Origin of the sequence: Sneathia sanguinegens, assembly GCF_001517935.1 — a bacterium.
Lineage (GTDB): Bacteria > Fusobacteriota > Fusobacteriia > Fusobacteriales > Leptotrichiaceae > Sneathia > Sneathia sanguinegens.
In genome coordinates this window covers 1-57671 of the sequence record NZ_LOQF01000004.1, presented here as the reverse complement: position 1 = coordinate 57671, position 57671 = coordinate 1, and the positions used below count along the sequence as shown (strand labels likewise).

General features: G+C 27.6%; 52 protein-coding genes and 1 tRNA gene (1 of these 53 running past the window's edge). 7 read left to right on the top strand and 46 right to left on the bottom strand.

Translation table 11 applies throughout. The annotated features are described in order from the left end of the window. Window positions 1–804, top strand: the 3' portion of a protein-coding gene (locus AWT65_RS02735; RefSeq protein ID WP_083497800.1) for an ABC transporter substrate-binding protein. 129 nt of this gene lie to the left of the window's left edge; only the last 804 of its 933 coding nucleotides appear in the window; the start codon falls outside the window, past its left edge; it ends in the stop codon at window positions 802–804. A 31-nt stretch (window positions 805–835) separates the two neighbouring features. Here the strand turns inward: AWT65_RS02735 and AWT65_RS02730 are convergent, their stop codons facing one another. The 7 genes from AWT65_RS02730 to AWT65_RS02700 form a co-directional block, all read right to left on the bottom strand. Then, entirely contained in the window at window positions 836–1975 is a 1140-nt protein-coding gene (locus tag AWT65_RS02730) for a MalY/PatB family protein (RefSeq protein WP_066729140.1), read from the bottom strand. Further along, window positions 1965–3533 carry a maltose/glucose-specific PTS transporter subunit IIBC gene (malX, locus tag AWT65_RS02725; RefSeq protein WP_066729138.1) on the bottom strand — a complete coding sequence of 523 codons (1569 nt, stop codon included), beginning with the start codon at window positions 3531–3533 and terminating at the stop codon, window positions 1965–1967. The genes AWT65_RS02730 and malX overlap by 11 nt, the downstream gene beginning before the upstream one ends. A gap of 2 nt (window positions 3534–3535) precedes the next feature. After that, a complete protein-coding gene (locus AWT65_RS02720) occupies window positions 3536–4318 on the bottom strand; it encodes a PRD domain-containing protein (RefSeq protein WP_066729136.1) in 783 nt (260 codons plus the stop codon). 168 nt (window positions 4319–4486) lie between these two features. Beyond that, the gene (locus AWT65_RS02715; protein ID WP_066729134.1) at window positions 4487–5653 is read right to left on the bottom strand and encodes an iron-containing alcohol dehydrogenase; all 1167 of its coding nucleotides are present in this window, start codon (window positions 5651–5653) and stop codon (window positions 4487–4489) included. Continuing rightward, window positions 5640–6401 (bottom strand): DeoR/GlpR family DNA-binding transcription regulator, encoded by a 762-nt coding sequence (locus tag AWT65_RS02710; RefSeq protein WP_066729132.1) that lies wholly within the window; start codon window positions 6399–6401, stop codon window positions 5640–5642. Before AWT65_RS02710 ends, AWT65_RS02715 begins: the two co-directional genes overlap by 14 nt. Further along, window positions 6398–7516 carry an S-methyl-5-thioribose kinase gene (gene mtnK, locus AWT65_RS02705; protein WP_066729125.1) on the bottom strand — a complete coding sequence of 373 codons (1119 nt, stop codon included), beginning with the start codon at window positions 7514–7516 and terminating at the stop codon, window positions 6398–6400. The genes AWT65_RS02710 and mtnK overlap by 4 nt, the downstream gene beginning before the upstream one ends. Window positions 7517–7540: 24 nt before the next feature. Further along, the gene (locus AWT65_RS02700) at window positions 7541–8833 is read right to left on the bottom strand and encodes a Na+/H+ antiporter NhaC family protein (RefSeq protein WP_157055045.1); all 1293 of its coding nucleotides are present in this window, start codon (window positions 8831–8833) and stop codon (window positions 7541–7543) included. 251 nt (window positions 8834–9084) lie between these two features. On the opposite strand from AWT65_RS02700, the gene AWT65_RS02695 reads away from it, so the two are divergent. Next, window positions 9085–10134 (top strand): s-methyl-5-thioribose-1-phosphate isomerase, encoded by a 1050-nt coding sequence (locus AWT65_RS02695; protein ID WP_066729238.1) that lies wholly within the window; start codon window positions 9085–9087, stop codon window positions 10132–10134. A gap of 16 nt (window positions 10135–10150) precedes the next feature. Further along, on the top strand, window positions 10151–10738 hold the full coding sequence (locus AWT65_RS02690) for a class II aldolase/adducin family protein (RefSeq protein ID WP_066729121.1): 588 nt from the start codon (window positions 10151–10153) through the stop codon (window positions 10736–10738). 28 nt (window positions 10739–10766) lie between these two features. Here the strand turns inward: AWT65_RS02690 and msrA are convergent, their stop codons facing one another. The 35 genes from msrA to AWT65_RS02515 form a co-directional block, all read right to left on the bottom strand. After that, on the bottom strand, window positions 10767–11627 hold the full coding sequence (gene msrA / locus AWT65_RS02685; protein ID WP_066729119.1) for a peptide-methionine (S)-S-oxide reductase MsrA: 861 nt from the start codon (window positions 11625–11627) through the stop codon (window positions 10767–10769). A 15-nt stretch (window positions 11628–11642) separates the two neighbouring features. Continuing rightward, window positions 11643–12158, bottom strand: a complete 516-nt coding sequence (locus AWT65_RS02680; protein ID WP_066729112.1) for a hypothetical protein — start codon at window positions 12156–12158, stop codon at window positions 11643–11645. Beyond that, complete coding sequence (gene nagA, locus AWT65_RS02675; RefSeq protein ID WP_066729107.1) at window positions 12155–13291, bottom strand: N-acetylglucosamine-6-phosphate deacetylase; 1137 nt, start codon at window positions 13289–13291, stop codon at window positions 12155–12157. The genes AWT65_RS02680 and nagA overlap by 4 nt, the downstream gene beginning before the upstream one ends. Window positions 13292–13302: 11 nt before the next feature. Continuing rightward, the gene (pepT, locus tag AWT65_RS02670) at window positions 13303–14523 is read right to left on the bottom strand and encodes a peptidase T (RefSeq protein ID WP_066729106.1); all 1221 of its coding nucleotides are present in this window, start codon (window positions 14521–14523) and stop codon (window positions 13303–13305) included. Then, entirely contained in the window at window positions 14505–15713 is a 1209-nt protein-coding gene (coaBC, locus tag AWT65_RS02665; protein WP_066729104.1) for a bifunctional phosphopantothenoylcysteine decarboxylase/phosphopantothenate--cysteine ligase CoaBC, read from the bottom strand. The genes pepT and coaBC overlap by 19 nt, the downstream gene beginning before the upstream one ends. A gap of 13 nt (window positions 15714–15726) precedes the next feature. Beyond that, the gene (locus AWT65_RS02660; protein WP_066729102.1) at window positions 15727–16182 is read right to left on the bottom strand and encodes a DUF441 domain-containing protein; all 456 of its coding nucleotides are present in this window, start codon (window positions 16180–16182) and stop codon (window positions 15727–15729) included. Next, window positions 16175–17314, bottom strand: coding sequence for a pyridoxal phosphate-dependent aminotransferase (locus AWT65_RS02655; RefSeq protein WP_066729100.1), 1140 nt, complete (start codon window positions 17312–17314; stop codon window positions 16175–16177). The genes AWT65_RS02660 and AWT65_RS02655 overlap by 8 nt, the downstream gene beginning before the upstream one ends. A gap of 3 nt (window positions 17315–17317) precedes the next feature. After that, window positions 17318–18517, bottom strand: a complete 1200-nt coding sequence (locus tag AWT65_RS02650; protein ID WP_066729098.1) for a pyridoxal phosphate-dependent aminotransferase — start codon at window positions 18515–18517, stop codon at window positions 17318–17320. A 3-nt stretch (window positions 18518–18520) separates the two neighbouring features. Then, a complete protein-coding gene (gene groL / locus AWT65_RS02645) occupies window positions 18521–20116 on the bottom strand; it encodes a chaperonin GroEL (RefSeq protein WP_066729090.1) in 1596 nt (531 codons plus the stop codon). 1 nt (window position 20117) lies between these two features. Further along, complete coding sequence (locus AWT65_RS02640; protein WP_066729088.1) at window positions 20118–20381, bottom strand: hypothetical protein; 264 nt, start codon at window positions 20379–20381, stop codon at window positions 20118–20120. Then, complete coding sequence (gene fni / locus AWT65_RS02635) at window positions 20375–21319, bottom strand: type 2 isopentenyl-diphosphate Delta-isomerase (protein WP_066729086.1); 945 nt, start codon at window positions 21317–21319, stop codon at window positions 20375–20377. Before fni ends, AWT65_RS02640 begins: the two co-directional genes overlap by 7 nt. Beyond that, window positions 21276–22151 (bottom strand): mevalonate kinase family protein, encoded by an 876-nt coding sequence (locus AWT65_RS02630; RefSeq protein WP_066729084.1) that lies wholly within the window; start codon window positions 22149–22151, stop codon window positions 21276–21278. Before AWT65_RS02630 ends, fni begins: the two co-directional genes overlap by 44 nt. Next, a complete protein-coding gene (gene mvaD, locus AWT65_RS02625; RefSeq protein WP_066729082.1) occupies window positions 22145–23047 on the bottom strand; it encodes a diphosphomevalonate decarboxylase in 903 nt (300 codons plus the stop codon). The genes AWT65_RS02630 and mvaD overlap by 7 nt, the downstream gene beginning before the upstream one ends. Further along, complete coding sequence (locus AWT65_RS02620; protein WP_066729080.1) at window positions 23029–23817, bottom strand: mevalonate kinase family protein; 789 nt, start codon at window positions 23815–23817, stop codon at window positions 23029–23031. The genes mvaD and AWT65_RS02620 overlap by 19 nt, the downstream gene beginning before the upstream one ends. Then, entirely contained in the window at window positions 23801–25033 is a 1233-nt protein-coding gene (locus AWT65_RS02615; protein ID WP_066729078.1) for a hydroxymethylglutaryl-CoA reductase, degradative, read from the bottom strand. Before AWT65_RS02615 ends, AWT65_RS02620 begins: the two co-directional genes overlap by 17 nt. Then, window positions 25005–26132, bottom strand: coding sequence for a hydroxymethylglutaryl-CoA synthase (locus tag AWT65_RS02610; protein WP_066729237.1), 1128 nt, complete (start codon window positions 26130–26132; stop codon window positions 25005–25007). The genes AWT65_RS02615 and AWT65_RS02610 overlap by 29 nt, the downstream gene beginning before the upstream one ends. Before the next feature lie 4 nt (window positions 26133–26136). Further along, window positions 26137–27228 (bottom strand): thiolase family protein, encoded by a 1092-nt coding sequence (locus tag AWT65_RS02605; RefSeq protein WP_066729076.1) that lies wholly within the window; start codon window positions 27226–27228, stop codon window positions 26137–26139. Between the two features lie 90 nt (window positions 27229–27318). Then, a complete protein-coding gene (locus AWT65_RS02600; protein WP_232292784.1) occupies window positions 27319–27771 on the bottom strand; it encodes a nucleoside 2-deoxyribosyltransferase in 453 nt (150 codons plus the stop codon). Beyond that, on the bottom strand, window positions 27764–28990 hold the full coding sequence (locus AWT65_RS02595) for a phosphoglycerate kinase (protein WP_066729074.1): 1227 nt from the start codon (window positions 28988–28990) through the stop codon (window positions 27764–27766). The genes AWT65_RS02600 and AWT65_RS02595 overlap by 8 nt, the downstream gene beginning before the upstream one ends. 64 nt (window positions 28991–29054) lie before the next feature. After that, complete coding sequence (gene gap / locus AWT65_RS02590) at window positions 29055–30065, bottom strand: type I glyceraldehyde-3-phosphate dehydrogenase (protein WP_066729072.1); 1011 nt, start codon at window positions 30063–30065, stop codon at window positions 29055–29057. 85 nt (window positions 30066–30150) lie between these two features. After that, window positions 30151–30981: an RluA family pseudouridine synthase gene (locus AWT65_RS02585; RefSeq protein WP_066729070.1), complete on the bottom strand. Its 831-nt coding sequence runs from the start codon at window positions 30979–30981 to the stop codon at window positions 30151–30153. Next, complete coding sequence (locus AWT65_RS02580; RefSeq protein ID WP_066729068.1) at window positions 30981–33485, bottom strand: DegV family protein; 2505 nt, start codon at window positions 33483–33485, stop codon at window positions 30981–30983. The genes AWT65_RS02585 and AWT65_RS02580 overlap by 1 nt, the downstream gene beginning before the upstream one ends. 8 nt (window positions 33486–33493) lie before the next feature. Continuing rightward, window positions 33494–35281 carry a ribonuclease J gene (locus AWT65_RS02575; RefSeq protein ID WP_066729066.1) on the bottom strand — a complete coding sequence of 596 codons (1788 nt, stop codon included), beginning with the start codon at window positions 35279–35281 and terminating at the stop codon, window positions 33494–33496. Then, on the bottom strand, window positions 35268–37160 hold the full coding sequence (gene mrdA / locus AWT65_RS02570) for a penicillin-binding protein 2 (RefSeq protein WP_157055043.1): 1893 nt from the start codon (window positions 37158–37160) through the stop codon (window positions 35268–35270). Before mrdA ends, AWT65_RS02575 begins: the two co-directional genes overlap by 14 nt. Before the next feature lie 4 nt (window positions 37161–37164). Next, window positions 37165–37479, bottom strand: a complete 315-nt coding sequence (gene rsfS, locus AWT65_RS02565; RefSeq protein WP_066729064.1) for a ribosome silencing factor — start codon at window positions 37477–37479, stop codon at window positions 37165–37167. A gap of 7 nt (window positions 37480–37486) precedes the next feature. Further along, window positions 37487–38458, bottom strand: coding sequence for a hypothetical protein (locus AWT65_RS02560; RefSeq protein WP_066729062.1), 972 nt, complete (start codon window positions 38456–38458; stop codon window positions 37487–37489). A gap of 12 nt (window positions 38459–38470) precedes the next feature. Continuing rightward, the gene (locus AWT65_RS02555) at window positions 38471–39181 is read right to left on the bottom strand and encodes an RsmE family RNA methyltransferase (protein ID WP_066729059.1); all 711 of its coding nucleotides are present in this window, start codon (window positions 39179–39181) and stop codon (window positions 38471–38473) included. A 3-nt stretch (window positions 39182–39184) separates the two neighbouring features. Continuing rightward, window positions 39185–40183: a Holliday junction branch migration DNA helicase RuvB gene (ruvB, locus tag AWT65_RS02550; protein WP_066729056.1), complete on the bottom strand. Its 999-nt coding sequence runs from the start codon at window positions 40181–40183 to the stop codon at window positions 39185–39187. Next, window positions 40170–40676, bottom strand: coding sequence for a hypothetical protein (locus tag AWT65_RS02545; protein WP_066729052.1), 507 nt, complete (start codon window positions 40674–40676; stop codon window positions 40170–40172). The genes ruvB and AWT65_RS02545 overlap by 14 nt, the downstream gene beginning before the upstream one ends. Window positions 40677–40683: 7 nt before the next feature. Beyond that, window positions 40684–42681: a glycine--tRNA ligase subunit beta gene (gene glyS, locus AWT65_RS02540; RefSeq protein WP_066729051.1), complete on the bottom strand. Its 1998-nt coding sequence runs from the start codon at window positions 42679–42681 to the stop codon at window positions 40684–40686. Further along, the gene (gene glyQ, locus AWT65_RS02535) at window positions 42678–43559 is read right to left on the bottom strand and encodes a glycine--tRNA ligase subunit alpha (protein ID WP_066729050.1); all 882 of its coding nucleotides are present in this window, start codon (window positions 43557–43559) and stop codon (window positions 42678–42680) included. Before glyQ ends, glyS begins: the two co-directional genes overlap by 4 nt. Beyond that, window positions 43556–44035, bottom strand: a complete 480-nt coding sequence (lspA, locus tag AWT65_RS02530; protein ID WP_066729047.1) for a signal peptidase II — start codon at window positions 44033–44035, stop codon at window positions 43556–43558. Before lspA ends, glyQ begins: the two co-directional genes overlap by 4 nt. Then, window positions 44022–46817 carry an isoleucine--tRNA ligase gene (gene ileS / locus AWT65_RS02525; protein ID WP_198142941.1) on the bottom strand — a complete coding sequence of 932 codons (2796 nt, stop codon included), beginning with the start codon at window positions 46815–46817 and terminating at the stop codon, window positions 44022–44024. Before ileS ends, lspA begins: the two co-directional genes overlap by 14 nt. After that, the gene (locus AWT65_RS02520; protein ID WP_066729042.1) at window positions 46817–48997 is read right to left on the bottom strand and encodes a Tex family protein; all 2181 of its coding nucleotides are present in this window, start codon (window positions 48995–48997) and stop codon (window positions 46817–46819) included. Before AWT65_RS02520 ends, ileS begins: the two co-directional genes overlap by 1 nt. A 94-nt stretch (window positions 48998–49091) precedes the next feature. After that, window positions 49092–51995 carry a hypothetical protein gene (locus AWT65_RS02515; RefSeq protein WP_066729041.1) on the bottom strand — a complete coding sequence of 968 codons (2904 nt, stop codon included), beginning with the start codon at window positions 51993–51995 and terminating at the stop codon, window positions 49092–49094. A 117-nt stretch (window positions 51996–52112) separates the two neighbouring features. Between AWT65_RS02515 and AWT65_RS02510 the strand changes: the two genes are divergently transcribed. Both AWT65_RS02510 and AWT65_RS02505 read left to right on the top strand, forming a co-directional pair. Next, the gene (locus tag AWT65_RS02510) at window positions 52113–54215 is read left to right on the top strand and encodes an ATP-dependent helicase (RefSeq protein WP_066729039.1); all 2103 of its coding nucleotides are present in this window, start codon (window positions 52113–52115) and stop codon (window positions 54213–54215) included. 5 nt (window positions 54216–54220) lie between these two features. Continuing rightward, window positions 54221–54745: a hypothetical protein gene (locus AWT65_RS02505; RefSeq protein WP_066729037.1), complete on the top strand. Its 525-nt coding sequence runs from the start codon at window positions 54221–54223 to the stop codon at window positions 54743–54745. A gap of 52 nt (window positions 54746–54797) precedes the next feature. Here AWT65_RS02505 and rpsI read toward each other — a convergent pair whose 3' ends face one another. After that, window positions 54798–55193 carry a 30S ribosomal protein S9 gene (rpsI, locus tag AWT65_RS02500; protein ID WP_066729034.1) on the bottom strand — a complete coding sequence of 132 codons (396 nt, stop codon included), beginning with the start codon at window positions 55191–55193 and terminating at the stop codon, window positions 54798–54800. A gap of 15 nt (window positions 55194–55208) precedes the next feature. Further along, window positions 55209–55643: a 50S ribosomal protein L13 gene (gene rplM, locus AWT65_RS02495; protein ID WP_066729029.1), complete on the bottom strand. Its 435-nt coding sequence runs from the start codon at window positions 55641–55643 to the stop codon at window positions 55209–55211. A 165-nt stretch (window positions 55644–55808) separates the two neighbouring features. Here rplM and AWT65_RS06790 point away from each other — a divergent pair, with 165 nt between their 5' ends. Both AWT65_RS06790 and AWT65_RS06345 read left to right on the top strand, forming a co-directional pair. Further along, window positions 55809–55940 (top strand): hypothetical protein, encoded by a 132-nt coding sequence (locus AWT65_RS06790; protein ID WP_269744834.1) that lies wholly within the window; start codon window positions 55809–55811, stop codon window positions 55938–55940. A 15-nt stretch (window positions 55941–55955) separates the two neighbouring features. Beyond that, window positions 55956–56105: a DUF1232 domain-containing protein gene (locus tag AWT65_RS06345; RefSeq protein WP_083497799.1), complete on the top strand. Its 150-nt coding sequence runs from the start codon at window positions 55956–55958 to the stop codon at window positions 56103–56105. Between the two features lie 22 nt (window positions 56106–56127). On the opposite strand, the gene AWT65_RS02490 is transcribed toward AWT65_RS06345, so the two are convergent. Both AWT65_RS02490 and AWT65_RS02485 read right to left on the bottom strand, forming a co-directional pair. Next, window positions 56128–57462 (bottom strand): C1 family peptidase, encoded by a 1335-nt coding sequence (locus AWT65_RS02490; RefSeq protein ID WP_066729027.1) that lies wholly within the window; start codon window positions 57460–57462, stop codon window positions 56128–56130. A 47-nt stretch (window positions 57463–57509) separates the two neighbouring features. Then, window positions 57510–57586: transfer RNA gene (locus tag AWT65_RS02485), tRNA-Asn, on the bottom strand. Window positions 57587–57671 lie beyond the last annotated feature (85 nt).

Below are 57671 nucleotides of genomic sequence, written 5' to 3'. Positions count from 1 at the left end.
ATTATTGAAAAACAAAATTCTATTTTTTCAAAATATTTAAAGGATGTTGATATTAAATATGCTGAAATTACAAGTGGTGCTGATCAAAGTCAAGCTCTAGCTTCAGGTTCTGTACAAATTTTAAATGCAATTGGTGGTTCTTCAGTAATAGCTAGTGCTGCAAATGGTGCAGATATTAAGATATTAAATATCTATTCTCGTGCTCCAAAAGCCTTTGCTTTATTCTCAAAGGATGCTACATTAAATAGCCCTGAATCTTTAAAGGGAAAAACAATAGCAGGACCTATGGGAACTAATTTACATGAATTACTTGTTTCATATTTAAAAAGCAAAAATTTAACTATAAATGATGTTAAATTTGTAAATATGAGTATTCCTGATGCACTAGCAGCTCTTTCATCTGGTAGCATTGATGTTGCCCTACTTGGAGGACCTGCAGCATATAAGGCTGAAAAAGCAGGTTTACATAAGATAACAGATGGTGAAGGTTATATAGAAGCTCTTATCTGTGTTGCAACTACACAAAAGTATTATAATGAACACAGAGATATAATTGATGCTTTCTTAAAAGCTCAAAAAGAAGTTCTTGACTTTATGAAAAATAAACCTGAAGACACAAAGAAAATTGTTTGTGAAGCTTTAAAATTAGATAATCTTGCTTATGATACTATGTTTAAACAATATAACTTTGAATCTAAAGTATCAGATAAAGACATTGAAGGTCTACAAAAAACAGCAGACTTTATGTACCAAAACAAGATGATAAAAAATCCTATACAAGCAAAAGATTTAATAATAAAATAAAATGTAGGCGTGGAATAAACCACGCCTACTTTTATCTATAGAGTAACATTCTATTTAAAACAGTTTTTAAAGTCTTCATTGTGCAGCCTAAATTCAATCTTACCCAACCTGAATCACTTTTTTCTGAAAAATATGTTCCATAAACTGGTAATACTTTTATCTTATCAAAATATTTCTTCATTTCTTCTTCTGATTTAAATAATTGTTTCATATTAATCCAAGCAAGAAACCCTGCTTGTGCTTTCATTACTTGTATATTAGGTAAATTATTCTTCATAAATGACTCAAAATATTCAAAATTTTTATCAATATACTCATTTAATTCTTTCACCCATTCATCACATTCAGTATATGCTGTAATATGTGCTGCTTGCATAAATACATGCGGTGAGGTTACATAAACTTTTTCAAGATATTTTAGCATTTTATCTCTAATATCCTTATTTTGGATAATTATATAACTTCCTTTCAAGCCTCCTAAATTAAAAGTTTTATTAGGTGAACAACAAACTATAGCATTATTTGTTAAATTTAGAATAGAAACAAAACTTTCATCTTTTCTTAATATATCCCTATGTACTTCATCACTTACAAGTAATACTTTATATTTTTCACATAAGTCTACAACTTTTTGTAATTCTTCCCTTGTCCAAATTCTACCACTTGGATTTTGAGGATTACATAAAATATATATTTTAACCTTATATTTTATTATATCCTCTTCTAATTTTTTAAAATCAATATAATATTTATTATCCTTTTCTACTAATTCATTTGCTATAACAGTACAATTATTTCTTCTAACTGCAAGAACAAAAGGTTCATAACAAGGCGTATTAATTAATATATTTGAATGTTCTTTTGCAAAACATTGAACTATATAATGTAAAACTGAACATGTCCCAAAGACTAATTTTATATCTTCTTTTTTAATATCTACCCCTAGTCTTTTTTTATGCCAATTAATAAGTGCATTATAGTATTCATCTCTTACATAGGTATAACTATAGTCTGAACTTTTTGCAACTTTTTCTAGTGCTTTTTGTATATTAGGACAAACTCTGTAATCAAGATCTGCTATATTCATTGGTATAACACCTTTTTCCAAGCGATCCCATTTTCTTGTATATGTCTTACTTCTATCAAATTCTTCATCAAAATTATATTTCATTGTTTTTTAACACTTCTTCCATTCCTGTTTTCAAGCTTTGAACTTGAGCTCCTATTATTATTTGAACATTATGATCATCTAATTTAACTATACTCAAAGAACCTGCTTTTTTCAATGTCTTTTCATCCATTAAACTAATATCATCCAATACTAATCTAAGACGAGTTACACAATTATCTAATGTTTTTATATTCTTTGCTCCTCCTAAAGCTTTAACGAATACTTTTGGATCATAAATTCCATTTCCCTTTGAGAATATCTTTATATCATCATTGGCATCAATTTTTTCTCTTCCAGGTGTAGGTACATCATGCTTCATAATATACCATTTAAATACAAAGAAGTATATTGCAAACCAAATTATACCAATAGGAATTATTAAATACCACTTAGTTGCTTTACCTTGTAAAATACCAAAGATGATAAAGTCAATTACACCACCATCAGTATTACCTATGCTAACACCTGCTAATGAAACTACCATTAGTGATAACCCTTGCATTATTGAGTGGAAGACATATAAAGTTGGTGCTATGAATAAAAATAGAAATTCTATAGGTTCTGATATACCTGTTACAAATGAAACCAACATAGCTGAAACAAGCAATCCTTTAATTGAAAATCTATTTTCTTTTTTAGCACAATAATATATAGCACAGCCTATTGCTGGTAGTGCAAACATAAATGTTGGCATAAATCCTTGTGATAAGAATGATGTTGCACTTCTACTTATTGGAAGTCCAGCTTTTAATTGAGAATAAAATATATTAAGTGCTCCTGATACTTCAGTTCCCTTTACAATTTCAGTACCACCTATAGGTGTAAATCTTACTAAAGCAAGTAAAATATGATGCATTCCAAATGGTTTTAATATTGCCAAACCTAATCCGTATAAAAATGGTCCAAATATTCCTGCTTTTTGTATTAAATATCCAACTCCATTGATTCCTTTAGAAAATATAGGCCAAATTAAAGGAATTATTAAACCTACTATTGATAATACAAGAACTGAAACTATAGGCACAAATCTTAAACCACCAAAGAATGAAAAAGCATCTGGCATCTTTATGTCTTGATATTTTTCATGCAAATAATACACTATTAATCCTGCTATAATTCCACCTAATACTCCCATTTCTATTGTTTGTATTCCAAATACAAAACCTTGTCCACTTGTCTTAACTAATTCTTTTGCAGCTAAGCTATTAGTTTGTGTTAGGTAAAAATTTATTGATAAATTCATTGCAACATAACCTGCAAATCCTGCAAATACTGCAACTCCTTTATTTCTTTTTGCCATTCCCAATGGAATACCCATTGCAAACATACAAGGTAAATAAGTAAATCCAAATGAACCTACAACTGTTAAATAATTAAAGAATAATTGTATAAATTTATTCCCCAAAAAAGGTATTTTTTCTATTAAGATAGGTGATGTAATTGAACTACCTAGACCTAATAATATACCCATAAACGCCAAAGTTGCTACTGGAAACATAAATGTTTTTCCTAATTCTTGAAAAAAGCTTAATACTTTTGTTTTCAAATCTTTCGCCATTTCTAACCCTCCATAAATTCTTTTAAATATATAATTAAATAGACACATTCATTTATACTCAAATTTTTATTAAACTTGCTTATGCAATATATATCTATTTTTTTTACTATATTTGCTACATCTTTAAAATTGTTTACTAACAAATTATATACATCTGTTATATTATTTTTTTCTTCTTCATTATTTATTTTTTGAATAACTAAATATTTTAAATAATTAACTAATCTTGAATATTTTTTAAAATCTGAAAAGCTTTCTAAATTAGCTTCTTTTTTTATAATATTCTCAATTTCATTTATGTAACTCATAATTTCTACATTTTTCTTATTTTCATAAATTGCATTTATCAAGTGTATAGTGATAAAGCCAGCATCATCTTCTGATAAAAGTACATTTGTTTTTTGATAAATATATGAAATTGTGTCAATTGCCAAAGAAAATTCTTTTGGATACATCGCCTTTATTTCATTTATTAAATAATTACTAACAATAATATTATTTAATTTTCTATTAACTGCATTGTATATATGATCAGTTAAGGTAATATATAGGCTTGAATTTAATTTTATTTTTGCCTTTTTTTCATAAATTTCAATTATATCCTTTGTATATTCATAATATTTCAATGGTATATCATATAAAAAATATTTTTTATCATCTGAATTTTCGTCAATTATATCTCCTATTTTTTTTGAAAACCCTATTCCTTTTCTTAAAATTACAAATTCTTTATCTTTGATTTTAGCTATTATTGTATTATTATTTAAAATTTTAATTATTTCCATTTTCACACCTCAAAAAAAAAACCTAGAAAGCATTAAAAAAGAATGCATTTTCTAGGTTACGCTCCGAAAAAGATGACGCCCTTCATGACAATAATATATTTTAACTTGAAATTTTCAATAGTCAATTTTTTTTTAAAAAAATACACCCATCAGGGTGCATTTACATATTTATTTTGCCAATTTAAGAACTTCAACTATTTCTTTTGAAAGTAAAGGCATATAATGTCCTATTTTAGCTGTATCATTTTTTGTAGCATTCAAGCCCATTTGCATAAATTTATCATCATTTATACCTATTTCACTTAATTTTGTTCTCATACCTATTGATCTATAGAAGGCTTCCAAATTATCTGCCAAAATATTTGCCATTTCTTCATAAGTATAATTCTTGTAATCTACATTGAATACACGATTAGCTAATTGTGCTAATTTCTTAGGCTTTTTAGTAGCCATATATCTTGCATATGCTACCATTGTAAGTGCCATTCCTTCTCCATGTGTTAAACCATAAAAATTACTTATTTCATGTTCTATTCTATGAGAAGCCCAATCTGCCATTCTTCCTGAATCTAATATATTATTATGTGCTACAAGAGAAATTAAAAATATTTCAGATCTTGCTTCTATATCATCAGGATTTTTCATTAGTCTTTTAGCATTTAACATTAAAGCCTTAAGTAAACCTTCTATCATATAGTCTGTTGCATCAACATGTTCTACATCAGTATAATATCTTTCTATCAAATGTGAACTTGTATCTGAAATTCCACAAGCTATTTGATACATTGGTAAACTCTTTGTATAACTTGGATCAATAATTGCAAATTGAGGAATGATAAAGTCATATTCTATACCTAATTTATGAGTATCATCTGAAATTATAGAACAATTAGATGTTTCTGAACCACTAGAAGCTATAGTCGAAATAACTCCTATTGGTAAAGCTTCCTTAGGTTCCTTTTCATAGGTATAAAATTTCCAAACATCTTCAGAACTTTTAGCACCAACAGCTGTAGCTTTCGCGGTATCTGTAACAGATCCTCCACCGACTGCTAATATAAAGTCTATTCCTTCTTTTTTAGAAAGATCAACAAGCTCTCTTACAAGTTCTACTTTAGGATTAGGAACTATGTTCCCATTTTCTATTAATTTTATATCTAGTTTATCACATACTTTTTCAATACATTCATGTATTTTTAAATCAAATATGTACTTTCCACTATATAATAATAGCATTTTTTTTACTTTTAAATCTTTTAATTCTCCTTCTAAATTTTCAATTGAATTTTGTCCGAAAATAACTTTAGCATTATTTTTATAACTAAAATTTAACATCTATTCCTTCTTTCTTGAAAAATTCATTCCACTTTTTATTTATTTTTTTATCTGTAATAATTGTATCAATATTTAGATTTTTCGAAAAAACTGTTGCACTAGCTTCTGCTAATTTTGTATGATCAAGTAATAAAATTCTATTTTTAGATCTCTTCAACATTGTTGTTCGTATCTTCAAATCTTCCATAGTATTATCTCCTAAACCAAATTCCATATCTATACAAGGAAAACTAACAAAAGATATATCTGAAACAAAGTAATTCAAATAATCCATAACACTATGTCCTATAAAAGAATTACTATTTGTTTTTAAAATACCTCCAGCTAAAAATAGGGTTATTTTGTCTGAAGTTGAACAAACATTTGCTATTTCTAACGAATTTGTAATTATACTTACAGACATTTTTAAATCAACTATTTTTTTAGCTAATTCCAAACAAGTTGTACTAGAATCTAAAGTTACTAGCATATTTTCTTTAATATATTCCTTTGCTATATCTGACATATACATTTTTTCTTCTTTCAAAAAAGTCTTTTTTAAATTAGTTGGAAGACTTTTATCATATACATCTGCAAGATATGCCCCTCCATGAATTCTAATTAACTTTCCTTGTTTTTCTAATTCAATAATATCTTTTCTAATAGTTTCTTCACTACACTTTAATTCTTTAGTAGTTTCCGCAATAGATATAGTACCATTTTCATTTAGTGTTTTGATAATTCTCTTATGTCTTTCTAATTTTATCACTGAAATAAGTCCCTTCCTTTACATATTTCAAATCTATTCATAATCAAATATATCCCAACTTTTATCAATTCTTTTTCTATTGTTACACTATTTCCTTCAACAATTTCCTTAGTCTTTGTATCTCCTACAACTCTACGAATTATTTCTGTACCTGCATATCCACAAGTATCTGCTTTTATACTATTTATAAAATATCTCTTAAATTCTTTATTTTTATAAAGTTTAAAAGTAACTAATTTATCATATTCTTGTTCCAATTTTTCAAAAGTTTTATCAAATATTTCAACAATACATTTATGTAACCATACTTTTTTTGAATAAAAAAGTGGGAAAAATAGATTTGCTATAACATTACCTATATCATACCCCATAGGTCCATAAAATGCAAATTCTGGATCTATAATCTTTATTCCTTTATTACAAACAAATATTGAACCAGAATGAAAATCTCCATGTATTAATGCTTGTGCATTATTCATAAAATTATATCTTAATTTACATATTTCAGTTTGCAAATTTTCATTGTTATATAAATTTTCATCTACAAATTTTTGTAAGTCTTTTTTTATTACATTTCTATTTTTATAATTATAATACGGTTCAGTTAAAACTAAATCTTCTGATATATCGCACATATCTGGATTTATAAAATATTTTACAAGTTTCTTCTTTTCCTTGCTATCCATAACCAAATCAGAAGTTGCAAGCATTGATTTAGCCAAAAATTCTGCTATTTCTTCTGACAAAAATGGTATTTCTTCTGAATCTTCAAGTAAAAATCTTAAATTCTTATATTCAGATATATCTTCCATAATAATAGTATTTAAATTTTCATCATATTCATATACTTTAGGTACAAAACCCGGAGCATACTTATCTTCTAATTTTAAAGTCCTACATTCAACCTTTGATCTATAAAGATCCAAAGGTCGTTTTGATGAACGAAGTAAAACATCTGATTGTTTAACTACAATACTTTTATCTTTTGAAGATACTATAAATACATAGTTAATATTTCCATTTCCAATTTCTTTTGCAACTAATTCTTCATCACTTCTAAAATATTTTTTTGAAATCAAATATTTTTTTATACTTTCTGTATTTAATAAAGCCATTTTAACCTATTATCCCCCTTTTTATTACTTTTTCATTTTTTTATTTGGCCAACCTAATAATATTGATGTTAAACCAAATACTATCATTAAAATTGAATACCAATTGTATGGCATAATAGAAATAGGTGATACTTTAGCTATTGCCCCTGCTATTAATAATTGCCCAGCATAAGGTAATAAACCATTAAAGGCTGATGAAAACAAGTCTAATATACTAGCTGTTCTTCTTCTATCTATATCAAATTTGTCAGATATTTCCCTTGCTATAGGCCCTGCTGCTACTATAGAAACTGTATTATTTGTAGTTGCAATATCTAATAAACTAACTAATAAAGCAATTGATAATTCTGCTCCTTTTTTAGACTTTGTTCCTTTACATAATTTATATAATAGATAATCTATTCCACCTAATTTATTCATTATCATTACTAGACCACCAACTACTACACAAATTATAGCCATATCTTCCATCCATTTCATACCTGTATGTATAACTGTAAATACATCTACTAATGGAAAGTTTCCATGTGCAACTCCAATAACTAACCCTGAAATAACCCCAATTGCTAAAACTTTCATAACATTCATTCCTAATAATGAAAGAACAATTATTAATATATATGGTATTAAATTAACATAATTAATATTAGTAAAATTAGTCGCATTTGCTTGCACATGTTGAAATGCTAGAAAAATAACATTTAATATAACTGCTGGTAAAACCATTATTATATTAACAAAAAATTTATCCTTCATTTCAATTTCTTGAGTTCTAGTAGCAGCTATAGTAGTATCTGAAATAAATGACAAATTATCTCCAAACATAGCTCCACCTACTACTACACCTGATAACATTGCTACATTTACACCTGTACTATTTGAAATACCTACAGCAATAGGCATTAAAGCTGCAATTGTTCCCATTGATGTTCCCATTGAAAAACTTAAAAGACATGCTATTAAGAAAAGCCCTGGTAAAATTGCATTAGATGGTAAAATATTAAGACCTAAGGCAACAACAGTATCAACTGCTTTCATACTATTGGCTACACTATAAAATGCTCCAGCTAATAGATAAATTATAACCATTAAAATTAAGGTCTTTTCTCCTCCACCTTCACAATATTCGTCTACAGCATTATCAAAACTCTTTTTACCATATTTTGTATATAAGGCTATAGCAACTGCTGATGCAATAAATATACCTACTAATAGAGGCAATTTATCGAATTGTTTAACAAAAATTCCAATCAAGGCATAAATCACTAAAAATACGATTAATGGAACTAAACCCAAAAAATTTCCCTTTTTTTCCATAGTAAAACACTCCCTATTTTTAATCATGTTCTGATATAGTATACTTTAAAATTTGCAAAAATCAAGCTAAAAATAGGGATTTTTTGTATTTTATAGGTTTTTTTATTTTTAACTCCCAATATTTCACAATTTCATCTCTTTATTTTATTTATTTTCTTTATGTAAAATTTGACTTTTTTGGGAAATGTGGTATATATATAGTATAAGACATTATCATTTAGAAAGGAAATGAAATAGGTATGGAAAGTAGTATTAAACGGGAAGACTATAATATGCCTTTCATGTTAACTTATGAAAATGTAGCATGGTTTGATGAAGAAAAAGCCACTGTTAGAATTTTGGACAGAAGAATTTATCCAGAAAAAGTTATATTTGTTGAATGTAAGAATCATAAAGAAGTCGCACAAGCTGTAACTGATATGGTTACACAAAGTGCTGGTCCATATACAGCTGTAGGTATGGGTATGGCTTTAGCCGCATATGAATGCAAAGACTTGGATATAAATGCTCAAATAGAATATTTGGAAAAAGCAAGCTATACTTTAAGTCATGCAAGACCAACAACAGTTAATAGAATGGAAAAAATTACAAAATCTTGCTTAGAAGTTGGTAAAGCTGCTCTTAAAAAGGGTGAAAAAGCATATATTGCTATAAAAAATGATACTATTAATTCACTTAATAGAAGATATAGCATTATGGAACAAGTTGCAGTCCATCTAGCAAGTCAAATAAAAAATGGTGATAAAGTACTAACTCAATGTTTTGGTGAAACAATTATTGGGATGTTAATAAGGGTATTAAAAAGGGAAAATAAGACTGATGTTAAATTTTATTGTGCAGAAACAAGACCATATTTCCAAGGAGCAAGACTTACTGCCACTTGCTTCAGAGAAATGGGCTTTGACACAACAATTTTGTGCGATAATATGATAGCCTATGCAATGAAGTATGAACATATTTCATTATTCACATCTGCTGCTGACACAATTACAAGAGCTGGATATATTGCTAATAAGGTAGGTACTCTACAAATTTCAATGCTTGCAAAAGAATTTGGAATTCCATATTTTGTTACAGGCATACCAGATGTAGACAAATATACTGAAAACGATATTAAAATCGAATTACGTGATCCAAGTCTAGTTTTAGGGAAACATACTTATAAGGGTGTAAAAGCAATATATCCATCATTTGATATTACTCCTCCTCATTTAATAAGTGGTGTCGTAACAGATAAAGGAATATATAGTTCTTATGATCTAGAAACATATTTCAAAAATGATGTTAAAAGATTTTACTAGAAAGGAAAGGTACTCAATGAATATAAAGAAAATGATAGTAGAAGTAGGAAATCGTATGTATAATACAAAACTTGTTGCTGGAACTAGCGGGAATATAAGTGTAAGAAATCCTGAAAAAGAAGATAGTTACTTTATCACACCTAGTAGCATCCCTTATGACCAAATTACAGAAGACGATATTGTTGAAATAAATTCAAAAGGTGAACCTTATATAAAAGGTTTAAGACCTTCATCAGAATGGAGATTACATGTACAAATATATGAAAAATATCCTAAATATAATGCTATCGTACATACTCATTCAACAATAGCAACTGCATTTGCTGTTAATCATGAAGATATACCATTGATTCTAATAGAAATGAAACCTTATTTAGGTGGTCCAATAAAAGTCACTCCATTTAGACCTGCTGGAAGTCCAGAGTTAGGCGAAGTTGTAGTGCCTTATCTAGAAAATAGAAATTCTTGCCTATTAGCAAATCATGGTACAGTTAGCTGTGGTGCTACTTTAGAAGATGCATTTATTTCTGCTGAATATGTTGAAGATGCAGCAAAAATATATTATTATGCAAAAACTTCTGGAACACCTGTAATTCTTGAGTAAAAAAGACTGATTTACATCAGTCTTTTTTTTATACAAATTTCATATATTCTTTATAGCCTCTTTTTTCCATCTCTTCATAAGGTATAAATTCTAAACTTGCACCATTTATACAATATCTCAATCCTTGACTTTCATCAAAGACATGACCTAAATGATTATTTCCAGACGAACTTCTAACTTCTATTCTGTCCATACCATATGAATTATCTTTTAAATATTCTACTGCATCAGTTACTATTGGCTTTCTAAAACTTGGCCAACCACAACCTGCATCGAACTTTTCACTTGACGAAAATAGAGGGACCTTTGTTAATTTGTCTACATATATACCTTTTCTAAATTCAGTATTTAATTCACTTGAATTTGGAAATTCTGTATAATTTTCTTTCATAACTCTATAGCTCAAATCATCTAAATTAGCTAAATTCAAATCAATATGACAATATGCATTAGGATGTTTATCTAAATAATCTTGATGATATTCTTCTGCTTTTATAAAATTTTTAAGTTCTTTAACCTCAACTGCTATAAGCCCATATTTTTGTTTCATTTCATTTATTACTTCATTTATTAGAGCAAGATCTTCTTTGTCTACATAATAAATTCCTGTTCTATATTGTCTTCCCACATCATTGCCTTGCTTGTTAATACTTGTTGGATCTATAACTCTAAAATAATAAAGTAAAAGCTTTTTTAAACTTATCTTACTCTCATCATATATTATTTTAAGAGTTTCAGCATGATCAGTCTCAAAAATATGTTCATAGTCTGTATGCTCTGTTAAACCATTTGCATAACCAACAGTAGTTTTTATAACACCTTCAATTTTTTTAAAATATGCCTGTGTCCCCCAAAAACAACCTGCAGCTAAGTAAATTTCTTTCATCATTTAATTCTCCTAATATCATCTGTAATAATCATCTATCACATAAAATTTTCCATTATATTCATTTCTGAATAATTCCAAAGTCATTACTCTTCCATTTCTATAAATTGAATAACCCAAATCTACATTACTTTCATATGTATCATCATATGAATCTATATATCTATATAAATATCTTCTACCCTTATAGTAATTATATGTTCTATCTGTTTCTACTAAATTATATTTTCTACCATATCTATATACATACTTATCTGGTTTTCTTTCAACTTTTATTATGCTATCCCAAGGATCATTCTTTTTTAAATTATCTGTATTAATTATTTTAGACCATTCTTTATCCTTTTTAGCTTCTTTTATATATTGAGCTTTCTTTTCATCAACTCTTCCTTGATAATATCCATCATTATAGTCATAATTATAATCATAATTATAATCATCATAATAATCATATGGATAACTTATTAATAAGTCAGTACAACTTGTATTAACTATTGCCATTGCTATTAGCATACCTAAATATTTCATTTTCATAATTGAAACACCCCTTCAACCATAGTATTAATTATTTTATAATCATCTGTAATAATAACTAAATCTGCATCATAGTTTGCTTTTATATATCCTTTTCTATCATCAATTCTTAATAATCTAGCTGGATTTGATGTACAAGCATTTATAGCATAATTAAATGGAACTTGTGCCTTTTCTACTACAACCTTTAACCCATCTATAATTTTTAAAATTGAACCTGCAAGAGAACCTGATTCTCTTCTTGCACTTCCATCTTCTGAAACTATTACTTTTTCACCTCCTAGATAAAATTCTGTCCCCTTATATGCTTTTGCTGACATAGAATCACTAACCATAATAGCATAATCTGGTCCTTTTGACATAAAGAATATATTTATTACTTCAGGTCTAATATGAATTCCATCACAAATAATTTCTGAATAAACATCTCTAATTCTTAAAGCTGCTCCAACTTGACCTGGTTCTCTATGATGTAAACCTGTCATTCCATTAAAAGTATGTGTTAATAACTTAGCTCCATTCGCTATTCCCATCATAGCTTCATCATAACTTGCTCCACTATGTCCTACACTAACTATTACTCCTCTATTTGTTAAATTTCTAGTTAAATAATAATCCTTATCTTTTTCAACAGCTACTGTCATTATTAGTAACAAATCCTTACAAGCTTTTTGAAATCTATCAAATTCTTCTAAATTTGGTGAAACTATACAAGATTCTGGTTGTGCTCCCTTATGATTAACATCCAAAAAAGGCCCTTCAAAATTTATTCCTAATATTTTAGCACCAGTTTTTTGTGTTTCTTTTGCTTTAACAAGAGTTTCTGAAGCTTTTTTAAGAACTTCTTCAGTTTGTGTTACTGTTGTAGGACAAAAAGATGTAACTCCTTCTTTTGGTAAATAATTTGCCCATTTTTGTATTTCTTCAACATTTGATACATTAGCTTCTACATTAACTGCTCCATGTGTATGTATATCAATAAATCCTGGTACAATTCTTTTATTTCCAAAATCACAATCTACCTTTGTAGCTTTATCATACGAAAATATTCTTTTTATTTTTTTCCCTTCTATTTCTAATATAGCTGGTATAAAATTATTTCCTATCCAGATTCTTTCACTTCTTATTAACATTTTTACTCCTTTTATTCTTGTGATAAACTAATTATTTCTAAGACTGTATCTCTTGCTTTCAACATATCTTCAACACAGGCTATTTCATATTGACCATGAAAATTTTCTCCACCAACAAAAAGATTAGGGCACATAAGACCCATATATGTTATCTTAGAACCATCTGTTCCTCCTCTTATTGGTTTAACATCAACAGCTATTTTTAAATTTTCCATAGCTTTTTTGGCGATATTAACACTTCTCATATCATTTTTTATTAAATCTCCCATATTATAGTATTGATCAAATAACTTATATTGTATAACTTTTCCATATTTTTGTTCTATTTTTTTTGCTATGTCTACACAAAATTGTTTTCTAGCTTCAAATTTTTTCTTATCATGATCTCTAATAATATAGGTCATATTAGCTTCTTCTATTCTTGTTTCCATATTATGTAACAAATAAAAGCCCTCATACCCTTCTGTTTTTTCTGGAACTTCATTTTTAGGGAACATGCTAGCTAATTCTACTGCTATTAAATTAGCATTTATCATTTGATCTTTTGCTGTACCTGGATGAACCGATACTCCTTCTATTTTATACTCAATTTGTGCAGCATTAAAGCTTTCATATTCTAATTCACCTAATGGTCCTCCATCTAGAGTATATGCATAATCACAATTAAAATCTTTAATATCAAAACTATCTGCTCCTCTACCTATTTCTTCATCTGGTCCAAAAGCAATACGAATTTCTCCATGTTCAATTTCAGGATGTTTTAATAAATAAATTATAGCATCTAATATGGCAACTATTCCAGATTTGTCATCAGACCCCAATAAAGTTGTCCCATCTGTTGTAACTAATGTTTTTCCTATATACTTTTTTAAATTAGGAAATTTTTCAACAGTCATAACTATATTTTTTTCTTTATTCAATACAATGTCACTACCATCATATTTTTCTATAATTTGAGGATTAACTCCTATAGAATTGAAATCTGCTGTATCAACATGTGATATAAAGCCTACTTTGGCATATTTTTTTGTAGTATTTGCTGGTAAAGTTGCTGTTAAAAACCAACCTTTTGTAATATGTACATCTTCTAAGCCTAATTCTTCTAACTCACTTTTTAACATAAAAAGAAAATTTTCTTGAACCTTAGTTGAAGGTATAGTAGAACTTTTTTCATCTGACCTTGTATTTATTTTTGCATAACGAATAAATCTTTTTAATAATGTTTCGCCCATAGACCCCCCTTTATAGTTTCTAAGATTTTCTTAGCTATATTATCTTTTATATCCTTTTCAATTTTTTTAACATCCCCATCTTTATTAAAGATATATACTTCATTGTAGTTAGAATTAAAACCTATATTTTTATCTGATATATCATTTAATACCAAATAGTCAAGATTCTTCTTCTTTAATTTAATCTTTGCATTTTCCATAATATTATCTGATTCTGCTGCAAAGCCAACCAAAATATATTTTCTTTCTTTGACCTTAGATAATTCTAATAATATATCTTTGTTAAGTTCTAGTTCAAGCTTAAATTCTTTCATAGTATCTTTTTTGATTTTTTTATCACTTATATTTTTAACTCTAAAATCTGATACAGCTGCACATTTAATAATATAGTCCATATCATCTTTTTTACTCATTACTATATTATACATTTCTTTTGCACTATCACAATAGATTACTTCTTTCAAATTTATTGGTACTTTCAAATCTTTTCTTGTAGACACCAAAGTTACTTTAGCACCCATCAAGCTTGCCATTTTTGCTAAACTATAGCCCATTTTACCACTTGAATTATTTGATATATATCTAACAGGATCTATTTTTTCTTTAGTTCCTCCAGCTGTTATTAAAATATTTTTATCCTTTAATTCATTATTTTTTTCAAGTTCAAATGATATTATTTCTACTATATCCAAAACATCTGGCAATTTACCCTTACCTATATCATCACAGGCTAAATGCCCAGTTACTGGTTCAATAATACTCATTCCATAATTTCTTAATGTAGATATATTTTTTTGTGTTATACAATTTTCATACATATTTGTATTCATTGCAGGAAACACCATAATATCCTTAGGCTTTGCAACCAAAAGTGCTGTACTTGCAAAATCATCTGCTATTCCATTTGCCATTTTTGCTATAAGATTAGCTGTTGCAGGTAATACTATTACTTTACTTGCTTCTTTTACTAATTGTATATGCGATACATAATTAGAGTCCTTATCGCAAAACATATCTACATATACCTTATTCTTAGTTAAAGTTTCAAATATTAATGGACTTATCATCTTAGTAGCATTCTTTGTCATAATAACCTTAATGTTATACCCTAGTTTTTTTAAGCTAGAACAAACATCAACTGCCTTATAGCAAGCTATGCTACTGCTTACTATTATTAAAACCATTTTCATTTATTTTACCTCTTTATTTAAACTTATCTATTAATTGAAAAATTGCATAAGTTGCTCCACTTGCGATAATAGGGCCAGATGCTGTCCCTTTAAACACAACTAACCCTACTATTGTTCCTATACTAACTGCTATTACTATTTGTGGATTAATTACTTGTATTTGTATACCTTTAGTTGATAGTATAGAAGTACCAATACCTGCTATTATTGCTATTATCCCTTTATATCCAACTAAAGTCTTACCTAACTGATCGAAACTTATCATACCAAGTGCAATAGGTGCTAATATTGCAACCGTTATGACGTATAGCCCTATTCGTATACCCATAGTCTTTGCAATATTAAGATTTTTTTCATGATATGGAAGTAGTGCTAATATTAAAACTGTAAGTGTCGCATAAAGCATTATTTTATTCTTACTAAATATGCTTAATAACGCTATTATTATTAACAATATATACTTACTCATTAAAATATTTCTCCATTCTATCAAGGGCTTTTTGTAATTCTGGTATATCTTTTGTTATTGAAAATCTAACAAAGCCCTCTACCATAAAGCATTCTCCGGGAACTATACCTATGTGCAAATTTTCTACTATTTCATTTACAAAATCCATAGATTTTTTATTTGATAATTTTCTATAATCTGCAAATAAGTAAAATGCTCCTTCTGGTTTTATAACCTTAAACCCTATTTTTTCTAAACCTTTTGCAAAAAAATCCATTCTTTCCTTATTTTCTTTTACTATATCTTCCCTAGTTGGGCAAACTTGTAAAGCTTTTATACCACCATATTGAGCTATAGTTGTAATCCCTGTTGTTGTATATTGACTAACTTTTATAAAATTATCAATAAAATATTTTGATGCTAACATATAGCCTAGTCTATATCCTGTCATTGAATGTGATTTTGAAAATCCATTAATTATTACAACCTTATCTAATAAATCATGATATTTTGCAAAAGAATTATATTTTTCAAAAGCTAATGAAGCATAAATTTCATCACTCAATACATAAATGTCATGTCTTCTTATTACATCGGCTATCTTATCCATTTCTTCTGCATCTATACAAATTCCTGCTGGATTATTGGGATAAGTCAATATTATTGCCTTTGTCTTTTTATTTATTGCTTTTTCCAAGGTACTAGCCTTCAATTTGAAATTATCTGCACTTGTATCAAGATATACTTCTATTCCTTTTTGCAATTTTATATTAGGTGCATAACCTGGATAAGTAGGAGTAGGCATAATGACCTCATCTCCTTCACCTATTAATGATCTAATAAAAGTTGAAAGCCCTTCAGTAGACCCAACTGTTATTAAACAATTTTCTTCTTTATATTTTCCACCAAAATATTTATTATAGAATTTAACTATTTCTTGCTTTAATTCTGGCATACCTCCTGTTGGGGCATAACCTATTTTATCGTTCAATAATCTACATGCCATTTCTATTTTTACACAATCTGGCAAATCTTGCGATGGCTCGCCTATAGTTAAATTTATTCCATCTTCATAAGCATTCATTTTAAATGCTATTTGTCTTATTTTTGAAATTTCTATATTTTCTATGATACTATTAACTTTACTTTTCATTTTCTATCCTTTATATACTTCTAACGCTTTTTTTAATACTTCTATTCCTCTTATTATATCCTTAGGATTGTATGTACAAAAAGAAAATCTTGCTTCTTGCTTTCCTTTATCGTGATGTTCAATAGAATAAAACCCTGCACCCGTTGCGAACATAATTGTCTGCTTTTCATATCTAAAATCTGTTAAAAGCCATTTAGCAAATTCTTCAACATCTTTAACTGGTAATTTTACCAAAACATAAAAGGCACTATCTGGTTTACATAAACTAATTCCCTTAATTTTACTAAGTTCATAACAAAGAGTATCTCTTCTTCTTTTATATTCTTTTCTAACCTCTGACATATATAAATCTATACCACCTAATAAGCTAGTAGTTGCATATTGTTCTATAGTTGAAACTGATAATCTTGCCTGACATAATTTTAAAATTTGTGCCATTAATTCTCTATTTCTAGAGGCAACAACTCCTATTCTTGCACCACAAACACTATAATGCTTTGATATACTATCTACCATTATTGCTCTATCTTCTATACCTTTTATATTCATAATTGATATAAATTTTGTAGATTTTTCATAGATAAATTGTTTGTAAACTTCATCTGAAATTAGATATAATTCATGTTCTAATGCCAATTCTTTTAGAATATTCAATTCATTTTCTGTCAACACTACACCTGTAGGATTGCAGGGATTAGAAAATAGAATGGCCTTTGTTTTAGCTGTTATTAATTTTTCTATTTCTTTTTTTTCTGGTAATCTATATTTTTTTTCTAAGGTAGTCACTATAGGTACTAATTTAGCATCTGATTTTCTTAAGAAACTATCATAATTAGAATAATATGGTTCTGGAACCAAAACCTCATCTCCTGCATTACAAATAGTTGTTATAGCAAATTCTAAGGCTTCACTTCCACCATTAGTTACAACTAATTCTTCTTCATCTAAATTTATATTATTCCTTTTATATGATTCTGAAAAAGCTGTTAAAAGTTCTGGTAATCCTTGTGAATTTGTATATTTTACTATTTTCTCTTGATAATTTGTGACACCATTAAAAAATGAATCTGGTGTTTTTACATCCGGTTGTCCTATATGAAAACCAAAAACTGTTACACCTTCACTTCTAGCTTTATCTGCCAAAGGCACTAATTTTCTAACTGGTGAATATTGCATATTCTTTATTCTATTTGAAAAATCCATAGCCTACCCCATCATTTTATTATTTTCATCTTTCTTTTCATCTGCTATTGCAACTTCAGTAGTTATAAATATAGCTCCTGCAGAAATTGCATTCTGTACTGCTGCTCTTGTAACCTTTGCTGGATCTAATATACCCTTTTGTACCATATCTACATATTCTTCTGCTGAAGCATCAAATCCAACATTTTCTTCAGTTGTTATTAGTTTTTCTATTATTTTTTCTGCTTCTAAACCAGCATTAAGAATAATTTGTCTTAAAGGTTCATACATAGCTCTTTTTACTATTTCACAACCTATTTGTTCTTCTCCTGATAAAGTGAAATCTTTCATAGCAGCTGAAATTTTAGCTAATGCTGTTCCTCCACCTATAACTACTCCTTCTTCTATAGCAGCCTTAGTTGATGATAAGGCATCTTCTATTCTCATTTTCATTTCTTTCATTTCAGTTTCAGTTGCAGCACCAACTCTTATAACTCCAATACCATCTGAAAGTTTTCCTAATCTTTCTCTTAATTTTTCCTTATCATATTCTGATGTTGTTTGTTCTATTTGTGCTTTTATTTGTTCTTGTCTTGCTTTAATTTCACCTTTATAACCTTTACCATCTACTATTGTAGTTTTTTCCTTTGTTATATTAACATTTTTTGCTTGTCCCAAATCTTCTACGCTTGCATCTTCTAATTTCATAGCCTTATCTTCTGAAATTACTTGAGCTCCTGTTAAAATAGCAATATCTTCAAGCATTTCCTTTCTTCTAGAACCAAAGGCTGGTGCTTTAACACAAACAACATTCAAAGAACCTCTTATCTTATTAACTACAAGAGTAGCTATAACTTCTGCTTCTATATCATCTGCTATTATTACTAAAGGTTTTGAAGTTTCAATTACCTTTTCAAGTAAAGGTAAAATTTCTTTCATACTATTTATTTTTTTATCTGTTAATAATATATATGGATTTTCCATATTTGCTGTCATTCTTTGTGTATCATTAACCATGTATGCTGACATATATCCATTATCAAATTGCATTCCTTCAACAATTTCCAAATTTGTTTCAAGTGATCTAGATTCTTCAACTGTTAAAACTCCTGTTTTACCAACTTTTTCTATGGCTTTTAAAATCAACTCTCCTATATGTTCATTATTAGCTGATACTGTAGCAACATTTTTTATTTCATTATCAGATGCTACAGGTCTTGATAAATCTTTTAATCTACGTAAAACTTCTGCTCCTGTTTTTTCTATACCTTTTCTTATTAACACAGGATTTTTACCCTTAGATACAACTTCTAAACCTTGATTGATAATACATCCTGCCAAAACTGTAGCCGTAGTTGTACCATCACCTGCTATATCATTTGCCTTAGTTGCAACTTCTTTTACAATTTGTGCTCCCATATTTTCTATAACATCTTCTAATTCAATTTCTCTTGCTATAGTAACTCCATCATTTGTAATAATAGGTGCTCCAAAGCCCCTATCTAATACAACATTTCTTCCCTTAGGTCCTAAAGTTACCTTAACAGAATCAACTAAAATATTAACTCCTTTTTTTAAAGATTCTCTTGCACTTTCATCAAATTTAATAATTTTGCTCACTTTAATCTAACTCCTTTGCCAATATATCTTTTAAATCTATTAATATATAATCAACTTCATCATATTTAATATTTTCTCCCTTATATTTTGAAAAATATACTATTTCATCTTTTTTTATATTTTTTATATCTTCTGATATTTCTATAACCCTAGCTTTTGTTATTTCTTGCTTAGTTGCAGAATCATTTAAAATAATTCCACTTTTTGTTTTTGTTTCATATTCTATAACTTTTACTAATAGTCTTTCTCCAATTGGTTTTAACATTTCATATCCTCCCATTTATTTTTTAATTCTTCCAAATTTTTTGAATCTGTTATTGCTATAATTGCTTTAATTTCATATATCCATTGCTTGAATATAGATATTATTTCATCATCATTTTTTTGTTCTAATAATTTTAAAATATACCCAGATATTCCTACAGCCTTTGCTCCCATAGCCAAACATTTTACAATTTGCAAAGGATTTTCTATACCTCCTGAAGCTATTATTTCTATATCATCCATATACTCTTGGGCATTAATTAAACTTTGCTTTAAATTATATCCTAAGTCATAGAGATATTCTCTTTTTAGCTTTCTTCTTCTATCCTCAATATATGCAAAATTAGTTCCACCTTGTGAACTAATATCTACAGTTTTTACACCCATAGTTTTTAATTTTTCTAATGTTTGCTTTGACATACCAAAACCTGTTTCTTTTAAAATTATTGGAACAGATATATTTTCAAGTGCTTGCCTTATATTTTCATTCCATTTAGCAAAATTTGTAGTCCCATCAAGCATCATAAATTCTTGTATTGGATTCAAATGTATTTGTAATATTTTAGATTCAGTTTTTTCAACAGCTTTTTTCATCTCATCAACACTTTTATCTGCCCCTATATTTATACCCTGACCTTTAGGATAATAATATGAAGCATCCTTCAAAGCAGGACTAAATGAACCTGAAAAAAAGAAAATGTCCAATTTTTTACAAATATATTCCAATCTTCTATTAATTACATTTGCCTTTTCACTTCCTCCAGTCATTGCATTTATGAAGAAAGGATATGTAAATTCCAAACCACAAAATTTTGTTTTAATATCTACCTCATCTATATTTACTTTTGGCAGACTAACATATATTAATTTAATATTAGCTAAAGTATCCTTTGTTTTACACTCTAAGGCATATTTCATATGCTGATCTTTTTTCAACATCTTCTAACCTCAATTCTATAGCAAAATCTCCCTTACCTGAACCACTTGTTTTTCTTCCAGGATAGTTCAAAATATATTTATTTAATTCCTTACTATGTATTAATATTTTACTAAAATTTTCCAAGTATATCAAATTAAGTCTTAGTTTTTCTACACAAGATATTAAATTATTTCCCAAGCCCTGACTTATACTTTTTTCTAATTCTAAGGTATATTTATTTGAGATATTAACAAAATTTAAAAATTCTTCTGTATTATACCATTTCCTTATTGGACTTATTTGCTTTGCTGTACTTGCTGGCTTACCACTCCAAAATGCTGTTATTTTAAGTAGTCCTTTAGGTTTTATTTTTTTTATCATATATTTTTCATTTTCATCTATGCTTTGATACAGAATTAAATCTTCATAACAGATGCAAGCGACATCGCCCATAGAACCTCTATTACCTGCTTTTCTCAAAGCTCTAACAGATAAAATGAAAAGATCTGCCTTTGTATATTTAATTTTCATATATTCTAATATTGCTTTTATAGTTACCACTACAACACTGGCAGATGAACCTAAACCAAACTTTGTTCCCTTAGTATATAGATCTGTTGTGTATTTATAGTTAAATTTTTCATATTTTTTTGCAAATATGAAGGCTTGTTCTCTTGCATATTTTAATAGTTCTTGCTTATCTTCAACTGTACTTTCGACACTTTCTTCATCTGATTTTTCTATTTCTAAATATGTATATTTTTTAACAGGTGCAAGAATTGCAAACGAGCCCGGCATTAAAATTGCGTACTCACCTGCTAAATATATTTTTGACATTGCTTTAACTAACATTCTACTATCCTTTTTCCAAATTGTTTTTCTAAAATATCATATACTTTTTTTCTATCTTTTTCTTGAAATAAGACCTTAACATTAGGCCCTGCATCAGTAGTATAATATATTTCAATACCCCTATTTTCTCTTATCTTTTTTACATATTCTATTGCTTTTTCACTTTCCTCATTCAAATATGTAAAAGAAGGGCTTGCAGTTTTCATTGTTAAATGCATTAATTCTGTACTTTTTTCCATATTTTCACCTAAAGTATTAAAATCATTATTTTTCAAAGCTCTTTTTGCATTTTTAAAATATATTTCATTATTTTTCATCCAAGTCCCTATTAATGGCGAGGTCTCTTTACATCTTTGCATAGCAAGTCTACTAGAAATTTTCTTTTTATCTTTAGAAATTAAGATTACAAACATTGCTAAGTTTAACTTGCTTTTTATTTCATATATATCTCCATATTTTGTAAAAGCACAAATATTATATAAAGACCTGCTAGCAGAACCTGAACCTATACTTGCAACCTTGGCTATTTTTTGCTTATTAAAATTCAAATTAAAATATCTATTAAGCTCTTTTGTTAATGCACAATAAGCAGAAGCACTTGAGGCTAAACCAGCTGCAGTTGGCATGGTATTTTTACTAACTATTTTTATTTTTTCTCTTTTAGGAACTATTTTATTTACAAAGGAAAAAATTTTTTTAGTTTCTTCTTCATTTTGTATTTCCCCATTTAATATGAATATATCCTTAGAATTTTTTTCTATTTTTGTTTCAGTATAAAATTTTTTTGATAAAAGTGATATACTTGAAACCAAAGGTTTTAGATATGGATCATATTTATTCTTACACCAATATTTTATCATGGCTATATTCATATATGCTATACTCTTACTATCCAACAGCCTTCTACTCCTTCTTTTTTCATTTCTTTTTTTAATTTAATTGCTTGTTTTTTATTTTTGCATAGAGCTATTATACAGCCTCCCATTCCTGAACCTGTTATTTTCGCTCCTAGACTGTTATATTTTGCCTTTTTTACAAGTCTATCTATTCTTTCATTACTTAGACCCAATTTAACTAATTGTTCTTGTGCTTTATAAAAAAGCTCACCTAATTTATATATTTTTTTATCATAATAGGATTTTATAGCCTCTTCTGTTATTTCACCTAATTTATCTATTATATCTATTCTATTCAGCATTCTAACTTGCTCAACTGCCTTTTTTGTACTAGACTGTATACCACTATCAATAATAGTAATATATCCTTCCAATTTAGTATTTATATAGATATTTTCCTTACCCTTCTCAAAAATCAAACTTTTTTCTGAACAAATAACCGAACTATCTATACCACTAGGATTACCATGTGCTTTTATCTCAGCTATTTTAGCTATCTTATTTTCATCTGCTCCAACTAACCTTGACATTGCAACTGGTAAGGCTGCTGACGAACCTAATCCCCTTGATATTGGTATATTAGATTTTATTTTTATATATTCTTTAATATTTAATAAATTTTTTATATATTCCACATAGTCATTTTGAAAACATTTTTCTTTTGTTTTTTTTACTTTTATTTTTAATTCCCTTATTGGAATAGCTAATGCTCTTTTACCATAAACTACGCTATGTTCTCCAAATAAAATAATTTTAGCAATGGCTTCCATTTCTAAGATCTCCTAATATTTTTTTTGCTTCTTCTATATTTATTTTATTCTTTTCTATCATTTTTTGTATTACATATTCACTTTCATCTTCTTTTGCACCTATAAAACTAGCTATAGATTTTGCATGTAATTTCATATGCCCTTTTTGTATTCCTACAGTTACTAAAGCTCGTAAGGCTGCAAAATTCTGTGCCAAGCCAAGAGCTACAGCTATTTTTGACAATTCTTTTGCATCTGGATTTTTTAGAATATCTAAAGCTATTTTACTTGCTGGATTAAGACCTATAGATCCCCCAAAAGTGGCTATAGCCATAGGTATTATTAAATTACCTCTTAATTTTTCTCCATCAAAAGTCCATGTTGTAAGTGATGAATATTGCCCACTTCTACTAGCATAAGCATGACCTGCTGCTTCTATTGCACGCCAATCATTTCCAGTTGCTATAGCTAGAGCATCTATACCATTGAATATTCCCTTATTATTTGTAGTTGCTCTATATACATCTACATTAGCAAATTCACAGGCTAAAGTCATTTTTTCACCAAAATTTTTTTCTACCTTAATTTCAACCTTTGCTTCTACCAAACACTCAGTTGAATAATTAGATAAAATACTCATTAATTTTTTAGCTTCTAGAATTTCAACTACCACTTGACTTATTGATTCTAACATAGTATTTACCATATTAGCTCCCATTGCATCAAGAGTATCTACATAAAGATATATTATGCAAAATTTTCCCTTTTTTTCTACTTTTATATCCCTTGCTCCTCCACCCAATTTTACTAATTGTTCTTGAGTAGAATTTGCAATTTGTAATAATTCTTCTTTTTTTGCTAATATTTCATTTATGTCTTTTTTTATGTCATATAAGGCTATTTGCCCTATTACTTCTCTATTCTTTATATCAACTTCAATATTTCCTAAAAGTTTTGCTGCATTACTTGCCGCTGCTATAACAGAAGGTTCTTCAACTGCCATTGGTATTACATATTCTTCATTATTTATTACAAAATTGGTAGCAAGTCCTAAAGGTAAACCTAAAACACTTATTTGATTTTCAATCATATTATTAGCTATTTCATTAGATAATATTTCTGTCTTCTCCAATGCTTTATAATTTTCAAAAGAAACATATTCCCTTAAAATATCAATTCTTTCATTCCTTGTCTTTAGATAATATTTATTAAATTTTTCTTTCATATTTTCTTTCATTATTGAATATACCTTTTAAATATATTTCTTCTCCTTCTATATTTTCATTTTCTATATCTTCTTTTACTTCTTCAAAAAATTTTGTTTCATATTCTAAAACACTTAATCTTATTCTATTTTCAAAGAGTTTCTTATTTTCTTCTATTCTTAAATATTTTTCATAGCCTTCAACTATTTTCATTGTAAAAAATTCACTAACTGCTCCTGAACCATAACTATATAACCCAATTATATCGCCTTCTTTAAATTTAGCATTGTCTAGTAATGAAACAAGGCTTAAAAATAAAGAACCTGTATAAATATTTCCTACTTCCTTATTATATTTCACAGCTTCCTGAAGCTTATTTTCTAAATTTTCTTTTTCTATTCTTTTCAAACCCTTAAAGGCTAACTTTGGATAAGGTACATGCAAACAAATTGCACTATAGTCTTTTTCACCATATTTTCTTTCAAATTCTTTATATACTTTTTCTAAAGAATCTAAATATGTTTCTGTTGATAATTTCCCACGAGCTATAGCATAAATACTATTATTTGGTCTAAAAAAGTCCATGACATCCTTTGTGTAACTAACTTTTTCATTGCTTATTTCTAATATTCTCGGATTCTTTGTTATTAACATTGCAACAGCTCCTGCACCTTGAGTAGCTTCTCCAGCTGTATTTATACCATATTTTGCTATATCTGTTGCTATTACTAATACTTTACTATTTTCATTTTCTAATATATGTGCCTTTGCCAAAAGTAGAGCTGCTGTTGCCCCATAACAGGCTTGTTTAATTTCAATACTTCTACAAAATTCATTAATTCCAAGTAAAGAATGAATAAATGCTGAACTTGATTTTGATTGATCAACACCTGTTTCTGTTCCAACTATTATCATGTCTATATCTTTTTTATCTTCTTCATCCAAAATTTTATCTGCTGCCATTGTAGCCATACTTACTATATCTTGGTTTTTACAAGTTATAGACATTTTATTAAGACCTAACCCTATTAGATATTTATTTGGATCAACACCTCTTTTTTCAGCTAAATCCTTTATGTCTAAATAATATTTAGGTATATGAATACCAATTTTATCTATTCCTATTTTCATCTTACTACCTTTCAATTAAAACTGCTAAACCTTGTCCTCCTCCAACACAAAGACTAGCTATTCCTCTTTTAGAATTTCTTCTCTTCATTTCATTTATTAATGTTACTATTATTCTAGCTCCACTTGCACCTATAGGATGTCCTAGAGCTAATGCTCCCCCATTTACATTAACTTTTTTCTCATCTATTTTTAATTCTCTAATGCAAGCTATTACTTGGCTTGCAAATGCTTCATTTATTTCAAATAAATCTATATCAGAAATATCTATTTTTTCTATAGCCACTGTCTTTTTAATTGCTTCAACTGGACCTAGCCCCATATATTTAGGATCAAGTCCCACACATGAAATATTTTTTATATATCCCAAAATTTCTAAATTGAGTTCTTTTGCAACTTTATCTTCCATCAAAAGAAGTATTGCAACTCCATCGTTTAATCCTGTTGAATTACCTGCTGTTACAACACCATCTTTTAAAAATGCTGGTTTTAATTTAGATAATTTTTCTATATTTTGTCCCAACCTAATATGCTCATCAGTTGATATATCAACTAGTTCTACAATTTCTTCTTTTAATTTATCTAAATTTTCTATAGCTTTTTTTGTACTATTTAATGAAAATTTATCACAGTCTTCTCTTGTAATACCATATTTTTTTGCTACATTCTCAGCTGTCATTCCCATATGATAATTATTAAATACATCAGTTAGCCCATCAGAAAGTAATAAAGAATAGTCTACATTACTCATATTTTCTAAGCCTCCAACTAAAACTATCTTACTTTTACCTAGAAGTATAGAATTAGCTCCTAATTCCACAGCTTTCATCCCTGAACCACATACCATATTAACTGTATATGAACTAGCTTTTATTGGAACCCCTGATTTAATTGATATTTGTCTTGCAACATTTTGACCATAGCCTGATTGCATTACCATACCCATTATTACTTCGTCAACTTTATTTATATTTTTTTTATCTATACTTTTTTTTATTAATTTTGTTGCAATATCAACAATATTTTTATCTAAAAGACTTTTTTTATAGCCTCCTATAGCCGTTCTCTTAGCTAAAACTATTGCTACTTTTTTTTCCACTAAAAAATCACCTTCTTTTGAAAAGAGTTACTTTAATTATATCACATTTTAATGTTTAGTTAAATATTTCAAGCATTTAAAAATAGCAGGTTATTTAATACCTGCTAATTTTAAATTTTTTATTACTTCATCAAATGAATAAACTAAAACACCATATTTTAATACTGCTCCTAATACGAAATGATTCATAGCATAACTTGGTATTTCATACTTATTCGCAGATTTTAATCTAATATCTGAATTTACTCCTATTATTTTTTTACCATAAGCTATGGCAAGCCCTAATTCAATCATTACTCCAGCATCTTCATTTGTTAAATCAAAAATTGCAATATCGCAATCTTTAACTGCTTTTGCATCTGCTTCATAAATTTCTTGAGGTGTCGGCAAGCTTTGCTTATTTTCATTGAAAGGTTGTTCTATTGGATTAAATATATCTAAAGTTGAAAAATTTTCCCTTAATAGTTTACCTTCTTTTATTCTTTGTGAAACCTCAGCTTCGTTAAATAAAGCTCCAGCTAAATATACTTTCACTTTATTCACAACTACAACCACAACTTTTATTTGCTATTGCAGCAAGACCAGGTAAAACTTTTCCTTCTAGGTATTCAAGTGATGCTCCTCCACCAGTTGAAATATGTGAGAATTTATCGCTATATCCTAATTGAATAGCTGCTGCTGCTGAATCTCCACCACCTATAATAGTTATTGCATCTTTTAAATTAGCTATTGCTTCACAAACACCTATAGTTCCTTTTGCATAATTGCTCATTTCAAATACTCCCATAGGTCCGTTCCATACAACAGTCTTAGCTCCTTCTAATTCTTTTTTGAATAAAGTAACTGTTGCTTCACCTATATCAAGTCCCATATCATCTGCTTCTATTGCTTCTACAGAAACTGTTTTATGTGCTGCATCATTATTAAATTCTTTTGCTACTACTGTATCTATAGGTAAAACTAATTTAACTCCTTTAGCTTCTGCTTTTTTCATAATTTCTTTTGCTAAATCTAATTTATCTTCTTCTAATAATGATTTTCCTGTATTTAATCCCTTAGCTTTTAGGAAAGTAAACATCATTCCACCACCAATTAGAATTTTATCTGCTTTTTCAATTAAATTTTCTATAACAGCAATTTTATCTGAAACCTTAGCTCCTCCTAAAATAGCTACATATGGTTTTTTAGGATTATCTACTGCTCCTCCTAAGAATTCAATTTCTTTTTCCATTAAGAAACCTACTGCTGTATTTTCTTTTAGATTTGCTGAAATTCCTACATTTGAAGCATGTGCTCTATGTGCTGTACCAAAAGCATCATTTACAAACATATCTCCTAAACTTGCCCAATATTTACCTAATTCTTCATTATTTTTTGATTCTTTTTTACCATCTAAATCTTCAAATCTTGTGTTTTCAAACATTAAGATTTCACCATTATGCAAATTATTAATTGCAGCTTCTAATTCAGCCCCTCTTGTTTCAGGAACAAATTTAACTTCTTTTCCTAATAATTCTGCTAATCTCTTAGATACTGGTAATAAAGTTTTGCTTTTTTTATCTGCTTCTTCTTTAATTCTTCCTAAATGTGAAAAAGCTATAACTTTTGCACCTTTTTCTAATAAATATTTTAAAGTTGGTAAAGCTGCTTTTATTCTATTATCATCTTTTATTACACCATCTTTGATAGGTACATTAAAATCTACTCTAACTAAAACTTTTTTACCTGTTACATCTAAATCTCTAACTGTTTTCTTTTTCATGTCTTCCTCCAAAATAAGGCCTCCGGCAATTTGCTGGAAGCCTTCATTAATTTTTTATATTAACTTATTTTGATAATTCAACAAAATATTTTAATGTTCTTATTAATTGAGCTGTATATGACATTTCATTATCGTACCAAGCTACAGTCTTAACTAATTGTTTGTCTCCTGCTTCGATAACTTTTGTTTGTGTAGCATCAAATATTGAACCAAAGTGGCTTCCAACTATATCAGATGATACGATTGGATCTTCATTATATCCAAATGATTCATTTGCTGCTTTCTTCATAGCTTCATTAACTTCTTCTACAGTTACTTTTTTCTTTAAAACAGTTACTAATTCTGTTAATGATCCAGTAGGTACTGGTACTCTTTGTGCAGCACCATCTAATTTACCTGCTAATGATGGTATAACTAATTTAATTGCTTTTGCTGCACCTGTTGTATTAGGAACAATATTTACAGCTGCTGCTCTTGCTCTTCTAAAGTCACCTTTTCTATGAGGTGCATCTAATGTGTTTTGGTCTCCTGTATAAGCGTGTATTGTTGTCATTGAACCACATTCAATTCCAAATACTTTTTCTAATACATTTGCCATAGGTGCTAAACAGTTTGTAGTACATGAAGCTCCTGAAATAACTGTTTCTGAACCATCTAAGATTTCATGATTTACATTATATACAACTGTTTTAACTCCTTCACCTTTTGCTGGTGCTGAAATAACAACTTTTTTAGCTCCTGCTTTAATATGTGCTTCTGCTTTTTCTTTCTTAACAAAGAATCCTGTACATTCTAATACTACGTCTACTCCTAATTCTCCCCAAGGTAATTCTTCTGGATTTGCATTACTGAATGATTTAATTGTTTTACCATTAACAACAAATGCTCCTTCTTCTACCTTAATTTCTCCATCAAATCTTCCTTGTGATGAATCGTATTTGAATAAGTGTGCTAACATTGCAGGATCTGTCAAATCATTAACTGCAACTACATCAAATTCTGGATCATTGATCATAAGTCTTAATGCAAGACGTCCTATTCTTCCAAATCCATTTATTGCCACTTTTACTGACATAATATATACCTCCTTAATTTTAAAAACACGTTAGTTTTTTAACATATTCATTATAGCATTTTTTTATATTTTTTTAAATATTTTTTTATATTTTTTTCATATCTTCATATTCTTCTATCTCTATATGTTGTTTTTTCTTAGTTCTTGGATGATTAAATTCAAGACTATATGCATGTAACATTTGTCTTTTAACCTTATGTAAAGATGTAGAATTATATAATTTATCTCCTAGTATCGGATGTCCTATTGACTTTAAATGCACCCTTATCTGATGTGTTCTTCCTGTAAAAAGTTCACATTCTATTAAACTAATATCTTTATCTTCTATATATTTAAGCGGTCTCACAACAGTTTTTGCATATTGACCCCTATCATCAATTATTCTTTTTAATTCTTGATCTGGCTTGAATATAGGCTTTTCTATTACAATTTCTTTTTCTATTTTTCCTTCAACTAAGGCTAAATATTTTTTTCTTACTTCTCCAAAATTTTGTAAAAAAGCCTGCGTATATGCATTTTTTGCTATAATTATCAAGCCTGTTGTATCCATATCTAGTCTATTATAGAACCTAGGCACTATATTTAAATAAGCTACTATTCCATTTGCTAAAGTTACATCTACTTTTTTTAATGTAGGATGTGTCACAAGTCCATAAGGTTTATTTATTATTAAAAGATCTGAGTCTTCAAATACAATATCTAAATCCATTGCTATAGGCTCAATATTCGTCTTTTTTTCTTTTTCTTCTACAAATAAAATACCACTAGAAGGTAATTTTTTTGTTAGTCTGACCAACTTATTATCCAAATAAACCCTAACTTTTCTAAGGCTCCTACTAGAATAATTCTGTATTTCTCTTAGATATTGTCCTATTTTCATTCTTTGTGTGCTTTTATCCAATTTATATTTTTTCATTATAGTAATTTAGGTATTAATAGAACTCCATATACTGGTCCTGCATGTGTTCCAACTGTTGCTCCTATTTCTTTTATTGAACCTAAAAGTGTAACCTTTCTATTATTTTTATATATTGAAATTATTTTATTAATTTGTTCTAATTGAGCATTTGTTCCACCTGAAGCAGCCATAATATACAAACTATGAACTTTTAATTTTTCATTTATGCATCTTTCTATATATTTATTAACTGCAGCATCTCCACCTAGAACTTTCTTTTCTACAAATAAAGCTCCATCCGATATTGATATAACAGGTTTTAAATTTAAGAAATCTCCTATTGTTTGGGCAGTTTTTGAAATTCTTCCACCTCTTTGTAAATATTTCAAGCTATTAACAACTATATATAATTTACTTCTTTCTATAAATTTATCCAAATATTCTTTTATTTCTTCTATTCCATAGCCTTTTTTAACTAATTTAGCTGCTTGTATAACCATATAACCTAATTGGATTGAAATAGCTTTAGAGTCATAAATAATAATGTCATTTTCTCTTTTTATCATTTCTCTTGCTAATTTCATTACTTGTTGTGTTCCAGATAATTTACTTGAAAGAGGTATAATCAAAATCTTTTTGTAACCCCTTCTAAATAACATATTATATGTATTTACAAGTTCCTTTGGTGCTGGTTGAGCTGTTCTAAATACTTTTTCTTCATTAACTAGCATATTCCAAAATTCTAATTTAGATATATTTTCTTCATCCCTATATTCTTTACCATCACAATCCATTCTTGTAGGTATTACAGTAACATTCATATTAACAACATCATTTGCATTCAATTCTGAAGCAGAATCTGTAATAATTGCAATTTCAGGTTGATCTTTTGGTTTATTTTCAATGTAAATATAGTAAGAATAATTTTCTTGTTGTCCATTTATAATTTGAATATTTTCTGTTAATTTTACTTTTAAATTTTTTAATTTTTCTATAATATTTTCATATTTATTTTTACCTTCAACGACAGTTAAAGTAAGAGTATCTTCTGTAATTAAATTTTCAATTATTTTATCTACAGCTTCTTCCAAAGTTTTTGTTACAAATTTAATTTTTGTATTTAATAAAGTTAAATAATCCCCTTCTTTAATCTCCATACCGTCTACTACGGTTTCTCTTACAGCTTTAGTAATTTCTATAGAACTATTTATAGAATTTAGTCTACCTCTTTCTTCCATAGTCAACTTAGGATATCTTAAATAAAACATCCCTTCAAGCATTGTCTTTGTTGGTATAACTATTAAAGGCTTATTTGTTTTATCCATAGCAAGATTAGCTGCTGCTATTACATTTTTATTATTTGGCAGAATGTATATATTGCTATATTCTTCAACTTTTTCAATTGCATTTAATATATCATTTACACTTGGATTTTGACCTTGCCCACCTAAAATTACTGCATTAGCTCCTAATTTCAAAAATTCATCTTTTAATGCTAAAGTATCAGCAAGTATTATATATGCATCTTTTCTTAAAAATTTAGCTTGATTTACAAATATTTTAGCCTTTTCATTTTCAGATTTTAATACATTTTCATTTTGTATTTTCATATTTTCTATTTTTACTTTTTCTAATTCTCCACTCTTACAAGCCTTATCAATAACTATAACTGGATCATTAGTATGTATATGAACTTTAAATTTTTTACTTGAATTAGCAAATACTGCTGAATCTCCTAATTCCAATAATTCTGATTTTATTTGTTCTCTATCAAAATCTGCCTTTGTTTGAATTATAAACTCGGTACAAAATTTATATTTTATATCATCTTGATTATGATCTATTTTAAGTATTGTTTTGTCAAATTCACTTTCTACAACAGAAGCCTTTGTTAATAATTCAATCTGAGTCAATATTTTACTCATTCCTACAAAAAAGTAAAATAAACCTTGTCCTCCAGAATCAACAACGCCCGCTTCTTTTAGTTTGGGAAGTAGACTTGGTGTAAGTTCAACAGCTTCATGTGCTTTTTCAACTATTCCATCAATGAATTCATTAAAAGTTTCAACTTCTTTTATTTCATTAGCCTTTTCTGCTACAAGTCTTATAACTGTTAACATTGTACCTTCTACAGGTGTATCAACAACCTTATACGCTAAATCTTTTGCACAAGTTAATGCTTCTGCTACATCGCTAGGATATAGTCTTTTTTTATCTTTAATATTTGATAAAAAACCTGTAATAATTTGTGATAAAATTGTTCCAGAATTTCCTCTTGCTCCTGTTAAAACAGCATCTTCAACTATTTCAGCTAAATTTTCCATACTTATTTTATCATCTGTCTTATTTACAATATCATCTATCATTGTTTGGGCTGTCAAAGACATATTGGTCCCTGTATCTCCATCTGGTACTGGATAAACATTCAATTCATTCAAATATTTTTCATGCCTTTTTATCCATTTCCCCCCACCAATCAATACTCTTCTTAATCTTTTTGCATCTATATATTTTATACCCATAGGTCCTCCTATACCTCAAGAATTATCGGTAATATCATAGGTGATCTATCTGTTTTTTTATACAGATAATCTGATATTTTCTTTCTCAATATTTGTTTTATCTTTGCTTTATCAGAAATATTTTTACCTTCTATATTATTGAGTTCTAATTTTATCATTTCTTTTGCATCTGACAAAAGTTGTTCTGCATTTTTTACATAAACAAAACCTTTTGTTACTATTTCTATATTTTCTCCAAATTTACCTGTTTTATACAAAGGAATATTTGCAACAAAGATACCATCGTCTGCCATGCTTTGTCTATCTTTCAATACACTATTTCCCACATCATTAATTCTACTACCATCTATTAAGGTAAGTCCTGCTGGGACCTTATCTACTACTTTAAAAGTATCATGAGTTAATTCCATTTTAAACCCATTTTCTGCAAGTATTACATTTTCTGGTTTTACACCTGTTAATATAGCAAGTTCTCTATGTTTTTTTAACATGCTATATTCTCCATGCACAGGCATAAAGAATGTTGGCTTAACCAAATTTAACATTAATTTTAATTCTTCTTGACTTGCATGCCCTGAAACATGAACTCCAACCGATCTTTCAAAGACTACATCTGCTTGTTTTTTTAATAATTGATTTACATTTTTACTTGTAGCCTTTTCATTACCCGGTATAGGTGTTGATGAAATTATAACAGTATCATTTTCCCTTAAAGTTATATATTTGTGTGTTCCATTTGCAATTCTTGATAAGGCTGCTAAAGGTTCTCCTTGTGTTCCTGTACAAATAATCATAACCTTATCTTCTTGCATTTTTTCTGCCTGTGTTATATCTATCATTATATCTTTTGGCACATCTAAATATCCTAATTTTTCACAAATATCAAATATCTTTAGCATACTTCTACCGTCAATAGCAATTTTTCTCCCAAATTGTGCTGCAACATTTATTATTTGTTGTATTCTATGAACATGTGATGCAAATGCTGCAAGTATAACTCTACCCTTTGCTTTTGATACCTCTTCAGCTATATTTTTACCTACAGATTTTTCTGAAGGTGTATAACCTGGAACTAAGGCATTTGTACTATCAGCAAGTAATAAGTCTACCCCTTTTTCTCCTAATTTTGATAAACTTGCAAAGTCAAAACCTTCACCTTTTACTGGTGATAAATCAATTTTAAAATCTCCAGTATGTACTATAGTAGCTCCTGGTGTTCTTATACAAATTGCACAGGCATCTGCAATACTATGTGTTATACTTATAAATTCAGCTGTAAAATATTTTGATATTTTAATAACTTTTTTTGGTACTACTGTATGTACCTTAGGTTTTTTTATGTCTTTTCTTTCAAACTTTGATTTTGCTAAGGCAATAGATAATTTTGTACCATACATTTCTATACTATTACCTAATTTTTGATATAAATAAGGTATAGCACCTATATGATCTTCATGCCCATGTGTAATTAATAAAGCTTTTATTTTACTAACATTTGCTTCTAAAAATGATAAATTAGGTATAATTAAATCTATACCCAAATGTTCATCAGATGGAAAAGATAAACCTGCATCTACTATTATCATTTCATCTTTGTACATAAATGCTGTCATATTTTTTCCAACTTCTTCTAAACCTCCTAGAGGAATTACATAAGTTTTTTCTGTACTAGTTCCTTCATCATCTACAGGTCTTTTTTTTCTAATTGTTCTTTTTACAATTTTATTTTTAACTGTTTTAGGCATAGAAGTTAATTCTTGTAGTTTTTTTGATAATTTAACCTTATTTTCTTCCATCTATTTCTTGTTCTCCTTTCTTGTAGTATCTTTCAATAAAAGCTCTAGCTTTTTGACCTGCAGCTACTCCACCATAACCTCCATTTTCTACTAAGGCTACAAAGGCTATTTTTGGTTTATCTGCTGGGAAATATCCTGCTATCCATGAATGATTATTCCCCCCAGCATTTTGTGCTGTACCTGTTTTAGCTGCTACCGTTACATAAGGTAATTGTAATACTTTTGCTGTTCCTCCAGCTCCTACTACTGGTAATCTCAAAGCTTTTTGCATTTCTCTTATTGAATTTATATTTACATTTAATTTTTTTCTTATTTTTGTTTCATTATTTTTAGAGTTACCTTGGGCATCTACAAATCTATCTACTAATGTTGGATACAACATTACTCCATCATTTGCTATTGTTTGATATATCATAAGAACTTGCATAGGTGTAAGTAATAAATAACCTTGACCTATAGACATATTTATCATATCTCCCGGTAACCAAACTTGTTGTTGTCTTTTCTTAAATTTCTTTTTCTTCCAATCTGGTGTTGGTAACAAACCATCTTGTTCTCCAAAAAGATCTATTCCTGTCTTTTGACCTATACCAAATTCTCTAGCGATTCTAAAGAAATTATCTCTAGGTATACGCATTATAAAATTATAGTAATATGAATTTACTGATTGTTCTATTGATTTATAGAAATTTGTGAATCCATGTCCTACAGAATGAGCATCTCTAAATGTTACTCCTCCATATGTAAATGATCCTGTTGAATTTATACCTTCATTAACATTTATACCTGATTCCAAAAAAGAAATTCCTGTAACTGCCTTAAATGTTGAACCAGGTGGGTATAGTCCAGATATTCCCTTATTAACCAAAGGTGTTGATTTAGAATTAACTAAATTATTCCAATCATTTTGATTTATTTTTGAGCTTAATAAATTTGAGTCTATCTCTGGTGAACTAACAAAGGTCAATATTTTACCTGTATTAACATCTATTGCAATGAAAGCACCGGGTGCTCCTGCAAAGACATCAGTCATATAGCTTTGTAAATCACTATCTATTGATAAGTATATATTATCTCCACCTATAGCAGTTGTTTCATCTATTTTTTTTATAACATTTCCTTTTACATCAACTTCTACAAATTCCTGACCATTAATACCCTTTAGTTGCTTGTCATATTGTTTTTCTATTCCTTTTTTCCCAATCAAATCATCAACTAAATATCCACTATCTTTTAAAGTTTTATACTCATCTGATGAAATCAATTTTACATAACCCAAAATATGAGAAGCTAATTTTCCAAATGGATAACTTCTTTTATTATACTCAACTATATCAATTCTATCATTTGGCAATTTTTCTACTTCTCTCATAGCTAAGTCTTGAGGTATATCATCAACTACAGTAATTTCCTTATCAACTCCCATAATTGGTGTCTTATAAAAAGTATCTAAAATTTCATCAAAGCTTGTATTTGATATTTTAGAAATATATGAAATATCAAAATATATTTCATCTAATTTACTTTTTTGCTTAGGTTTAAGTGTATTATATTCTCTTTTATCATTCAAAAACATTTGTTTTAATATATTTTTTTCTTCTACACTCATAGTTTTAGTATCAAAATGTATTATTTTATAACCTGTACTATTATCCGCTAAAACAACTCCATTTCTATCATAAATTTTTCCTCTACTAGCTTTTACAATATTTTCTCTCAAGCTATTTTTTACTGCTTTTTCTCTATACATATCTCCATTTAAAATTTGAAGATAAAATAATCTTAAAATTAATAATAGAAATATTGCACCTACTATGAAGATAAAATAAGTAGTTCTTTTACCTTCATCTTCAGTATCCATAACTCTTTTAGCTTTCATCTACTTAAATTTCTCCATAAAATCCATCTAATTCATAATATTCTCTTGCTTCTTTTGTGAATACATTAACTATTATATCTTCTCCATCTATTAAAACCCATTCACTATCTTCTAAACCTTCTACAGATTTAACCACATCTAAATTATCCTTTATTGCATCAACTATAGCTGAAATATTTCTTTTTGAACTCCCAGTACAAAGTATTGAATAATCATAAAAAGGTGTTTTCCCTTCCATAGGATAAACTTTAATATCCATTCCTTTTTTATCTTCAATTGCTGAAACTATTTTGTCTAATCTTAATTTTATATCTAACATTTTTCTCCTATCTTGAACTTTCTATTACCAAACCTTTTGTTATATTATTATCTTCTTGTAATTTAACTTCTCCTAAAAGATTTGCAATTTTTTTGGCTATAAAAATATCTTCCTTATTATATTTTATTACAACACCATCACTAACCTTAGAATCTTGTTTTAAAATAACTTGGTAATCTGTTAAAATATTTTGTATATCCGAATTAGCATTTTTTGTTATTAATGTTATTGGATATTGTACATTTGCATCATTTCCTGTAATTAGAACTACATCTGCATCAGGTTTTATAGATTGATCATTTAAAATTTTTATATATTTTGAACTAATACTATTAACAAATTTATTCAATTCTGCTTCAGTCAATTTATGATTTATTATATATGTCATATCTGAGGCTTTTGAATAATTTTCTGCATTATATTCCATTTTCAAATTAGTTGCGAAAGCATCTCCTAATTGTTTTGCAAAGCCTTGTATACCATTTGCATTCAATATTTCAACTTTTTTACCTTCAAGTGAAACATTAGGATCAACTTCATTAGAATTTTTTACATCTATTATTTCTGAACTTGAATCAGAATTTATAAGAGCATCACTGTCCATACCTGATAAAATATTTGCTAATTTTATACTATCTATCATTTCTTTACCATTTACATTCATTCTTGGTACTTCCACAAAATTTTCAGGTTTTTGACCGATTTGAACTTCCTTTATTTCATGAGGGAAATATTTTGTCAAGTCTACTAATAATTTTCTTTCATCTTTTAAATGTTTTCCTGCAAAATTAAAGAAATAATCATCAACTTTAGTTTCCTTTGTTAGATAAGTTCCCTTAGGTATTTCAATAACTTGATTATCATAATATACATAGTAATTATCTCCAACCAAAACCATTCTATTTCCATTTTTTGTATCTTCTCTCATTCCACAAGAAAATAAACTAGCTAATGTAAGTATTAATATTATTTTTTTCATGTCTAGTCTCCTTTAATATCCATAACTATGCGACAAAATTGCACAAACAACTATTGCTGCTGTTTCTGCCCTTAATATTCTATTCCCCAAACTTATTTGAATAGCATTTTTATCATCTAAAATATTACATTCATTTTTTGTAAAGCCACCTTCAGGTCCTATTATGCACAATATATTTTTATCTTCAGATGAAATTACTTCAGTTATTTTTTTATTTTCTAAAGATTTTTCATATAAATATATTACTTTATCATAAGAACTAAAATCTATCTGTCTTAAATTTGTTATTTCACTAATATTAGTTCTTTTAACTGCTCTACATTGTTTCATACTTTCAGTAACAATATCAGACCACTTACTTTTACTATTATCAATTTTAACAACTACTCTTTCAGTTTTCAAAGGAATTATATTTCTAACTCCTATCTCTGTTAATTTTTTTATTAGTAAACTCATCTTATCATTTTTTATAAGTCCTATTGCTACATCAATATTAATATTTAAACTATATATATCCTCATCTTTATTTTCAATTTTAGCTAAGATTTCCTTTTTTGATACCTTAAATATCTTGCAAATATATTGATATTCTCCATCAGTAACTCGGAAATAATCACCAACATTAAGTCTATAAACATTAATTAAATGTCTAATGTCTTTAATGTTGGATATTATAACAAAATCTTCATTTATTTGTTTTTTATCAACGACTATACTTAACATTTATCATTCACCTTTTAAGCCTAAATGCTTATATGCCTTTTCTGTTACAACACGACCTCTTGCTGTTCTTTTAATTAAACCATTTTTCACTAAATAAGGCTCGTATACTTCTTCAACTGTTCTTTTATCTTCACCAAGTAATAAAGATAAAGTTTCTAGCCCAACAGGCCCTCCATTATAGTTTTCTATTATTTTATTTATTATTCTTCTATCCATTGAATCTAAACCATATTCATCAATTTCTAGCATATTCAATATACCCATAACAGATGCTTCATCTATTATACCTTTTCCTTTGATCATGGCATAATCTCTTGCTCTTTTTAATATTCTATTTGCAAGTCTTGGTGTACCTCTACTTCTTTTTGCCATAATTTCTATTGCTGTATCTTCATAAGGTATTTCTAAAATTTTAGCTCCTCTTTTTATTATACTAGAAAGTTCATCAATTGTATAGAATTCCATTCTATGAGAAACTCCAAATCTATCCCTTAAAGGTTTAGATAACTTCCCAGCATTAGTTGTAGCTCCTATCAAAGTAAATTTAGGTAAATCTATTCTTATACTTTTAGCTCCATGTCCTTTTCCAATAAGTATATCTATTTCTCCATCTTCCATTGCCGGATAAAGTATTTCTTCTACACTTGTATTTAATCTATGAATTTCATCTATAAATAGAACATCTCCATCTTCTAAAGCTGTTAAAATAGATGCCAAATCTCCGGATTTTTCTAAAACTGGTCCTGAAGTTATTTTTATATTTTTATTCATTTCATTTGCAACAACATAGGCAAGTGAAGTTTTCCCCAAACCAGGAGGACCATATAGTAAAATATGATCCATGGGTTCATTTCTCAATTTTGCTGCTTGGATATATAATTTCATAGCCGCTTTTAATTTTTCTTGTCCTATATATTCATCAAAGTTTTTTGGTCTAAGATTATTACTAAGTCCACTATCTTCAATATGTTCTGATAAGTCTGTAAATCTATCTTCTCCCATTATCTCCTCCAAATATTATAACAATATTATCTTTTTTATTAATATCTTCTTGAACTATTAAAAAATCTTTATTAATGCTTCCATATTTTTTTTGCATCTTTTTTCCATAATCATTTAATAAGCCAAGAATATTTTTAGTATTATTCTTATTTTTTATTTTTTTCTTTTCTTTTTCTATTGTATTAATTTTAACATCATTTTCAGTAGTTCCTAATTTTTTTATAGTGATAAATGTATTTTTTATGTCTTCATTTTTTAATTCATAAGAAATATCTTCCCTTTTTTTAGAACTTTTTGTAATAATATTTATTCTATCTCTTGGATAAGTTTTTTTATCACTACCTATCAAATAGGTTATATTAAGACCTATGCCATTATTCTTAGCATCAATAGGTTCTATTTTTAAATTATCTAAAATATATTTTGATTTATCTTCTTCACCTTTTAGGCAAATAAAAGATAATAAAGATATAATTAGAATAAGTTTTTTCATATTACTCCTATATTTCAATAATATTTCCTACTAACTTAAGTAAATTATTAAGTAGGGCTAATCTATTATCAGAAATAGCTTTTTCATCTACATTTATTTTTACAGTATCAAAAAATTCATTTATATCTTTTTCACTATTTATTAAAATATCTATAGTTTCAGAAAAATTCTTGTCCTTTAATGAATTTAAAATATCTTTCAAATTATATTCTGCTTTTTCTTTAAATAAAGCCTCATTTATTTCTATACTCTTACTATCTTTAACTATATTTTTTATTCTTTTAAGAACATTTATAAGGCTAGTGAATTTTTCTACTTTAGCTAATTCCTTTAATTTTTCTAATTTTGTTATAATTTTACTGAAATTTGTTTCAGTATTAATTACATATAAAATTAAATCTTTTGAATATGTTTCTGCTAAAATAGTTTCTAATCTTTGTTTGAAATATATCTTATATTCTTCCAAAGCCTTTTTATTAGTTACTTCTTTCATAGAATTGAAAATTTCATAAGCTTTTTCTATCAATTTCATATAATCAATATCTAGCTTTTTATTCAAGGCTACATAGCATATACCTTGTGTTGCTCTTCTTATTGCATAAGGATCTTTTGAACCTGTAGGTTTTAAATCTACACAAAAAGCACCTATACTTGTATCTAATTTATCTGCTATAGAAGCTATAGTTCCCTCAAAGGTACTTGGTAATATATCTCCCTTGAATCTTGGTAAATAATGTTCTCTAATAGCCTTTGATACAATTTCATTTTCTCCAGTTTTAATTGCATAAATAGAACCCATCAACCCTTGTAATTGTGTAAATTCTTTTTCATTTATTACATTAGAAACTAAGTCTGCCTTTTCCAAATAAATAGCTCTCAAAGCATCTTCATTTGCTCCCATATATTTTGCAATTTCTTGCATTCTTTGCATTTTTTCATAAATAGTTCCCATATCTTTTTGGAACATTACATTTTTTAATTTTTCAACATTAGCACTTAATTTATTCTTTAAATCTTCATCAAAGAAGAATTTTGAATCTGCTAATCTCGGAATTATTACTTTTTCATTTCCTAATTTAACACTTTCTGAATAAAATGGTGCATTTCTAATAACAACAAAATTATTTGCAAGTTTTCCATCCATATATCTTACCGGGAAATATCTTTGATGAGTTTTCATAGTTATAGTTATCAAATCTTCAGGTAAAGCCAAATATGCTTCATCAAAACTTCCTAAAATAGCATAAGGATATTCTACTAAATTAGTAACTTCTTCTAATAATTTTTCATCAATTTGTGTCTTTTTATCAGAACTATCACAATTTTTATGTATACTATCTATAATCATTTGTCTTCTTTTTTCATGATTTACTATAACATAATTTTGTTCTAATAATTTTTCATAATTAGTTATTTCATCAATTTCTATATCTTGACTTGCAAATACTCTTATTCCTCTTGTCTTATTACCTGCTTTAATACCTTCAAAATTAAAGTCAAGAATATTTTTTCCAAGCAAAGCAACTATCCACTTTATAGGTCTGACAAATCTAAATTCATGTCTTCCCCATTTCATTGTTCTTTCAAATTCTAATGATTTTAATGCCTTTTCCAAAATTTCTGGTAAAATATCCACTGTATTTTTACCTTTTATAAATTTTTGTATTTGTACATATTTACCTTTAGCTGTATCAATTAGCTTATATTCATTTTCTTTCAAATTATTTGCTGCTAAAAAGCCTAATAAAGCTTTTGTTGCCTTTCCGTCTTTTATAGCTACAGCATAGTTAGGTCCTAATTTAACTTCATTCAAATCTTCTTGTTTTTCAGCTAAATCTTGAATTACAAAAGCTAATCTTCTTGGTGTACTAAAAGATTCAATTTTAGAAAATTTTATTCTCTCTTCATTTAAAAATTTAATCATCTTATCTTTAAGAGCTTTTTCAGATATATCCACATATCTTGATGGTAATTCTTCAACTCCTAATTCAAATAAAAAATTCATTGTTTATCTCCTTTTTTTAATAATGGAAAACCTAAAGCTTTTCTATTTTCAACAAAAATTTCTGCACATTTTTTCGCCAATTCTCTAACTCTTAAAATATATGCCATTCTTTCTGTAGTACCTATAGAACCTCTAGCATCTAAATTATTAAATGTATGTGAGCATTTAAGTACATAATCATAGGCTGGTAATACCAACTTATTTTTCAAACAATTTTTTGCTTCTTTTTCATACATATCAAACAATTTGAAATTCATTTCACTATCACTTATTTCAAAACTATATTTTGACATTTCATATTCATATTGATATCTTCTTTCACCATATTTAACAGTTTCTGACCAATCAAGTTCATATACATTGTCTTTATTTTGTAAATAAAGTGCAATTCTTTCTAAACCATAAGTTATTTCTACTGGTGTTATTTCTACTTCTAAGCCTCCAACTTGTTGAAAGTATGTAAATTGTGTAATTTCCATTCCATCAAGCCAAACTTCCCAACCAAGCCCCCAAGCTCCTAAAGTTGGTGATTCCCAGTTATCTTCTACAAATCTAACATCATGTTCCTTAAGATCTATTCCTAATGCTTCCAAACTTTTTAAATAAAGTTCTTGTATATTATCTGGAGATGGTTTCATCAAAACTTGAAATTGATGATGTTGATAAACCCTATTTGGATTTTCTCCATATCTTCCATCTTTTGGTCTTCTTGATGGTTCAACATAAGCAACACTCCAATCTTCTGGTCCCAATGACATTAAAAAGGTATCTGGATTAAATGTTCCTGCACCATTTTCTACATCATAAGGATTAGCTAAAACACAACCTTGTTTTTCCCAATATTTTTGAAGTGTTAATATTATATTTTGAAAAGTCATTTTTTTCTACCCCTTTTTAATATATATGCTATTATAACTAGATATACTCCTATATGTATATACATATCAGCTATATTAAATACAAATTGCCATATAGTTCTAAAATCTATCATATCTATTACATAAGATCTAAATAATCTATCAAACATATTACCTGCTGCACCTGCAATAATGAATAAGACTCCTACTTTTGTTAAATTTGAATATTTATGAAAATTTTTCAATTCTGTAAAATATATATATGCTATTAATATTAAACTAACTATAGTAAAAGCTTTTATATGTCCTTGAAATACTCCAAAAATACCTCCGTGATTTTCAACATAGGTTAATCTAAAGAAATCTCCAAATATTTTCATTGAATAGCCTATCACACCATTCGCTAAATTTCGCATTGCTTGCTTAGATAATTGGTCTATTAGTAATAATAAGACAACTATACCTACATAAAGAAAATTTTCATTATTCTTCTTCATTTAATTCTCCATTTTCTTTCATTAGTCTAAGGACTTCTGCATCTCTTTTTGTAACTTGTCCAAAGGCTTCATCTCCCATATCTTCACTATATTTCCAACATCTTTGACATTTTTTACCTAGGGCTCTTACAATCTTAACTGTAACACCTTCTATTTCTGTTTCTTCTAATTTTTCATCTGTAAATTCTATTTGAGAAACTAAGAATATATCTGATAAATCCCAATCTGAATATGTCTTTACAAAATCAAATTTTTCATTTTGTATATTTAACATTACTCTTGCATCAAGTGCTAGACCTATTTCACCCTTTTGTCTTTTTTCTTCTATTTTCTTATTTACTTCTTTTCTTAAATTAGCTAATTTATTCCATTTTTCTTCTAATTCATCATCTATATATTTTTCATTTGCATAAATCCATGAAGTTAATAAAACACTTTCTGAATCTTTTAAGTCTTCTGGCATCTTATCCCATATTTCTTCAGCTGTAAAAGATAATACTGGTGATATTACACGAACTAAAAATTGTAAAATTTCAGCTAAAACTGTTTGTGCTGATCTTCTCTTCAAACCTGTTTTATATTCACAATATAGTCTGTCTTTTATAATATCTAAATAAAATGATGACATTTCTATAATACAAAAATATGAAATTTCTTGGAAGATATTATAGAATTCATAGTTATCATATAATTTTTCTAATTTTTTCTTTAATCTTTCTAGTCTATTCAAAGCCCATTTATCAATTTCTAGCATATCTTCATAGGCTACTTTATCCTTACTATAACTAAAATCATAAATATTTCCTAAAAGATATCTAGCTGTATTTCTAATTTTTCTATATGAATCTGAAGTTCTATTTAAAATATCTTCTGATAATCTAACATCTTCTCTATAATCTACTGATGATACCCATAATCTTAAAATATCTGCTCCATATTTTTCAATAACATCATTTGGAACTATTGTATTTCCTATAGATTTACTCATTTTTCTACCTTGACCATCATTTACAAAACCATGAGTTAAGATTCTCTTATATGGCTTATCTTTTGTACTAGAAATAGAAGTTAAAAGTGATGATTGAAACCAACCTCTATGTTGATCTGAACCTTCTAAGTATAAATCTACTGGTCTTTTATATCCTCTTGTTGTAACTACTGATCTATGAGTAACCCCTGAATCAAACCATACATCCAAAATACTCTTTTCTTTTCTTATTTCATCTGCATTTAATTCATATTTTTTAAGTAATTCTTCTCCAATTATTTCTTTTGCACTATATTTCCACCAAATATCAGTTCCTTCTTTTTCAACTAAAGAAATTACTCTATCCATAATATCACTATGATAAATTATTTCATTTTTCTTATTATAGAAAATAGGTATAGGTACACCCCAAACTCTTTGTCTTGATATACACCAATCTGGTCTAACTTCAAGCATAGCCTTTATTCTATTTTTACCCCATTGAGGATAAAAAGTTATTTCATCTAAAGCTTTAATAGCTCTTTCTCTTATATCACTGTCTGCTATATTTATAAACCATTGTTCTGTAGCACGGAATATAATTGGCTTTTTACTTCTCCAATCATGAGGATATGAGTGAACTATTTCTTCATAAGCTAAAATATGACCACTTTCTAATAAATCTTCAACGATTTTCTTTTCTGCTTTTTTATAGAATAAACCTTCATATTTACCAGCTTCAAAAGTCATATGTCCTCTATCATCTACTGGTGATAAAATACCAAGATCATATTTATTACCTGCTATAAAGTCATCTACCCCATGTCCTGGTGCAGTATGTACACAACCTGTACCAGCTTCAAGAGTTACATGATCAGCTAATATAACTAAACCTTCTCTATCAAAGAAAGGATGTAGATAATGCGTTCTTTCTAATACTTCACCCTTAAAAGTTTTAATTAAGTCATACTTTAAATTCATTTTTGCAAAAGCTTTTTCTGCTAATTCTTTTGCAACTATTAAATTTCCTTTTTCTGTCTTATAAACTCCATATTCAAAATCTTTATTCAAAGCTATACCTAAATTAGCTGGTAAAGTCCATGGTGTTGTTGTCCATATAACTATGCTTGCACTATCCATTCCTATAGCCTTCAAGCCATCATCTAGCATATCCATTTTTACATATATTGCTGGGGAACTGACATTTTTATATTCTATTTCAGCTTCAGCTAAAGCTGTTTCAGTTGTTGGAGACCAATAAACTGGTTTCAACCCTTTGAATATATATCCATTTTCATAAATTTCTTTAAATACTCTTAATTCTTCTGCTTCAAATTCAGGTTTTAATGTAATATATGGATTATCCCAATCACCTAATACCCCTAGTCTAACAAAATCCTTCTTTTGTTTTTCTACTTGCTTTAGTGCATATTTTTTGCATTCTTTTCTTAAATCTAAAGTAGTCATTGAAGCAAGCTTTTCACCTTTTTCTTGAATAATTTTCCATTCTATTGGCAAACCATGAGTATCCCACCCTGGAATATATGGTGCATTATATCCTCTTAATCTCTTATATTTCAAAATTATATCTTTTAAAATCTTATTAATAGCATGTCCAACATGAATGTCTCCATTTGCATAAGGTGGTCCATCATGTAAGAAAAATACTGGTTTTGTTTTATCTGCTATACTTTTTTCATATATTTTTGCCTTTTGCCAATCTCTTAATTGAAGACCTTCTCTTTGAGCTAAATTTGCCTTCATCTTAAAACTTGTTTTAGGTAAATTTAAGGTTTTTGAATAGTCTAATTCCATTATTTAACTCCTTTTCTTGACAATGTAACTCTATGTCTTATTTTATCAATACTTAAAACTCTTACTTTTATAATATCTCCTACAGTTAATTCTTTTGTAGGATCTTTAACAAATTTATCAGATAATTCTGATATATGTATCATAGCATCATTTTTTAAACCTATATCAACAAATACACCAAATTTAGTAGCATTTCTAACTGTACCTTCTAATAGCATGCCTTCTTTCAAATCTTCCATAGTCAAAATATCAGATTTTAATATAGGCATAGGATAATCTTCTCTTGGATCTCTTCTATCCTTTAATAAAGCCTTATATACATCTATAATTGTTTCCTTACCATAATTTTTAGCTAACATTTCATTTAAAACTGCCTTTTGTCCCAAATTATTTAATTTTTCACGACTTAAATTATAGTCTTTCTTAAATTCATCTTTTGTAATACCTATTAAATTCAATATATCTTGAGCAAGCTTATATGATTCTGGGTGAATTATAGTATTATCAAATGGATCTTCTGATTCTGGTATAACAACGAAACCTGCCATTTGTTCAAAAGCTTTTTCACCTAAACCTTTTACTTTTTTTAATTCTTTTCTTGATTTAAAATCTCCATTTTCTTTTCTATAATCCACTATATTTTTAGCAATATTTTTCTTTACTCCTGATACATAACTAAGTAAAGCAAAAGATGCTGTATTCAAATTGACACCTACTCTATTAACGATTTTTTCTATAGTATTAGTCAATTCTTGTTCTAATTCTTTTTGATTTACATCATGTTGATACATACCTACACCAATAGATTTCGGATCAATTTTAACCAATTCTGACAAAGGATCTTGCACCCTTCTTGCTATTGATATAGTTCCTCTTACTGTAACATCTAAATCTGGAAATTCTTCTGCTGCTAATTTTGAAGCTGAATATACAGAAGCCCCTGCTTCATTTACAATGATATATTTACAATTTAAGCCTTTAATCGCATCTGCAACAAAAGCTTCTGTTTCACGAGATGCTGTACCATTTCCTATTGATATTATATCTACTTTATAATCCTTAATATATTTAATCAATTTTATTTTAGATTTCTCTAGCATACTTGCACTATGCGCCCCCTTAACAGGGTAAATTACATCAGAAGTTACAAAAAAACCTTCTTTTGAAATTACAGCTAATTTACATCCAGTTCTAATACCCGGATCTAAACCTAAAATAGTCTTCTTATAAATCGGTGCTTGCAATAATAAAGCTTCAAGATTAGTAGCAAAAATATTAATAGCTTCCTTATCGGCATTCTCTTTTAAATTCGCTCTAACCTCATTTTCTATAGATGGAAAAAGTAATCTTTGATAACTATCTTCAATTACCTTCATTAATTCTTCCTTCATATCAGAATTTGCTTTTTTAAAGAAATGATTATATAAATATCTAAATATTTTTAATTTCACACTTTCTTCAAAATCAAGACTAACTTTAAGTATCTTTTCTTTTTCTGCACGATTAATTGCTAATATCTTATAAGATGCTATTGTTTTAACTGTTTCATTAAATTCATAATAATTTGAATAAACTAATCTTTCGTCAAGTGCCCTATTTTTTTCTATAACATTTGCATAAAGTATAGCATTTTGACTTGTTTGTTCTCTTAAATATTCTCTCAAATTGACTGTTTCAGATAAATCTTGAGCAAGTATCAAATAAGCTCCTTCTATTGCTTCTTCTGTATTTTGAACTTCTTCATTAAGATATTCACCTGCACAATTTTGCAAATCTTTTATGCTAAGTCCATCCAATATTTTTTTTGCAAAAGGTTCAAGACCCTTTTCTTTAGCTATATCTGCTTTAGTTTTTTTCTTCTTCTTATATGGTAAATAAATATCTTCAACTTTTTGTAAAATTGTTGCTTCACTTATTTGCTTTCTCAAATCATCAGTTAATTTACCTTGTTCATCTATTAATCGTATAACTTCTTCTTTTCTTTTTTCAAGATTTTGTTCATATGTTATTTTATCAATTATATCTCTTATTTGTTCTTCATTAAGTCCCCCAGTTACTTCTTTTCTATAACGAGAAATAAATGGGATTGTTGCTCCTTCTTCATATAATTTAAATGTATCTTCTACATTCTTTGCATTAATATCTAAAATTTTAGATACCCTTTGTACTATTTCTTCCACATTTCCTCCTACAATGTTTGACTTTCACTAATTATTGTACCATATATTCTTTTTTTTTTAAAGCTACGAAAAAAAGGCCAAAAGCCTCTTTTTCTTAGAAATTTATAGTTAACCCAAGTGAGTGTTTCATCATAACACCATCAATTCTATTCTCTACATATTTAATAGGAACAGCAACTCCATAATTTAGCATATAACTTTCATTTGGTTTATATACAATTTCCATAGATGGAATCAATATATTAACAGGTTTTAACCACTTATTTGTTGTTGATTTTTTTTCTTTTTCAAAATATTTATCTAAACCTTCTTTAAATAAGTATTTAGAATATTTAGATATATCAACCTTGGAACCCGGAACAATTTCATCAAAATTCTTATTATTTGTTTTAGGTGCATCTTTCTTTTTAATCAACATACCATTTTCTCTTTTATACACATCAACAGATACTGGTGCTTGTTCTGAAAATATATGTTCAAAATTTCCAACATAACTTATTCCCGGTTTAAATATCCATTTAGAATTTTTACTCTTGACTTTTAATTTAAAGTACATATCTGCATCTAAATTCAACTTATTATACTTTAATTCTTTAAAAGAAATATCTCTATTATTTATTTTTAAATTTGCACCTATTTCTGCAAATTCTGGTTCGTATATGAAATTCAATAAACCTGTAACTCTATATAAATGGTCATTATTATTACTATATATACTATTATCAAGATTCAAATTAGTAAATACACAATTATCTAAATCAGAATAATTAATATTAATATTCAATCCCTGTGCAACACCATAGTATGGTTTATATTCTTTATCAATATATTTATTTAATTTAGAAGCAAAGTCTACACTAACTATATCATTTTCAGACTTCAAAATTTGCAAACCACGAAACATATCAAAACTTTCTACTCTTTCTGGATGCTTAACTATATCAGACACTCCCTTAATATATTCAGTCCCTTTAATACCAATTATTTCATCTATAGGTTTTAGGTATGCTTTTTTATAATTTTTGAAAGAATTTATTGTTGATTTTATTGTTTCCCATTTACTGTAAATTTCTGCACTTAATCCAATTGCACTTAAAACATTTAAATTTTGCAATGTCTTATTTATATTTTCTAATATGCTAAGTGATGTTTCTATTTCTTTTTTTCTATTTTCTAATTCTTTTATACTTCTTTTTATTTTTTCATCATCTTTATCATTTAATGTTTTCAAAAATGCTATGTTTTTTTCTAATGCCTCATTTATTTTTTTCTTATTTTTTAACAATTCATTGCTTACATTACTAATTGATTTTTTCAAGTTTTTATATGTTTTGCTTCTATTTATATCAAATTTAGGTATAAACCAATCAAAATAAACTCCTTCTTTTGTTATATCTAATAAAGTATTCTTTATTGCATCTTTACTTTCAAATTTTCCTCCCAAATACTCAAAATCACCCTTCAATCCATTATATATCTCTTCTCCCAATTTAATATTCCCTATCAAATTAGGTGCTTCCATAAATTTTTCTACACCTTTTAATTGTTCTTTTGGAAACAAATAATCAATATCATCTGCTATTGACTTCTTTGGTCTTTCCTCTGGTGTAGGTTCTGGCTTTGGTGTAGGTGGTTGTGGAGGATTTGGTGTAGGTGGCTTTGGTTTATCCTCATCAATTTTTTCATTTATACCTTTTTTAAAATATTTTAAATAATCTATATAGTCCTTTGGTATGAAATTTTGAACATGATAACTTGAAACTTCGTCATTTGTTTTCATTTTAAATTCATAAAGTGCCTTATCAACAAAAGGAGCTATAAATTTCAAAAAGCTTTCATTACTTTTAAAATGATTTGCTAATTTAGCATATCCTTCATCATTTGAAGTTAATTTAACAAAATCATCCAAGGTCATTTTTTTGCCTTTTTGAACTTTTTCTAATATATTATCTATTTCTTTACCTTTTTTTCCTAATTCTTTTATTAATGATGTATATGCAAGATTCAATGCATAATCCATTACTGAAGTCCCATATAGAGTACCTGTAGGTAAACCTACAGATCTTATACTTCCTCTTTTACCAGTTAAAGTACCATTTTCTATACTTCTATTTTTACCAAGTTCCCAATTTTTAAAATATTCAACTTTTGTATAACCTGGTGATAGCTTTTTTGAATCTTTTTTCAATTCATCTATATTTAAAAGATCATCACTAAAATTAGAAAAATGATAATTTGCTCCTATAGTCAATTTCTTATTAGCTGTCTTTATTACATCTGTTTCAACTCCAGTAGCTATTGCTATTTCCCTTGCCTTTTTAGATAATGCAGTCATATATGCTAATCTAGGTCTAATTGACCATGAAGTTGGCATAAGTACACCAGAACTATTAAATTGTGTTATATCCTTTGTTCTTTCCTTATTTTCTAATCTTAACTTATCAAAGCCTACTCTTTCTTTTTCATAACCTTTAATATATAGGGTGTTTGTCATTTTAAATATATTTGTATCTGTATCTGTTTGAATATATGCTCTTTGAACATTAAAACTATATTTTTCATCATTAAATCTTAATGTACTAGGTTCTATTCTAGCTCCTATTTTTGTATTTATTTTTTTTATGTTAACTTCGCCCTCTATAATAGGAGCATCTAATACTATACCTTTTTTAACAATTTCCTTAACTAACCCAAATTTATCAGCTTTATTTTCTTCTTTATTACTTTTAGCCATTACCTGTGTCTTTGGCTTTTCCTTTGCTGATTCCAATAATTTCTTTATTTTTTTAGAAAATTCATTTATATTATCTGTTTTTGCTTCTTTAAATTTATCTTCTCTAGGTAAAAGCAACCTTATTGTCTTTTCTTTATCTAAATCTATATCTATTCCTTCAATTCCAAAAGATAATTCTGTTCCTAATTTAATTTTAAACTCTATATCTTTAGAATAGTTTAACAAACTAATTAGAATAGTGAAAAATATTATTCGTTTTTTCATATATCACCTCAACAAAATTCACAATATACTTAGTTTACCAAATAATACACTTTTTGTAAATATTCATTTTTATATTTAAGTGTGATATAATTCTTATTATTTAATAGGAGATTGACAATGAATATTTTAGACAACTTAAATGACGAACAAAAAAAAGCTGCAAGCTATATAACTGGTCCCACATTAATTTTAGCTGGTGCAGGTAGTGGTAAAACTAGAACTATAACTTACAAAATTGCTCATATGGTTAAAGAGTGTAATATTCCTAGCCATTCTATATTAGCTTTAACCTTTACAAATAAGGCAGCACTTGAAATGAAAGAAAGAATTTCTAGTTTAATTGGTGCTGATGCAAAACAAATGATAATATCTACTTTTCATTCTTTTGCAATAAGAATATTAAGACAATATGGAACAAATATTGGTTTTACAAACAATTTTAATATTTATGATGCTGACGATTCAAAAAAATTAATAAAAAAGATAATTAAAAATTCAAAATTAAATATAGATAAAACTGCTTCAGACTATTATTCAAAAATATCAAGATGTAAAGAAAATGGTATATGTTTAAAAACTTTTGATAAAGAAATGAATTTAAAAATTAATGATAATAGAATTTTTTATGAAATCTACAAGGAATATCAAGAAACTTTGATTAATAATAATTGTATGGACTTTACAGATATACTTATTAATTGTAAAAAATTACTTATGATTCCTGAAATTTTAGCAATTCTTCAAGAAAGATACAAATATATTTTAGTTGATGAATACCAAGATACAAATGACATCCAATACAACATTGTTAAATTATTAGCTCAAAAGTATAGAAATATTTGTGTAGTTGGTGATGAAGATCAAAGTATTTATGCTTTTCGTGGAGCTAATATAAATAACATACTTAATTTTGAAAAAGATTACCCAGAAGCTAAAATTATTAAATTAGAACAAAATTATAGATCTACTTCAAACATACTTAATTTAGCAAATTCTGTTATATCAAAAAATACAAGTTCTCTTGGTAAAGCACTTTGGACTAAAAATGGCTTAGGAAAAAAACCTACAATTTATGAAGCTTGTGATCCTTATGATGAAGCTCAATATATTTGTAATAAAATAAAAAGTTCTTCAAAAAAAAGAAGTGATTTTGCAATACTTTATAGAAGAAATGCACAATCTCGTATTTTAGAACAAGTATTAAACAAAAATGGTATATATTGCACAATTTATGGTGGCTTATCTTTTTACCAAAGAAAAGAAGTAAAAGATTTACTTGCGTATCTTTTATTTTTAAACAATCCTAATGATTCTATTTCCTTTGATAGATGTATAAGTAATCCAAAAAGAAATATTGGTGACAAGACAAAAGAAAAGATTTTAAATATTGCAAAGGAAAATAATATATCTTTATTAGAAGCTTTAGGAAAAGACACAAATAATCGTGTTAGTTCATTTTATAACTTAATAACTACTTTAGCTGAAGATGTTGACACCTTAACTGTTAGTGCCTTATTACAAAAATTAATTGAAAAAATAGATTATTTCGAATATATTTCAAAATTAGAAAATGCTGAAGATAGAAAACAAAATGTTTTAGAATTACTTACATATACACATGATTTAGAAAAAATGACTGAAAATTTAAGCTTGGATGAATTTTTAACCTTAACTTCACTTTCAAGTTCAAATGATAATGTTTCTACAGATGATAAGGTTAAACTTATGACTATACATAGTTCAAAAGGTTTAGAATTTGATACAATTTTCTTAGCTGGTTTTGAGTCTGATCTATTTCCAACTTATACTTCTATACTTGAACCAAGCGAATTGGAAGAAGAAAGAAGATTACTTTATGTTGCAATAACTCGTGCTCAACAAGAACTATATTTCACTTATTGTTTATCTAGATCGCTTAATGGTATTACTGAGTATAATAAAACAATTTCAGCTTTCTCAAGAGATATGAATGAAAATTATTATGAATATGAAAATAAGTTTATAAAACCAAATGAAATTAAGAAACAAACAACTTCAATAGAAAACTTTAATCCTTTTAAATTTACACCTAATACTAAATTTAAAATTGGACAAGTTGTTAAACATAATTCATATGGAACAGGTCGTATAAAAAATATAGATGATAAAGGATTGGTTATAGAATTTGCTATTGGCGATAAGAAAATTTCTTTAGCCTTAGCTGATAAATTTTTAAAGTAGGTCTTATGAAAAAAATATATATTTTATTCCTTTTTATTTCTTTTTTTACTTTTGCTAGAGAATTAAATTGGAAAAATACAGCAGATATTGAAAAATTAAATAATATAGCAAAAGTAGGTGACCTCATTATATACAAACCTAGAAAAAATAAGGTTACACAACTTTGGGGTCATGTAATGTTTGTTACAGAAAATAATAAAATTGTAGATTTTCCGAATATGCAATTTGGCTTAAGAGAATTCCCTTTCTCATTTTTAACTGCTGATAATAGAGAATTTATTTTATTAAGATACAAGGGAATAAATGATGAAATTAGAAAAAAATTGCTAGATAAGATTTATACTAAATATCTATATTTTTCATATTTCATCTTGACTCCTCCAAATATGACAATTGGAACAACATATTGCTCTCATTTCATATATAATCTATATAGAGATGTAGTAGGTGATGTAATAGAAAATAACTCTAATTTAATTTATCCTTTAGATTTTTTAAATTCTAAATATTTTAAAATCGTTGATTTTTAAAATTTAATTATAAAAAAATACACCCCATAAATGTGGGTGTATTTTATTTTTACTATCTCTTTGAAAATTGTGGACTTCTTCTTGCTTTTTTCTTTCCGTATTTCTTTCTTTCAACCATTCTTGAATCTCTTGTTAAGTATCCTGCTTCTTTCAATACTGCTCTATATTCAGCATCAATTTCTAACAATGCTCTTGCAACACCATGACGAATTGCTCCTGCTTGTCCTGAATTTCCACCACCATATACATTAACTAATACTTTATACTTATCCATTGTTTCTGTAACTTCTAATGGTTGTTCAACTATTTTAGCTAGAATTTCTCTTCCTTCAAAGTAAACTCTCATATCTTTTCCATTTATAACTACACCAGTATCTCCTGGTACTAATCTTACTCTTGCAACAGATGTCTTTCTTCTACCTGTTCCTAAATATTGTAACTTTGCCATTTTTTATTTTACCTCCTACTTTTCTACCTTTTCTGGTTTTTGTGCTCCGTGTTTATGATCAGCTGTAACATAAAGTTTTAATCTAGTAATTTGTTGTGCTCCTAATTTGTTCTTAGGTAACATTCTTTCAACTGCCTTTCTTAAAACATCAGTAGGTTTCTTATCTAACATTTCTTGCAAAGTTCTAACTTTTAAACCTCCAGGGTAACCACTATGTCTGTAGTATTTTTTATCTTTTAATTTATTACCAGTAACTGCAATTTTATCTGCATTTACAACTACTACATAATCTCCACCATCAACATGAGGTGTATATGTTGGTTTATCTTTACCCATAAGAATAACTGCAATTTCTGTTGCTAATTTTCCTAATATTTTTCCTGTAGCATCAATTTCATGCCACTTTCTTATAACTTCTTCTTTTTTTTGTGATTTTGTATACTTATTCACTTAAATTCCTCCTATATATTTCGTGAATAACGGTCCTTTGTGGGAAAGGATTATAGATTTATTCTATAATATTTATACTATTTTGTCAAGTTATGTTTTTTTGAAACTAATTGACAATTTTCGTCATTTTAAATTGATATAATATAAGAAAAAGGAGTATTTAATATGGGAATATTTGTAAGAGTAAAAGATAGACAAACTGGAAAAATTCGTGAAGTCTTAATAGATGCCACTAATTCAAGAGATGCTAAACAAATAGCAATGGAAAAATTTGGAATAGCTTATGAAATTCTTTAATTAAGGAGTTAAATTATGAAAAAAATTTTATTAATTATTTTTGCTATTATTTATGTTGCTTCGCCAATAGATATTATACCTGATGTTATACCAATTGCTGGGCAAGCTGATGATCTCATTGCAATAATAATGGCCATAATGGCTTTAAAAAATAAATTAGATTAAAAAGGAGTTACAAATGTAACTCCTATTTCATTAAGGCTAATGAACCCATTGGATCCCATGGTTTTAATATTATTGGTTCTTGTTCTATTTTTTCTCTTAAATTTTCTGGTAAATATTTCTTATTAATCACAACTTGGTATGTAAACTTATCCATCCATTCATCAGTCATAACGAAATATCCCTTATTTCCTGGTTGTTCTCCCCAACTATTTTCAACTTTCCAACGATTAGGTTTAGAGTTTACTAAATTAACACCTGATAATACCATTGCATGTGTCATTAAACTTTCACAATAATCTAGTGCTATTTCTTTTGACATAGAAAAGTCTATACCAAAACTCTTATCTACTTCAAATATATCTAAATCCATTAATCCTAATTGTCTGTCTGAACTTTGTCCAACATCACAACCAAACCAAACTGTAACACCATCTTGTAATTGTGAAATTGTAGCTTGTTTTAATTCATCCATAGTAACATTTAAATATTTAACTTGTCTTCCACCAAGAACATTTCCTAGATAATCTACTGTAAATGTTCTGTGATATGGTTTATCTTTAGTTGGTGCATTAATTAAGCTAATATAATCATTCAAATTAATACCAACATATTTATCAAAGAATTCTTTAGGTGTTACATCTATATCTCTATGAAAAATTCCATCTTTATCTTCATATTCGAAAGTAAATGTTTTAGGTGGTTTTCCTAAACTAACTACTAAGAAAGAATATATTTCATTTAAAATATCATCTTTTTTTTCTCTAATTTCTTCTAAAGTCTTTCCTTCTTCATTCATAGTTCTTAAAATTTGTGCTGATTTTCTTAATTTTTTATTTAATAAATCATCTAATCTCATAGAACTTGTACTATGGAAAGCTTCAGGCATTGCATACTTAGGAACTATTCCATATTTTTCAATTAATGAAGCTAGCATATCCCATTGTCCACCATCTTGTTGTGGTGTTGCTAATAAGAAATGTACTAATCTTGAATCTAAATCTTCATTTAAAGTTTTAATTATATTTTCTAAAAAATAGTTTGATTTTTCTAATTTATCATAGAAAAATGTATATGTTTGTGATAATTCAAAATCTTTCAATTTGTATTCTTTATTTAATTTATGTCTAAAAGTATTAAGTGCTGCAAACATCCAACATCTTCCAGATTGCTTTTGATTTGCAACAGCACCTGTTTTAATGTCAACTGAATAAATATGTTGGTCTCTTATTTGTGCTTCAGTATTAAATGTTGCATTATTAATTCCATTTTTACGAACAGAATTTTGTAAAACTTTTAAATTCTTTTTTTCAAAAGAAACTGAATATCTTTCAATATCATTTAAATTAATCTTTTCCATCTTTTTCCTTCCTTCTATGTATAATTAATATAATTAATAAAAAAAAATGGCGTCCTCGGATGGACTCGAACCAACGACCCTTTGGTTAACAGCCAAATGCTCTAACCAGCTGAGCTACGAAGACACCTAAACTTGGCAGTTACCAATCTTCCCCATTACTGAGTATTTTAGGCGTATATAGGCTTAACTTCTAGGTTCGGTATGTTGCT

What these genes read in the sequence shown, in the direction of transcription:
- AWT65_RS02730 (WP_066729140.1), bottom strand. Translation starts at nt 1,975, where the DNA reads ATGAAATATAATTTTGATGAAGAATTTGATAGAAGTAAGACATATACA.
- malX (WP_066729138.1), bottom strand. Translation starts at nt 3,533, where the DNA reads ATGGCGAAAGATTTGAAAACAAAAGTATTAAGCTTTTTTCAAGAATTA.
- AWT65_RS02720 (WP_066729136.1), bottom strand. Translation starts at nt 4,318, where the DNA reads ATGGAAATAATTAAAATTTTAAATAATAATACAATAATAGCTAAAATC.
- AWT65_RS02715 (WP_066729134.1), bottom strand. Translation starts at nt 5,653, where the DNA reads ATGTTAAATTTTAGTTATAAAAATAATGCTAAAGTTATTTTCGGACAA.
- mtnK (WP_066729125.1), bottom strand. Translation starts at nt 7,516, where the DNA reads ATGGCTTTATTAAATACAGAAAGTATAAAAAAATATTTGATTTCAAAA.
- AWT65_RS02700 (WP_157055045.1), bottom strand. Translation starts at nt 8,833, where the DNA reads ATGGAAAAAAAGGGAAATTTTTTGGGTTTAGTTCCATTAATCGTATTT.
- AWT65_RS02690 (WP_066729121.1), top strand. Translation starts at nt 10,151, where the DNA reads ATGAATATAAAGAAAATGATAGTAGAAGTAGGAAATCGTATGTATAAT.
- msrA (WP_066729119.1), bottom strand. Translation starts at nt 11,627, where the DNA reads ATGATGAAAGAAATTTACTTAGCTGCAGGTTGTTTTTGGGGGACACAG.
- AWT65_RS02680 (WP_066729112.1), bottom strand. Translation starts at nt 12,158, where the DNA reads ATGAAAATGAAATATTTAGGTATGCTAATAGCAATGGCAATAGTTAAT.
- nagA (WP_066729107.1), bottom strand. Translation starts at nt 13,291, where the DNA reads ATGTTAATAAGAAGTGAAAGAATCTGGATAGGAAATAATTTTATACCA.
- pepT (WP_066729106.1), bottom strand. Translation starts at nt 14,523, where the DNA reads ATGGGCGAAACATTATTAAAAAGATTTATTCGTTATGCAAAAATAAAT.
- coaBC (WP_066729104.1), bottom strand. Translation starts at nt 15,713, where the DNA reads ATGAAAATGGTTTTAATAATAGTAAGCAGTAGCATAGCTTGCTATAAG.
- AWT65_RS02660 (WP_066729102.1), bottom strand. Translation starts at nt 16,182, where the DNA reads ATGAGTAAGTATATATTGTTAATAATAATAGCGTTATTAAGCATATTT.
- AWT65_RS02655 (WP_066729100.1), bottom strand. Translation starts at nt 17,314, where the DNA reads ATGAAAAGTAAAGTTAATAGTATCATAGAAAATATAGAAATTTCAAAA.
- AWT65_RS02650 (WP_066729098.1), bottom strand. Translation starts at nt 18,517, where the DNA reads ATGGATTTTTCAAATAGAATAAAGAATATGCAATATTCACCAGTTAGA.
- AWT65_RS02640 (WP_066729088.1), bottom strand. Translation starts at nt 20,381, where the DNA reads ATGTTAAAACCAATTGGAGAAAGACTATTAGTAAAAGTTATAGAATAT.
- fni (WP_066729086.1), bottom strand. Translation starts at nt 21,319, where the DNA reads ATGTTGAAAAAAGATCAGCATATGAAATATGCCTTAGAGTGTAAAACA.
- AWT65_RS02630 (WP_066729084.1), bottom strand. Translation starts at nt 22,151, where the DNA reads ATGTTAGTTAAAGCAATGTCAAAAATATATTTAGCAGGTGAGTACGCA.
- AWT65_RS02620 (WP_066729080.1), bottom strand. Translation starts at nt 23,817, where the DNA reads ATGGAAGCCATTGCTAAAATTATTTTATTTGGAGAACATAGCGTAGTT.
- AWT65_RS02615 (WP_066729078.1), bottom strand. Translation starts at nt 25,033, where the DNA reads ATGAAAGAAAATATGAAAGAAAAATTTAATAAATATTATCTAAAGACA.
- AWT65_RS02610 (WP_066729237.1), bottom strand. Translation starts at nt 26,132, where the DNA reads ATGAAAATAGGAATAGATAAAATTGGTATTCATATACCTAAATATTAT.
- AWT65_RS02595 (WP_066729074.1), bottom strand. Translation starts at nt 28,990, where the DNA reads ATGAAAAAGAAAACAGTTAGAGATTTAGATGTAACAGGTAAAAAAGTT.
- gap (WP_066729072.1), bottom strand. Translation starts at nt 30,065, where the DNA reads ATGTCAGTAAAAGTGGCAATAAATGGATTTGGAAGAATAGGACGTCTT.
- AWT65_RS02585 (WP_066729070.1), bottom strand. Translation starts at nt 30,981, where the DNA reads ATGAAAAAATATAAATTGGATAAAAGCACACAAAGAATGAAAATAGGA.
- AWT65_RS02580 (WP_066729068.1), bottom strand. Translation starts at nt 33,485, where the DNA reads ATGGGTATAAAATATATAGATGCAAAAAGATTAAGAAGAGTATTGATT.
- AWT65_RS02575 (WP_066729066.1), bottom strand. Translation starts at nt 35,281, where the DNA reads ATGGAAGAAAATAAGGTTAAATTATCAAAAAAACTACAAGAATTAACT.
- mrdA (WP_157055043.1), bottom strand. Translation starts at nt 37,160, where the DNA reads ATGAAAGCTAAAAGAGTTATGGATACTGAAGATGAAGGTAAAAGAACT.
- rsfS (WP_066729064.1), bottom strand. Translation starts at nt 37,479, where the DNA reads ATGTTAGATATAAAATTAAGATTAGACAAAATAGTTTCAGCAATTGAA.
- AWT65_RS02560 (WP_066729062.1), bottom strand. Translation starts at nt 38,458, where the DNA reads ATGAAAAAAATAATATTAATACTTACATTAGCTAGTTTATTTTCTTGT.
- AWT65_RS02555 (WP_066729059.1), bottom strand. Translation starts at nt 39,181, where the DNA reads ATGTTAAGTATAGTCGTTGATAAAAAACAAATAAATGAAGATTTTGTT.
- ruvB (WP_066729056.1), bottom strand. Translation starts at nt 40,183, where the DNA reads ATGGGAGAAGATAGATTTACAGACTTATCAGAACATATTGAAGATAGT.
- AWT65_RS02545 (WP_066729052.1), bottom strand. Translation starts at nt 40,676, where the DNA reads ATGAAAAAACTTATTCTAATTATATCTTTATTATCTTTTATTTGCCTA.
- glyS (WP_066729051.1), bottom strand. Translation starts at nt 42,681, where the DNA reads ATGAATTTTTTATTTGAATTAGGAGTTGAAGAATTACCATCAAGATAT.
- glyQ (WP_066729050.1), bottom strand. Translation starts at nt 43,559, where the DNA reads ATGACTTTTCAAAATATAATATTAACACTTCAAAAATATTGGGAAAAA.
- lspA (WP_066729047.1), bottom strand. Translation starts at nt 44,035, where the DNA reads ATGAAGAAGAATAATGAAAATTTTCTTTATGTAGGTATAGTTGTCTTA.
- ileS (WP_198142941.1), bottom strand. Translation starts at nt 46,817, where the DNA reads ATGGAATTAGACTATTCAAAAACCTTAAATTTACCTAAAACAAGTTTT.
- AWT65_RS02515 (WP_066729041.1), bottom strand. Translation starts at nt 51,995, where the DNA reads ATGAAAAAACGAATAATATTTTTCACTATTCTAATTAGTTTGTTAAAC.
- AWT65_RS02510 (WP_066729039.1), top strand. Translation starts at nt 52,113, where the DNA reads ATGAATATTTTAGACAACTTAAATGACGAACAAAAAAAAGCTGCAAGC.
- AWT65_RS02505 (WP_066729037.1), top strand. Translation starts at nt 54,221, where the DNA reads ATGAAAAAAATATATATTTTATTCCTTTTTATTTCTTTTTTTACTTTT.
- rpsI (WP_066729034.1), bottom strand. Translation starts at nt 55,193, where the DNA reads ATGGCAAAGTTACAATATTTAGGAACAGGTAGAAGAAAGACATCTGTT.
- AWT65_RS06790 (WP_269744834.1), top strand. Translation starts at nt 55,809, where the DNA reads ATGGGAATATTTGTAAGAGTAAAAGATAGACAAACTGGAAAAATTCGT.
- AWT65_RS06345 (WP_083497799.1), top strand. Translation starts at nt 55,956, where the DNA reads ATGAAAAAAATTTTATTAATTATTTTTGCTATTATTTATGTTGCTTCG.
- AWT65_RS02490 (WP_066729027.1), bottom strand. Translation starts at nt 57,462, where the DNA reads ATGGAAAAGATTAATTTAAATGATATTGAAAGATATTCAGTTTCTTTT.